Genomic DNA, 52,786 nt, shown 5'->3' with positions numbered 1-52,786 from the left:
AGTACATCCAGTACAAGGACTTCCGGCCGGCACACCGAGAGCACGCACCGGGCGCCGCTCCTTGACGGGCAAACGTTGCCTGCCGCGGCACTAGATCAGCGCGAACTGGCCCTCCGGACCCTCTTCGTGGTGGTCGAGCACCGAGGCGGGGCGGAGTGCCGCGGCCGGGACGGGGAGCACACCGGCCGTGCGCAGTTCCGTCCGGGTGATCGGTGAGCGCGGCTCCAACGCGGCCTGCTGGGGCCGCAGTTCCGCGAGGAGGGCGAGCACCGTGACGAGTTCGAGGAGTTCGGACGTCCACGCCTGCGGCCAGCCGGCCGGACCGATCGCCTCCAGCGTGCCCGGCTCGCTCGCCCCGGTCCGTGCCGCGAACCACTGTTCCAGCACGCGCACGCCGCCGACCTCGAAGTCCCAGGCCTCGGGCGGCACGGGCGAGATCCTGCCCTCGCCGAGGTGCAGGGACTCCTCGGCGCGGTCGTAGTACGGGTCGGTGAGGAGAGGGCCCGTGGCCGGCCGGGCTCCCCGGGGGAGGGTGGTGGACAGCGGCGCGCGCACGTAGGGGCGCCGGCCGCCGGGAAGTTTGGGGCGCTCACCGTCGCGCCGCATCAGCCGCAGCATGCGCCGCCCCAACTCGACGCCGTGGGACCACACGTCCGGGTCGGCGGTGAGCGGGACCAGGCAGCCGTCCCGGCCGTGCCGCGCGACCGCCAGCGTCCAGGCGAGGACGTCGACGGGCGCGGGCGTGCCTCCGAGACGCGCGCCCAGATACTCCAACAGGCCCGGCGCCAGGTTCGGTTCGCGGCCGCCTGGGCGCCGGTAGAGAGGACGTACCCGCCCGCCGCGGCCCGCGCTCAGCGGCAGCAGGGACGCGGCCAGCAGCGCCGGACCGGAGGACTCGGGCACCGGGGTCTGCTCGACGGCGAAGACCTGCTCCTCACCCGCCACCCGCCACAGCTCGGGGCGGGCCGAGTCGATCAGCCTGTGGTCGGGAATCAGCCACTGCTCGTCGAAGGGGGCGCTCAGCACGCGCACCGGCGCCGGGCAGGGGTCCGACACCCGTGCGAGGCGGGCCGTTCCGCTGGACTGGCCCGGGAGCTGGGCGACCGCGGAGTGCGTCGTGCGCGCCCGCGTCGGCCCGAACAGTGCCTCGCGGTCCTCCCCCTCGGCCCGTACGAGGGCGTCCCAGCGTGCTTTCAGGGATGCCGCGTCGGGGGCCGTCGGCCACCTCCGGCCCAGCCTCGGCGGTGCGACGGACCACGGCATGAGATCCGCGAGCAGCGGAGCGGCGTCGGACGTCACGCTCGGCATCGTACGACGCGGGCGCCGCTCGCCGTCCCCGTACGTCATCGTCAGTGCGCGTCGAGGGTGACCGTGAACGAGAAGCGGTCGCCCCGGTAGTGGATGACGGCCACGTCCAGCGCCTGCCCGTCCGTGCCGTGGATGACGCCCGTGTAGCGCAGGATCGGGCTGAGCAGCGGCACTTGGAGCAGCCGCGCCGTCTCCGGGTCCGCGAGCGTGGCCTCCACCGTGTCGGTGATCCGGCTGATGCCGACGCCGAGCACGTCCCGCAGCACCTTGGTCATCGGCCAGCGGATCAGATCCTCCCGGTCGATGCGGTCGGCCAGCTCCGGCCGGAGGTAGTTGCGCGCGTGGTTCGTCGGTTCGCCCGTCGTCTCGTCGCTGCGCAGCCGGTGGTACGTCGCGACCTCGTCCACATCCGGGAAGAATTCCGCCAGTTCGCCGGAAACGGGCGCCTTCCCCTGGTCCAGCAGCTCGGTCGTCATGCCCGACTGCTGGGCCACGATCGCGTCCACCGAGCCGAGCAGCCGCACCGGCGCGCCCCGCCGGGCGCTCGGCTCGATGAACGTGCCCCGCCGACGGTGCCGGGTGATGAGACCCTCGACCTCCAGTTCCTTGAGCGCCTGCCGCATGGTCAGCACGCTCACCCCGTAATGCCCCGCGAGCTGCTCCTCGGTGGGCAGGCGCAGGGGATCCTGAGGGGTGCGGCCGAGTATGGACGCACGCAGGGACTGCGACACCTGATACCACAGCGGCAGCTTGCGGTTCAGGACGATCGAATCGGGAGCGAAGGAGGTCACGAGGGTATCCGTACCGGTCGCGGGCGTGGAAGGCAACGGCCGGTGCCGCTCAGTCGGCCGGACGGAAGTGCCGTCCGAGCCCCTTCCACACGTCGTCGTAGCCACGCTGGAGATGTTCCGCCCCGGCCGCCTGGGCCGTCGCGGTCACCGGCCACCGGGTCTCGAACATGAACGCCAGACCGTCGTCGATCTTCTGCGGCCTCAGCTCGGCGGCGCTGGCGCGGAGGAAGGTCTCCTCGTCCGGTCCGTGCGCCGACATCATGTTGTGCAGCGAGCCGCCGCCCGGCACGAAGCCCTCCGCCTTCGCGTCGTACGCGCCCTCGATGAGCCCCATGTACTCGCTCATCACGTTCCGGTGGAAGTACGGGGGCCGGAACGTGTCCTCGCCCACCAGCCAGCGCGGCGCGAACACGACGAAGTCGACGCCGGCCAGCCCCGGGGTGTCGGACGGCGAGGTGAGCACCGTGAAGATCGAGGGGTCCGGGTGGTCGTAGCTGATGGAGCCGATCACATTGAAACGGTGCAGGTCGTAGACGTACGGCACGTGGTTGCCGTGCCAGGCGACGACGTCCAGCGGCGAGTGGTCGTACGTTGCCGTCCAGAGGTTGCCGCAGAACTTGTTCACCACCTCGACCGGGCCCTCGACGTCCTCGTACGCGGCGACCGGGGCGAGGAAGTCACGGGCGTTGGCGAGGCCGTTGGCGCCGATCGGGCCGAGGTCGGGGAGCTGGAAGGGCGCCCCGTAGTTCTCGCACACATACCCCCGGGAGCCGCGGCCGCGCCCGCCCTCCGGTGCCGTGTCCAGCAGCTCCACCCGGAAGCGCACCCCCCGGGGGATCAGCGCGATCTGGCCCGGTTCCACATGCAGCAGGCCGAACTCGGTGCGCAGGAGCAGTCCGCCGCGCTCCGGCACGATCAGCAGCTCGCCGTCGGCGTCGCTGAACACCCGCTCCATCGACGCGTTGGCGTGGTAGAGGTGCACCGCGATCCCGGTGCGCTGACTCGCGTCGCCGTTGCCGCCCAGGGTCCACAGGCCCGCGAGGAAGTCCGTCCCGGCGGGGGGCTCGGGCAGCGGGTTCCAGCGCAGCCGGTTCGGATCGGGCACCGTCTCCGTGAACGGCGCCGTCCGCACCGCGCCGTTGTCGGCGCGGGTGAAGGCGGGGTGCGCGGCCGACGGCCGGATCCGGTACAGCCACGAACGCCGGTTGGACGCCCTCGGCTCGGTGAACGCCGAGCCGCTGAGCTGCTCCGCGTACAGGCCGAGCGGGGCGCGCTGCGGCGCGTTGCGGCCGTGCGGCAGGGCCCCCGGGACCGCCTCCGAGCTGTGTTCGTTGCCGAATCCGGTGAGGTAGGCCAGCCCCTCGGCCGTCTTCCTCGCGTCCCCGCTCATGATCGCTCCCTCGCGCCTGATTCCTATGCATCACCGTAGGATTCACTTCCGCCCCGCGCAAGAGGCGGACCGGTTCGGTCGCGGGTTTGGCCGGATGTGCCAAGGGACTAGTCCTGAAGGGCGTCCGCGGGCTGGAAGAACCCGACTTCAGGGGGATCCGGCCAGGACGGGCCTTGTTCTACGCTCCCGCACATGCGGTGGACACGTGCTCTGCTCGCCGCGCTCGCGGTCTGCGCCCTGTCCGGCGGGACCGTGGGCTGCGGCACCGGTGACGCGCACGAGCGGGAGACCAGGATCTCGGCCTCGCCCGTGGGCACGTTGCTCGACGAGATGGACGAGGAGGGACGGCTCTACCGTGAGGTGGGCAGGAAGGGGGCACCCGAGGTCGCGATCGAGATCCAGCCGGACTCCGCCACCGGCTGGGACGTGCGGCTGACCGTCCGCAACTTCGCCTTCTCGCCCGCGGGTACGCGCGCCGTGCCGGCCGCCGGGCGCGGCATCGCCCACCTGTACGTCGACGGCCGTACCGTCGCGCGGCTGCGCACCGCCGAGTGCCACCTGGCCGAGGACCTGGTGCCGCGCGGCACCCACCACGTCACCGTGCGGCTGTACGCGGACGACGGCACCGTGTGGGCCGTCCGCGGCAAGCCCGTGGAGAGCACGGCCGACATCACGGCCTCGGGTTCCGCCGCGGAGGGCTGACGCCGACGGCCCCGCGGGCCGGCGTGGTGCGCCCGGACGTCCTCGCGGAAGCCCGGCGTCGTGCGCCCGTACGCCGTCGAGGGCGCCGGGGTCCGGGGCGCGCCGCGTGGTCACGGCACGGAGACGCCCGCCGGAAACGAGGGGTCACGGCCCGCGGGTGCGTACCGATGAGTGGGCACGGCACGCAGGTGCGTACTGATGGGCGAGGTTCACCTGACCCCGGCGGAAAGGCATCATGAAGAGCGTGCCCCATGCGACATCGCTCCGCAGAGCGCCCGTACAGCGGCGTAGCGCAGAACGACTGACCAGAATCCTCGACGCCTGTGCCGACCTCCTCGACGAGGTGGGCTACGACGGGCTGAGCACACGGGCCGTGGCCCAGCGGGCCGGTGTGCCCATCGGCTCCGTCTACCGCTTCTTCGGCAACAAGCGGGCGATGGCCGACGCGCTCGCCCAGCGCAACCTGGAGCTCTACACCGAGCGCGTCGGCCAGAGCCTGCGCGAGGCGGACGGGGGAGACTGGCGGGCCGCGATGGACGCGGTGCTCGACGAATACCTGGCCATGAAGCGCACCGCGCCGGGCTTCTCCCTCGTCGACTTCGGCAACCAGATCCCCGTCGGCGCCCGGTACGCCGAGCCCAACACCCGGGTCGCCGACCGTCTCACCGACCTGCTCTCCGGCTATCTCGACCGCACCCCGGACGACGATCTGCGCCGCTGCTTCCTTGTGGCCGTCGAGAGCGCCGACACCCTGGTCCACCTCGCCTTCCGGGTCGATCCGGAAGGGGACGAACGGATCATCGAGGAGACGCGCGAACTGCTCCGGGCTTATCTGGCCAGGGTCCTCGACTAGCCGGACCCCTGCCCCCGGGGCCGTTTCCGTCCGTGTGCCGAAATTCGACGTGACCACCGCCATGCCCTCCCCGTCATGCGTACCGGTCGGTATGCTCGCTCGCGTCCGTGTGCCATCACAGCCACCGCCTCCGGGAGGACCCGTGTCCCGTACCTCCGGCACCACCCCCGACTCCCGAACCGCGCTGCGCGTCTGCCCCCTGTGCGAAGCCACCTGTGGGCTCACCCTGACCATCGAGGGCACCCGGGTGACCGGCGCCCGGGGTGACCGCGACGACGTGTTCAGCAAGGGCTTCATCTGCCCGAAGGGCGCCGCCTTCGGCGCCGCCGACGGCGACCCCGACCGGCTGCGCACCCCCCTCGTCCGCGAGGACGGCGAACTGCGCGAGGCCACCTGGGAGGAGGCCTTCGGCGCCGTGGCCGCCGGACTGCGCCCGGTCGTCGAGCGGTACGGGCCGCACGCCCTCGGCGTCGTCCTCGGCAACCCGAACGTGCACACCATGGCGGGCGCCCTCTATCCGGCCGTCCTGCTCGGCGCCCTGCGCACGCACAGCGTCTTCTCCGCCTCCACGCTCGATCAGATGCCCAAGCACGTGTCGAGCGGCCTGCTGTACGGAGACGCCAACGCGATCCCCGTGCCGGACCTGGACCACACCGACCACCTGCTGCTCATCGGCGCCAACCCGCTGGAGTCCAACGGAAGTCTGTGCACCGCCCCCGACTTCCCCGGCCGGCTCCGCGCGCTGCGGGCCCGCGGCGGCACGCTGACCGTCATCGACCCGCGCCGCACCCGCACGGCCAAGCTCGCCGACCGCCATGTGTCCATCCGTCCCGGCACCGACGCGATGCTCCTCGCCGCGATGGCGTACGTCCTGTTCGAGGAGAAGCTCGTCGACCTCGGCGCGCTCGCCCCGCATGTCCAGGGTGTCGACGAACTCCCGGACGCGCTGCGGGACTTCACCCCCGAGGCGGCGAGCGCGGCCTGCGATGTGGACGCCGGCACGATCCGGGAGCTGGCGCGCGAGCTGGCCGCCGCGCCCACCGCCGCCGTCTACGGCCGCATCGGTAGCTGCACCGTCCCGCACGGCACCCTGGCGAGCTGGCTGGTGGACGTCCTCAACATCCTCACCGGCAACCTCGACCGGCCCGGCGGCGCCCTCTTCCCGACGGCCGCCACCGACCGGACCCCCCGTCCGGCGGGCCCCGGTCACGGCTTCGCGCTCGGCCGCTGGCACAGCCGCGTGAGCCGGCACCCGGAGGCCAAGGGCGAACTGCCGCTGGCCGCCCTCGCGGAGGAGATAGACACCCCGACCGAGGACGGCAGCCCGGTCCGCGCCGTCATCGCCGTCGCCGCCAACCCCGTCCTGTCCGCGCCCGACGGCCTCCGGCTCGACAAGGCCCTCGAATCGCTGGACTTCATGGTCAGTGTCGACCCGTACCTGAACGAGACCTCGCGCCACGCCCACGTCGTCCTGCCGCCGCCCCCGCCCTCCCGGAGCGCGCACCACGACTTCGCGTTCAACACCCTCGCCGTCCGCAACCAGGTCCGCTACAACCGCCCCGCCGTCCCCCTGGAGGAGGGCCGGATGGCGGAGACCGAGATCCTCGCCCGGCTCGTCCTCGCCGCGACCGGCATGCACGGCGCCGACCCGTCCGCCGTGGACACCATGGTCGTCGAGGGCACCCTCGCCAAGGCGGTCGGGGACACCGCCTCGCCGGTGCACGGACGCGACCCGCGGGAACTCGCCGCCGCCCTCACCGGCGAGAGCGGCCCCGAGCGCCGGCTCGACATGATGCTGCGCCTCGGCCCGTACGGCGACGGCTTCGGCGCGCGCCCCGACGGCCTGACCCTGGACCGGCTGCTGGCACACCCGCACGGCATCGACCTCGGACCGCTCGCCTCCTGCCTGCCGCGCCGGCTCAAGACCCGCAGCGGGAGGATCGAGCTGCTTCCCGAGCCGATCGCGGGCGATCTGCCGCGGCTGCGGGACGCGCTGCGCGAACGCCCGGCGGCGATCGTCCTCGTCGGCCGCCGTCATCTGCGCTCCAACAACAGCTGGATGCACAACGTCCCCGCGCTCACCGGCGGTTCCAACCGCTGCACCCTGCACATCCACCCCGAGGACGCCGCCCGGCTGGGGCTCGCGGACGGCTCCGCCGTGCGCGTCAAGGGCGCCGGGGGAGAGGTGACCGCGCCGGTGGAGGTCACCGACACCGTGCGGCGCGGGGTGGTGAGCCTTCCGCACGGCTGGGGGCACGACCGCCCCGGCACCCGGATGAGTCACGCCTCCCTGGACCCCGGCGTCAACGTCAACCAGCTTCTCGACGGCTCGTTGCTCGACCCGCTGTCCGGAACGGCGGTCCTCAACGGAGTGCCCGTGGAGCTGGTGGCCTGCCCCTGATCCGGCACCCGGGCGGTGGGGCGCCCTTGCGCCGGTAGAGCGATACCTGACGGGAGTCCGGGCGCAGTTGCGGCCCTTCGTGGACCTTCTATGAGAAGTAGTCAGATGACCAGAAATTTGTATGAAGATCATCTGAATCGGAGGAGCCCCGCATGGCCACCTCGTCCCTCCCCGCGCCACAACGCGGCGCCGGTGTCCGCTCCGTGCCCCGGCGCGGCGCCGGTGCCCTCGCCGCCCTCGCGGTCGCGGGCACCGCTCTCCTCGGTGCCCCGGCCGCCGTCGCCGCCCCCGGTGACAACGGCGACGTCAAAATCCACGACGCGAACACGCGCTTCGAAAACCAGCGGGACGATCCGAAGGTCTGCCGGTTCTACCTCGACGGCTTCGGCTTCGACGCGGGGCAGCAGGTCTCCTGGTCGATCGCGCACCAGCCCGGCGCCGCGGGCGACCCCGTCCTGGCGGGCACGCTGTCCGCGTCCCAGACCGGGCGCGCCGGGACCCGCATCTTCACCCTGCCCGACGGCCAGTACAAGCTGACCTGGAACTTCCAGGGCGAGAACGGCGCGGGCAAGAGCAAGGTCTTCAAGGTCGACTGCCCCGTGAGCGCTCCGAGCGCGACGCCGACCGGGAACGGCGGACCGAGCACGGCACCCGGCCCGCAGGGCGGACCGGGCGGCGGACCCAGCGTGACGCCCAGTCAGCGGGGCGGCCCCGGCGGCCCCGGTGGACAGCAGGGCGGCCCGGGCGGCCAGCAGGGCGGCCAGGGCCCCAACGGCGGACCGCCGGCGGGCGGCGGCGGACTCGCCCACGAGCGGAACTTCTCGCCGGTGGCCGGTGCGGCGGCCGCCGGTCTCGCCGTGGCCGGGGGAGTCGTGTTCCTGCGGCTGCGCCGACGCAACCATGGCGCCGCGTAGGCAGCGTAGGCCCTGGCACCGGACGCGCGCCTACCGCCTGACGAGGACCTTGGCGGTCGTTGTCGCGCTGGTGGTGGGCGGCGTCTGGTGGACGGGGGACGACGAGCCCGCCGGGACGATGGCGTCCGGAGCCGTACGCGACGACGGCGCCGCCTCCCGGGCGCCGTCCGGGAAGGCGGGCGCCGGGCACACGCCGGACGCCCGCCCCGGCGGCGACGCACACGGCCGGCGGCATCCGTCCCCGGCCGCCCACCGGGCGGCCCGGCCCGCGCCCCCGCCCGCACCGCTGCCGCGCTCCCGGGCCGCCTCCCTGCGCATTCCCTCCCTCGGCGTCGACGCACCGGTCATCGGTCTCCGGCTGGACCGCGAACGACGGCTCACCGCCCCGCCCGTGGACGACCCGAAGCCCGTCGGCTGGTACACGAACGGCCCCTCGCCGGGCGAGCGCGGCACCGCCCTCGTCGTCGGCCATCGCGACACCCGGACGGGACCCGCCGTCTTCGCCCCGCTCGAACGCGTCCGTCCCGGCGCGCGCGTCGAGGCACGGCGCGTGGACGGGCGGACCGCCGTCTATACGGTGGACGCCGTACGAACGTACGCGAAGGCACACTTCCCCGACCAGGAGGTGTACGGCGACCGCGGGCGCCCCGAACTGCGCCTGATCACCTGCGGCGGCGCCTACGACCGAAAGGCCGGATACGCGGCCAACGTCATCGCCTTCGCCCACCTCACGCAGATCCTGGGGCGGGCCGGCCCCCGCTGAGACGAACACCGGTACGGCGTACCGCCGTTGCGCCGACGGCTCCGGTGCCCGTCCCGGCCCGACCGGTAGCCGATCGTCCGTTTCCGCCCGTACCGAACCCGCCCGTCCGATACCGCCACGTGTCTTCCCCCGGACGTGCGCGGTCCGTTAGCTTCCGTGACTCAAGGTCCCGTACGACCCGTACGGGACGACCGGCCGCGGAGCACCAGCGCCTTGCACGCCCCCGGGGGCACCTGTCATGACACGCGCCATCTCCCTGCACCACGTCAGCAAGTCGTACGCCCGCGGGCCCCGTGCCGTGGAACGGTTCTCGCTGGACATCCGGCCCGGCGAATTCCTCGTGCTGCTCGGCCCCTCGGGCTGCGGCAAGTCGACCGTGCTGAGGATGATCGCGGGACTCGAGGAGGTCACCGAGGGCGAGGTGCGCCTGGACGGGGAGTACTCCAACGACCTGCCGCCCTCCGAGCGGAACATGGCCATGGTGTTCCAGAACTTCGCCCTCTATCCGAGCATGACCAGCCGCGACAACATCGGCTTCCCGCTGCGGATCGAGACGCCCGGCGAGGACCCCCGGGCCCGGGTGGACGCCACCGCCCGGATGCTCGGCATCCAGGACCTCCTCGACCGCTTCCCCAACCAGCTCTCCGGCGGCGAGCGGCAGCGCGTCGCGATGGGCCGGGCGATAGCGCGCCACCCCTCCGCGTTCCTGATGGACGAGCCGCTGTCCAACCTCGACGCCAAACTCCGCAACCATCTGCGGGCCGAGATCTCCAAGCTCACCAGGGACCTGGGCGCCACAACGGTCTACGTCACCCACGACCAGGCCGAGGCCATGTCGCTCGGCGACCGGGTCGCCGTGATGCGCGGCGGGGTCCTCCAGCAACTGGGCACGCCCCGCACGGTCTACGCCTTGCCCGCGAACGTCTTCGTCGCCGCCTTCATCGGCACCCCGCGGATCAATCTGCTGCGCGGACTCGTCCGGGCCCCGCTCGACGGCGCCATGACGATCAGCCTCGGCAAGCAGTATCTGCGCCTGCCCGAACCCCTCTGTCTGGACCACCAGTTGCTCCGGGTGCAGCAGGGCCGCGAGGTGATCGTCGGGCTGCGCTCCGAGGCCATCCGGCTCGCCAGACCGTCGCAGGCCCGGCCCGGCGAGGTGGCGATCACCGGCCTGGTCGAGCACGTGGAGTTCCAGGGGCACGAGGTCCTCGTCCACTTCAACACGGGCTCGCGGCCCGCCTTCGTACCGGATCTGGAGTCGCCGCGCCCGTCCCGCCCGACGCGCCGGCGGCGCCGTGACGGCACCGTCCTGGAGCGGCTGCGGGGGCGCGCCGGGGCGCTGCGGGCCGGACCCGTCGTCGTCCTCGACCATCCCGCGGACGACGAGGCCGATCACGCCGGGCACACACCGCCCGAGGGGCGGCTGCCCGGCGATCTCGTCGTGCGCACCACGCCCGACCTCGACCTCCGCCACGGCATGCAGGTCCCGCTCCTCGTGGACCTGGCCCATCTGTTCGTCTTCGACCGGAGCGGCGAGCGGATCTGCCCGGCGCCGGAGCGGCTGCCCGACCTGGAGGAGTGACTCCCCGGGGCGGGTGGCGAGGACTCCCTGGGGGTGAGGTGACCGGTGCCCGTGACCTGCCGTGCGGAAGGTCACCCTGGCGCCGCAAAACTATCATCGCTAGTTTAGGGTCCGGACGACGCTGCCCCCGCCCGGGAGGAACACGATGAAGGCACATGACGGCATGTACATCGACGGGGCGTGGCGCCCCGCCGCCGGACGGGACACGATCGAGGTCGTGAACCCGGTCGACGAGCAGGTGATCGGCCACGTCCCGGCGGGCACGGCCCTGGACGTCGACACCGCCGTACGCGCCGCGCGTGCCGCGTTCCCCGGCTGGGCCGCCACCCCGCCCGCCGAGCGGGCCGCCCGCCTCACCGCCCTCAGGGACGTCCTGGCCGCCCGCAAGGACGAGATCGCCGAGACCGTCACCGCCGAGCTGGGAGCGCCGCTCGCGTTCTCCCAGGCCGTGCACGCGGGCGTCCCGGTGCTGGTCGCCGGTTCCTACGCCGAGCTGGCGGCGGCGTACGCCTTCGAGGAGAAGGTCGGCAACTCGACCGTCTACCAGGAGCCCGTCGGCGTCGTCGGCGCGATCACGCCCTGGAACTACCCGCTGCACCAGATCGTCGCCAAGGTCGCCCCCGCGCTCGCCGCCGGCTGCACGGTGGTGCTGAAGCCCGCCGAGGACACCCCGCTCACCGCCCAGCTCTTCGCCGAGGCCGTGGCCGAGGCGGGCGTCCCGGCCGGTGTCTTCAACCTCGTCACCGGCCTCGGCCCGGTCGCGGGCCAGGCGCTCGCCGAGCACCCGGACGTCGACCTGGTCTCCTTCACCGGCTCCACGGCGGTCGGCCGGCGGATCGGCGCGACCGCGGGCGCCGCCGTCAAGCGCGTCGCCCTCGAACTCGGCGGCAAGTCCGCCAACGTCATCCTGCCGAGCGCCGACCTCGCCAAGGCCGTGAACGTCGGCGTCGCCAACGTGATGTCCAACTCCGGCCAGACGTGCAGCGCCTGGACCCGCATGCTGGTCCCCGCCGAGCGCTACGACGAGGCGGTCGAGCTCGCCGCGGCCGCCGCCGCGAAGTACGGCGGCCGCATCGGACCCGTCGTCAACGCCAAGCAGCGGGACCGGGTGCGCGGTTACATCGAGAAGGGCGTCGCCGAGGGCGCGCGGCTCGTCGCGGGCGGGGCCGAATCCCCGCGCGAGCAGGGCTACTTCGTCAGCCCCACCGTCTTCGCCGACGTCACCGAGCGGATGACGATCGCGCAGGAGGAGATCTTCGGACCGGTCCTGTCGATCCTGCGCTACGAGGACGAGGAGGACGCCCTGCGGATCGCCAACGGCACCGTTTACGGGCTCGCGGGCGCGGTGTGGGCGGGCGAGGAGTCCGAGGCGGTCGCCTTCGCACGGCGGCTCGACACCGGCCAGGTCGACATCAACGGCGGACGCTTCAACCCCCTCGCCCCCTTCGGGGGTTACAAGCAGTCGGGCGTGGGGCGCGAACTCGGCGCCCACGGCCTGTCCGAGTACCTCCAGACCAAGTCCCTCCAGTTCTAGGAGCGTTCACGTGGTTCGCGCCGCCGTCCTTCCCGCCGTGGGTGCCCCGCTGGAGATCGCCGAGATCGAACTCCCCGATCCCGGACCGGGCCAGGTCCGGGTGAGACTCGCCGCCGCCGGGGTCTGCCACTCCGACCTGTCCCTGACCAACGGCACCATGCGGGTCCCGGTGCCCGCCGTGCTCGGCCACGAGGGCGCCGGCACCGTCGTCGCCGTCGGCGAGGGCGTCGGTCAGGTCGCCCCCGGCTCCCCTGTCGTCCTCAACTGGGCTCCCTCCTGCGGCCGTTGTCACGCCTGCTCGCTGGGCGAGGTGTGGCTGTGCGCCGACGCGCTCACCGGCGCGGGATCCGTGTACGCCCGCCGCGCCTCCGACGGGAGCGATCTGCATCCCGGCCTGAACGTCGCCGCGTTCGCGGAGGAGACGGTGGTGCCCGTCTCCTGCGTCCTGCCCGCCCCGGACGGCATCCCGCTCACCGAGGCCGCCCTGCTCGGCTGCGCCGTCCTCACCGGCTACGGCGCCGTCCACCATTCCGCCCAGGTCCAGCCGGGCGAGAGCGTCGCCGTGTTCGGGGCCGGCGGGGTCGGGCTCGCCGCCCTGCAGGCCGCCCGGATCGCGGGCGCCTCGAAGATCGTCGCCGTGGACGTCTCGCCCCGGAAGGAGTCCCTCGCCCGTGAGGCCGGAGCCACCGACTACGTCGTCGCCTCCGACACCACCGCCCGCGACATCCGCGCCCTGACCGGCGGTCACGGCGTCGACGTCGCCGTCGAGTGCGTCGGCCGCGCCGTCACCATCCGTACCGCCTGGGAGTCGACCCGGCGCGGTGGCCGCACCACCGTCGTCGGCATCGGCGGCAAGGACCAGCAGGTCACCTTCAACGCCCTGGAGATCTTCCACTGGGGCAGGACCCTCGCCGGCTGCGTGTACGGCAACTCCGACCCGGCACGCGATCTCCCGATGCTCGCCGAGCACGTACGCGCGGGCCGGCTGGACCTCGGCGGCCTGGTCACCGACCGCATCGCCCTGGACGGCATCCCTGCGGCCTTCGACAACATGATCGCGGGCAAGGGGGGCCGGGCGCTGGTGGTCTTCTAGCCCCGTCTTCCGGAGGCGGTCGTCCCCGCCGCCTGCGGCCGAGGTTCGCGGGCCGCCTCGGAAGGACGCGAGAGTCCCCGGGGCGGCCCGCGATCAGGCCTGTTCGGTCCGGCTTCCCGCCTCCGTGCCCGTGGTGGGCGCCGGAGCGCCGGCCGGAGCCGGAGCCGCGCCCGCGGTCGGGTCCGGCGCGGGTGTCGCACCGGACCCGTCGGCCGTCCCGGCGGCGGCACCCGGCACGGCCGGCTGCGCCGGAGCCGGTTCCCGGCGCGGCCGGGAGCGCGACACCGCCACACCCGCCAGACACAGCACCCCGCCGGCCAGTGTCAGCAGCCCCGGGACCTCGTCGAGGAAGAGCCAGGACATCAGGACGACCAGGGCGGGCACCGCGTACGTCGTCGCGCCCATACGGCTCGCACTCGTCCGGGACAGGGCGTAGGCCCAGGTCGTGAAGGCCAGCGCGGTCGGGAAGACGCCCAGATAGACCATGTCGAGCGTCGCGGAGACCGGGGCGGCGGCCGCGTCGTGGACGAGCTGTCCCGCGAACGGCAGGCACACCACCGCCCCGACGAGACAGCCGTACGTCGTCACCTGGAGCACGCTCGCCCGCCCGAGCGCCGGCTTCTGCGCGACGACCCCCGCGGCGTACGCGACGGCGGCGAGCAGACACAGGACCACCCCGAGCACCGACGAACCGCCGCCGCCGGACATCGACAGCCCCACCGCGACCGCGCCCGCGAACGACACCGCCATGCCGGCCAGCAGCCGCGGCGGCATCGCGTCCCCCAGCAGCCGGGCCCCGAGCAGCGCGATCAGGATCGGGCCGATGTTCACGACCAGCGCCGCCGTACCGGCGTCCACCTGCTGCTCGCCCCAGTTCAGGGCGACCATGTAGAAGCCGAACCACAGCACCCCGGATATCGCGATGCCGCGCCAGGCACCGCGCGGCGGCAGCCCCTCACCCCGTACGACGCACACGGCACCGAGCACCAGGGCTCCGGCCAGCAGCCGTCCGAGCGCCAGCGCGCCGGGCGAGTACGCGGCGCCCGCGCTGCGGATCGCGACGAAGGCGGAGGCCCACAGCCCGACGGTGACGGTCGCCGCACCGGCGGCGAGCAAGTGGGCGCGCCGCCCGGGCGGCGCTACGGGGGAGGTGTTCATCATGCTCCTGAGGCTAGGCGGGTCACCGGCGTCCGGGCTCGCGAATTTCGGACGCGCAGGTCGGCGCGGGTCCGTGCCCGGGTCCGATGCCGGGTCCGTGCCTGGGTCCGTGCCTGGGTCCGATCCCGGTCCGATCCCGGAGCCGACCCCGGTGGCCGGCACGGGGCCGAGTCGGAGGCGTGCCGGGTGCCGCCGGAGACCGCCCCGCTCAGGCTTCCCGGGCCAGTGCCGCGTACTGCACCGCGAGGCCGTCCAGCAGGGCGACGAGTCCCGTCTCGAAGGCCCGCTCGTCGATCTTCTCCTGCTGGTCGGCGAGGAGGTGCGCCTGTCCCAGATGGGGGTAGTCCGCCGGGTCGTAGGCGCTCTCGTCGTCCACGAAGCCGCCGGCGAAGGAGCCCAGCGCGGACCCCATGATGAAGTACCGCATCAGTGCCCCGATCGAGGTGGCCTGAGCCGGCGGCCAGCCCGCCGCGACCATGGCGCCGAACACGGCGTCCGCGAGCCGGAGTCCGGCCGGTCTGCGGCCCGGCCCGCGCGCGAGGACCGGGACGATGTTCGGGTGGTCGCGCAGGGCCGCGCGGTAGGAGACGGCCCAGTCGTGCAGCGCGGTCCGCCAGTCGCGGCCGTCCTCGAACATCGACAGCTCGACCTGCGCGCTCACCGAGTCCGCGACCGCCTCCAGGATCTGGTCCTTGGTGCCGAAGTGGTTGTAGAGGGAGGGCCCGCTCACTCCCAGTTCCGCCGCGAGCCGGCGCGTCGAGACGGCCGCGAGGCCCTCGGCGTCCACCAGTGCCCGTGCCGTCTCGACGATGCGGTCGGTGCTGAGGAGGGGCTTGCGCGGTCGGGCCATGGCGCACATAGTAGGGCTGCACCATGAAACTAGCAGTGCTAATTTAAATGTTCGGCATTCAAAGTCCGCTATCTGTGGGGTGACCCGGCATGAACCTTGGGCTCAGCGATGAGCAGACCGCCGTCCGGCAGCTCGCCAAGGACTTCGTGCACCGCGAGATCGCCCCGCACGTCGTCGCGTGGGACCGCGCGGAGGACGTCGACCGGTCCATCGTGAAGAAGCTCGGTGAGGTCGGCTTCCTCGGCCTCACCATCGACGAGGAGTACGGCGGCAGCGGCGGCGACCACCTCGCGTACTGCCTGGTCACCGAGGAGCTCGGGCGCGGGGACTCCTCCGTGCGCGGGATCGTCTCCGTCTCGCTCGGGCTCGTCGCCAAGTCGATCGCCGCCTGGGGGAGCGAGGAGCAGAAGAGGCGCTGGCTGCCGGGGCTGACCTCCGGCGAGTACGTCGGCTGCTTCGGGCTCACCGAGCCGGGGACCGGCTCCGACGCGGGACAGCTCTCGACCCGCGCCGTGCGCGACGGCGACGACTACGTCATCAACGGCAGCAAGGTGTTCATCACGAACGGCACCTGGGCCGATGTCGTGCTGCTCTTCGCCCGCTCCACCGACGCCCCGGGCCACAAGGGTGTCTCCGCCTTCCTCGTGCCCACCGACACCCCCGGTCTGACCCGCCGCACGATTCACGGCAAGCTCGGGCTGCGCGGCCAGGCCACCGCCGAACTCGCCCTCGAGGACGTTCGCGTGCCGGCGAGCGCCATGATGGCGCCCGAGGGCAAGGGCTTCAGCGTGGCCATGTCGGCGCTCGCGAAGGGCCGGATGTCGGTGGCCGCGGGCTGCGTCGGCATCGCTCAGGCCGCCCTCGACGCGGCGGTGGCCTACGCGACCGAGCGGGAGCAGTTCGGGAAGACGATCGCCCACCATCAGCTCGTCCAGGAGCTGATCAGCGACATCGCCGTCGACGTGGACGCGGCGCGGCTGCTGACCTGGCGGGTCGCCGATCTCGTGGACCGCGGACTGCCGTTCGCGACCGAGTCCTCCAAGGCCAAGCTCTTCGCCTCCGAGGCGGCCGTGCGCGCGGCGAACAACGCCCTCCAGGTCTTCGGCGGCTACGGCTACATCGACGAGTACCCGGTCGGCAAACTGCTGCGCGACGCCCGGGTGATGACCCTCTACGAAGGCACCAGCCAGATACAGAAACTGGTCATCGGACGTGCCCTGACGGGTGTCTCGGCGTTCTGACCCTGAGTACGTGCCTGAGTACGACGGCGGATGTGGCGGCGGCCACGTCCGCCGATCCTTGTCCCATGACCGAGACACCCGTCAAACAGCAGAACACGGCCGCCTTCTACGGACAGGCCGTGGCCTCCTTCTCCGTCGCCATGGCCGCCACCGCGCTCGGCATCTTCAAGCTCCAGGCCGACGCCTGGGTGCGGGGCTTCCTGGCCATCGCCGTCCTCTATCTGGTGACGTCCTCCTTCACCCTGGCCAAGGTGATCCGCGACCGCCAGGACGGCGGCCGTCCCGGCGGCCGGGTCTACGACCCCTTTGAGAAGCTCTGATCCGGGCGCGACCCGGACCCGGCCGGCGCTAAGCGCCCGCTCAGGTTCGGAGGTATGGTGTTCACCCTGTCAGTGGAGAAGGGGCGAACAGCGATGAGTACGGCGCAGGAGACGTCCGGCGGCGAGATGCAGCCGTGGGCCGAGGTGACCCCGGACGCGGCGCGGCGGCTGCTGATCGCCGCGGTGGAGGCCTTCGCGGAGCGCGGGTACCACGCGACGACCACCCGGGACATCGCGGGCCGCGCGGGCATGAGCCCGGCCGCGCTGTACATCCACTACAAGACCAAGGAAGAGCTGCTCCACCGGATCAGCCGCATCGGCCACGACAAGGCGCTCGACATCGTGCGCACCGCCGCGGAGGCCGAGGGCACGCCGGCCGAACGGCTCTCCGACGCCGTGCGGTCCTTCGTCCGGTGGCACGCGGGCCAGCACACCACCGCCCGGGTGGTCCAGTACGAGCTGGAGGCCCTCGGGCCCGACGCCCGCGCGGAGATCATCGCGCTGCGCCGGGAGGTCGACGCGGAGGTCCGCGGCATCATCCAGGACGGTGTCGCGACCGGCGAGTTCGACGTCCCGGACGTCCCCGGCACCACCGTCGCCGTGCTGTCCCTGTGCATCGACGTGGCCCGCTGGTTCAACGTCGAGGGCCCCCGCACGCCGGACGAGGTCGGTGCGCTGTACGCCGACCTGGTCCGGCGGATGGTGGGCTTCAAGGCATAGCCCGGGCCTGTTCCGGCCCGGGCCGCGGTGTCAGAGGTAGTAGCGGGAGACCGACTCCGCGACGCACACGGGCTTGTCGCCGCCCTCGCGTTCCACGGTGAAGGCGAGGGAGACCTGTACACCGCCGGGCACGTCGTCCACCGCGGTGATCGTCCCGGTGGCGCGCAGCCGCGAGCCGACCGGGACCGGCGCGGGGAAACGGACCTTGTTCGTCCCGTAGTTGACGCCCATCCGCACGCCCTCGACGCCGATGAGCTGCGGGCCGAAGAGCGGCAGCAGCGACAGGGTGAGATAGCCGTGCGCGATCGTCGTGCCGAACGGACCCGCCGCGGCCTTCTCCGGATCGACGTGGATCCACTGGTGGTCGCCGGTGGCCTCCGCGAAGAGGTCGATGCGCTTCTGCTCGATCTCGACCCAGTCCGTGTATCCAAGCTGCTCGCCCACGGCGCCCCGCAGTTCCTCGACGGTCGCGAACGTCCTCGGCTCTGCCATGTCCCTGGCCTCCCGCATCTCATTGTCTAAGCGACTGCTTAGCATGGTCGGCCGGGCGGCGCATGTCAACGGACCGGACGGGTGGCGCGGTAGGTAGGTTGGGGGAGTGCCCCAGATCCCCGAGACGGTCCACGAGCTGACCGTCGGACAGTTGTCGGCCCGCAGCGGCGCGGCCGTCTCCGCCCTGCACTTCTACGAGTCCAAGGGCCTGATCTCCAGCCGCCGCACCTCGGGCAACCAGCGCCGCTACCACCGTGACGCGCTGCGCCGTGTCGCCTTCGTCCGGGCCGCCCAGCGCGTCGGCATCCCGCTCGCCACGATCCGGGAGGCGCTGGCCGAACTCCCGGAGGAGCGCACCCCGACGCGCGAGGACTGGGCCCGGTTGTCCCGGGCCTGGCGCTCCGAACTCGACGAGCGCATCAGGCAACTCGGCCGGCTGCGCGACCATCTCACGGACTGCATCGGCTGCGGCTGCCTCTCCCTGGAGACCTGTGTGCTCTCCAACCCCGACGACGTCCTCGGCGAGCGCCGGGCCGGCTCCCGGCTCATGGCGGAGCCGGCCGGCGCGGGGCCGGCGCCGGCCCCGCGGGAGCGGAGAGCGGCGCCGGCGTGCGAACCCGGGCCGCGCGGGGAACCGGCGGCGGGGGACTGCCGCTGACGTCCGGTGGCCGCGCTTACTCGTACTCCGTGCCGCCCTTGCGGGTCAGGTAGGCCGGGCTGACCGCCTTCGCTATGGCCCGTCCGCCCGTCACCGGGCTGTACCGCTCGGCGGCGGTGAAGGTCCCCTCCGGCCCGTCGGGGGCGGGAGCGCCGGGGCGGATCACGACGCCCTCGCGCAGGTGCAGGGCGCGGCCGGACACGGTCTCCCGGCCGGAGGCGATCTCCAGGACGCGTTCGACGTCGTACGGCCCCTCGTACAGCCTTGGTACGAGCGGGAGTTCATCCGCCAGCAGCTCCTGCGCGTCCAGCCAGCGGACCTCGCCGTCGATCTCCGCGGACACGTCGAAGACGGCGTAGCCGATGGTCTCGCGGCGGCCGTCGGCGCCGTACGACAGGTCCTGCACACCGGCCCCGTACACCTCGCCGAAGATGCCGACGCGGCGCGCGCCGAGGCGTCCGGCGATCCGGGCGGCGGCCTCCGCGACACCGTGTCCGTGCACCGCGCGCCAGTACAGATTGCGCGGATCCTCCTTCAGCGCCAGGGACTTGGCGCCGAAGCCCTTCGAGGACACATGGACGCGGTCCTCGTCGGCGAGGTAGGTCAGCAGGCAGGCCGAACCGTGCAGCTTCTCCGTCACGACGACGGGCTCGCCCGGGGTGAAGATGTCCGGGTAGCGCTGGATGTTCTCGATGTCGACCCAGGGCAGCAGATCGGGCGCCGCCTCCACGTCGCCGTTCATCGTGGGCGGGATCGGCGGGACCCATTTCACGATGCCGAGGAACTCCGCGAAGTCCGTGCCCTCGGCGGCGGCCCGCGCGAGGTCCACGTCCGCCAGTGCCTTGGGGCGGCACACGATCCCCTGCGACAGCTCGCCGCGCAGCCGCACCGCCCTGACCCGGTCCGCCGAACTGCCCGCCAGACGCCCCGTCAGCCCCAGCTCCTCGATGAGCGGGGCCGGCAGCACGGACTGCTCCGGGATGTAGAGCGCCCACTCGCCGGTGCGGTACGCGCCCTTGGCGACCACGGCCCGGTACAGCCCCACCTGGGCCAGTTCGAGCGCGTCGGCGTTCGGATGCTCGTGGACGGTCAGCACTTCGGCGGTGACGCGCAGCGTCGACATGGGGGACTCCTCGGGTTGCTCAGCCGTGTTTCATCGCCCCCAACTGTCCGGCGGAGAAACGGCTGGAACCAGTGGATTTCCTGCTGCTACCGTCGCCGCCCCGCGCTCGCGAAGTGCACCCGGCCGCGCGGGCGCGCCGCTCGGCCGGGCGGGGTGCTCACGCGGAGACGAGCAGCCGGCCGCGCCTGGCGCCGGCCAGCGCCTCCGGGGTCAGGACGGGCCGCGGCACCACGATTCCGCAGCTCGTGCAGACGGGGCCCGACGACGGTTCGTGGGCCAGGTCGTACATCCAGACGAGGCGCTCACCGGCGCACACGGGGCAGACGGTGCCCGGTGCGCGCTCCAGTGCCGCGATCAGCCGGCGCAGCATCTCGGCCAGTGGTTCATGGGGGTGGACACGGGGGTTGTCGCACCAGGCGACGCCGAAGCCGCCCCAGGTGAGCCGGTGCCAGTCGTCGACGGTGCCCGGCCTGCGCAGCCCGTCGTGCTTCTCCTTCTTGCGGCGCTTGGCGAACTCGACCTCGTAGGCGAGCCAGACGGAGCGGGCCTCCTCCAGTTCGTCCAGTGCGGCCACGAGCCGCGCCGGATCGGGGGAGCGGTCCTCGGGGTCGAACCCCGCCCGGGAGCACAGATGGTCCCAGGTCGCCCGATGCCCGTAAGGGGCGAATCTCTCCAGGCACTTGCGCAGTGAGTACCGCCGCAGTGCCAGATCACACCTCGGATCTCGCGCCTGTCTCGCCAGACTCCGGAAACCGGCCATCGTCCTGCACCTCCGTCACACCTGCACCTGTACTCCGGTCACTTCGGCGCCGTCCCGTACGGACGTCGTCGAGTAGACGTATCGACAAGCGATTCGGCTCCATCCAATTTTTCGACGACCCCCGTGAGCCACTCGCCGAGTGTCCTGAGCCCGCCTCCGTCACCGTCGGCCGGCCGCCCGCCGAATCTCCGGCGGGCCCTCGTTCACCGTGAATCCCAAAAACTGACGCATGTTCATCTTCACTACCGGGGATACCGGCGGTAACGTCCGGGCACCCCACGTCCGTAGGAGCTGACATGGCACCCAGCACCCCACGCACCACCTTGGACAGACTGAGAACTCCCCGCAGATTCCCCAAGTTCCTCAAGGCGGCATCCCTATGCGTGCTCATTGCCGGTCTTTTGTCGCCGCTTTCCCCGGCGGCAGCCGCGGACACCTCGGCCGCCGCGGCCGCGAACGACTACTGCGGCGGCCAGTGTTCGGACATCCTGCCGCCCGGTGAGAACGGCAACGCAACCCTCGCCCAGATCCTGCTCAACCAGGTCTTCGGCACCCAGCCCGGTCACGCCGAGGACCAGCTCGGCCTCTACGGCAACCTGCCCTCCGGCTACTCCACGCTCACCGACGCCAAGATCAACGACTTCTTCAACGACGCCTCCTTCGGCGTCGCCTCGGGCCAGGTCGAGTCGACCACCAAACCCGGCGGCCGCACGGACGTGACGATCGTCCGCGACAAGAAGACGGGCGTCCCGCACATCACCGGCACCACCCGCTACGGCACCGAGTACGGCGCCGGGTACGCCGCGGGCCAGGACCGGCTGTGGCTCATGGACGTCTTCCGGCACGTCGGACGCGGCCAGCTCACCAGCTTCGCCGGCGGCGCGCCCTCCAACCAGGGCCTGGAGCAGGAGTTCTGGCGCAGCGCGCCCTACACCGAGGCCGATCTGCAGGCCCAGATCGACAGCGCGACCAGCAAGGCCGGAGCCCGCGGCACCCAGGCCCTCGCCGACGCGAACGCCTACCTCGACGGCATCAACGCCTACATCGACGCCTCCGACAGCGGCCGCTACTTCCCCGGCGAATACGTCCTGACCGGCCACAAGGACTCCATCACCAACGCGGGCACCATCGACCACTTCAAGCTGACCGACCTGGTCGCGCTGGCATCCGTCATCGGCTCGCTCTTCGGCTCCGGAGGCGGCGGCGAGGTCAACAACGCCATCTCCCTGCTCGCCGCCCAGTCCAAGTACGGCGTCACCGAGGGCACCAAGGTCTGGGAGTCCTTCCGCGAGCGCAACGACCCGGAAGCCGCGCTCACCGTGCACAGCGGCGAGAGCTTCCCGTACGCCTCCAAGCCCGACAGCGCGCAGGGCCAGGCCCTGCCCGACGCCGGCTCGGTGACCCAGGAGCCGCTGGTCTACGACCGCACCGGCAGCGCGGCCACCGCGAGCGCCACCGGCGCCTCGGCGACCGCGGCCACGACCTCGCTCACCTCCGCCAAGCGCGGTATGTCCAACGCCCTCGTGGTGAGCGGCAAACACACCGCCAGTGGCCACCCGATCGCCGTCTTCGGCCCGCAGACCGGCTATTTCGCGCCACAGCTCCTCATGCTCCAGGAGATCCAGGGGCCCGGGATCAGCGCCCGCGGCGCCTCCTTCGCGGGCCTGAGCATGTACGTCGAACTCGGCCGCGGCCAGGACTACTCCTGGAGCGCGACGACCTCCGGCCAGGACATCATCGACACGTACGCCGTCGAACTGTGCCAGGACGACTACCACTACCTCTACCACGGCACCTGCACGGCGATGGACAAGGTCGAGCGGACCAACTCCTGGAAGCCGACCACCGCCGACGGCACCGCGGCCGGTTCGTACCGGATGCAGGTCTACCGGACCAAGTACGGGCCCGTCGAGTACCGCGCGACGGTGGGCGGCAAGAAGGTCGCGTACACCACCCTGCGCACCTCCTTCCTGCACGAGGCCGACTCGATCATCGGCTTCCAGATGCTCAACGACCCCGACTTCGTGAAGAGTCCGGCGACCTTCCAGAGCGCGGTGCAGAACATCAACTACACCTTCAACTGGTTCTACGCGGACTCGTCGCACACCGCCTACTACAACAGCGGGGACAACCCGGTGCGGGCGGGCGGGGTCGACGCTGAGTTCCCGGTGTGGGCGCAGTCCGCGTACGAGTGGCAGAACTGGGACCCGGCCACGAACACCGCCTCCTACACCCCGGCGTCCGCGCACCCCAACTCGGTGGACCAGGACTACTACATCTCCTGGAACAACAAGCAGGCCAAGGACTACACCACGGCGTCCTGGGGCGACGGCTCCGTGCACCGCGGGGACCTGCTGGAGGACCGGGTGTCCAAGCTCGTCGCGGCGGGCGGGGTGACCAGGTCCGCGCTGGTGAAGGCGATGGCCGACGCGGCACTCGCCGATCTGCGCGCCGAGGACGTGCTCCCCGGCCTGCTCAAGGTCGTCAACAGCTCACCGGTCACGGACACCACGGCCGCCGCGGCCGTGAGCAAGCTGTCCGCGTGGGTGACGGCGGGCGCCAGACGCAAGGAGACCTCGTCCGGTTCGCACACCTACGCCGACGCCGACGCGATCCGCATCCTGGACGCCTGGTGGCCGCTGCTGGTGAAGGCGGAGTTCCAGCCGGGGCTCGGCAGCGACCTCTACACCGCGTTCGGCAACAACCTCCCCGTCGACGAGGCGCCGTCCGCCGGACACGGACCGACCGGCTCGCACGCCGGAAGCTCCTTCCAGTACGGCTGGTGGAGCTATGTCGACAAGGACATCCGGAAGGTGCTCGGGGAGCCCGTACAGGGCGGCCTGTCGCAGACGTACTGCGGCGGGGGCAGCCTCACCGCCTGCCGGGACCTCCTGATCAGCTCGCTGAAGGAGGCGGCGGGCAAGACCGCGGCGACCGTCTACCCCGGGGACGACCAGTGCTCGGCGGGCGACCAGTGGTGCGCCGACTCGATCGTCCAGCGGACGCTCGGCGGCATCAAGCACGGCAAGATCACCTGGCAGAACCGGCCGACCTTCCAGCAGGTCGTCGAGTACACCTCGCACCGATGAGCACGAGCACACACCGGCGCCGGCGGAACCGCTCCTAGGGCACGCCCCAGGGCGGTTCGGCACCGAAGCGGCGGCGGGTCAGCGGACGCGGCCCGCCGCCAGCACCACCTGAGCCAGCTCACGATGGCAGATGTCGCTGTGCGCGCCCGCCGGGGCGCCGCCCCGGCGCACCACCGAGGCGGCGTCGACGTTCACGCACCCCGAGACCGGAAGCCGGGTGCGCAACGCCTCGGCGAGCGTGAACGACGTCGTCCCCGGCACCGCCTGCACCCCGTCGTGGCCCATCGCACCCCACTGCGCGCCGAGGGCACGGCCGATGCCGAAGTCCGCCACGACGGACCTGTCGTCCCCCGCCATCCGAGAAGCCAGCGGGTAGACCGTGCCGAGCGCCGAGTCGAAGTGGGAGTAGCAGCACACCAGCGGGCCGTCGATCCGGTGGTACTGGCCGTCCAGCACACCGCTCGCGCGCGGATCGTGGGGCAGCCGCGCGGCGAACGCGTAGTGCGAGAAGGCGCCTTGGAGCAGTGTCACCGACTTCACGGTGTGTACTCCGGGGGGCAGCCCGCGCAGCGCGAAGGAGACCAGCCGGCCGCCGAAGCTGTGCCCGACCAGGTGCACGCGCACATCGGGCGCCACCGCCGCGAGCCGGCCGACCGCCGGCCCGAGCCCGCGCTCGCCGACCGTGCCCGCGCGTCTCTTCATCGCGTAGTACGTCGCCTGGCGCAGCAGTTCGAGCGCCCCGTCCCACAGCCGGGGCAGCGCGAACGTCCCGGCGCCGGGGGCGTCCGTGCCGGCGAGAGCCCGCGCGAACTCGCCGCACACCGTCGCGGCGTCCCCGAAGAGCATCTCGGGATCGCTCTCCGGGACACCCTCCGCGAGGGTGTCCGCCGCGAAGGAGGTCTGCGGTCCCTGCGGCCGGACCTCGACGAGCAGCCGTACGAGACGGCCGAACTCCTCCAGCGAGGCTTCGTCGTCCGGCTGCTGGTCGAGCAGCCGGGCGATCTGCTCGACCACGGTGGCCCGGCCGGGGAACACCTCCAGGAGGGCGTGCCGGGTGTCCTTCCCGAGCGGCGAGGCGCTGTCCGGGACGAGCGAGGCGGCCACCGGCCGGGGGAAGTCCGGAATCGGTTCGTCCGAGAACCGCATCGAGGGCCAGACCACCCCCACGAATCCCAGGCGGGCGGCCGGCGCGAGGTCGGGAACCGGTGCGAAGAACTGGCTGAAGAGGCGGGTGGCCGTCGAACGGTCGCTGTTCCAGCCGTGCGTGAAGACGATCAGGTCGCGGACCTTTCGCCGCGGCACCTCCTCGAGCCACCGGTCCCGTTCTCGGCCGTCCACGTCACCGTCCGCGTCGAACGTCAGCTCCCAGTAGGGAGAAACACTCACTGCCGGTTCCGTCATGTCAGGCCCCCTGACCCCCGCGGGCGGTGCGATATGGGCGCATCGTCCACCCGGCGGGGAAAGTTGGCCATACATGACGACCTATCCGTCACGCATTCACTCGTTCGTGGAAGCGGCCCCGGCCTACTTGTAGCTGAGGTAGTGCTTCCGGACCGTGCGGAAGGCCTCCAGCTCGTCCTGCCAGGCCGCCACGACCTCGTCGGTCCCGGCGCCCGCGTCGATCATCGTGCGCACCAGCGTCGAGCCCGTCAGCTTGTCGATCCAGTTGTCGGAGCGCCAGGCGAAGCCGCTCCAGACCTTCTTCGCGGTCACCAGAAGGGCGATCCCGGTGCGGACGGGCTCGTACGCCGCCCGGTCGTGCACATGGATCTGGACGCCCCCGATGGTCTTTCCCTGGAACTTGGAGAAGGTGGGAGCGAAGTAGGCCTCTCTGAAGTGCACGCCGGGCAGGGCCAGTTCACCGGCCGTCGCCGCCCAGCGCCCGTCGACGCCCTCCGCGCCGAGCAGTTCGAATGGGCGCGTCGTGCCCCGGCCCTCCGACAGGTTCGTCCCCTCGAAGAGACAGGTCCCGGAGTACACCAGCGCGGTGTCCGCCGTCGGCATGTTCGGGCTCGGCGGCACCCAGGGCAGCCCCCAGGCGTCGTAGAACCGGTCGCGGCTCCAGCCCGACATGAGCACGGTGTCCAGTTCCACCGGCGCCGCCAGGAACTCCCCGTTGAAGAGCCGCGCCAGCTCCGCCACCGTCATCCCGTGCGCCTGCGCGATCGGCTGCCGCCCGACGAACGTCGCGAACTCCTTGTGCAGGACGGGCCCTTGGGCCGAACGCCCGGTGACCGGGTTCGGCCGGTCGAGGACCACGAACCGCTTCCCGGCGAGCTGCGCCGCCTCCATGCAGTCGTACAGCGTCCAGATGTACGTGTAGAAGCGTGCCCCCGCGTCCTGGATGTCGAAGACGACGGTGTCCACACCGGACGCCGTGAAGATGTCCGCGAGCGCTCGGCCGCTCTTCAGGTACGTGTCGTAGACGGGCAGCCCGGTCGCCGGATCGTCGTAGCGCCCCTCGGACCCGCCCGCCTGCGCGGTGCCCCGGAAACCGTGCTCGGGGCCGAAGACCGCCGTCAGGTCCACACGGGAGTCGGCGTGCATGACGTCGACGATGTGCCGGACGTCGCGGGTGACGCCCGTGGGGTTGGTGACGATGCCCACACGGCCGCCGTCGAGCAGGGCGTACCCGTCCCCGGCCAGACGCTCGAAACCGGTGCGCAGCCGGGCGCCGGCGTGCGCGGGCCGCTCCGCCGCCCCGGCGGGCAGGGGGGTCAGGGCGGCCGCGGCGGTGCCGGCCGCGAGCAGGGACCGTCGGGACATGCGCATGATGGGACCTCCGTGATCGCGGAAGGGGCACAGGCACGCTAAGGGCTCCGGGGGGAAGTTCGCAGGGGCCGGACACGGCCGGCCTGTGTGGACTCGTGGCGGACCTTGTGGCCGGACCGTCCGCGTGGCTGCCTGGAGCCCTTCCCTTGTTACATACCGACTGGTTAGTCTGGCGTCGCAGCAGAGCCGTGTCACGTCGCGTCGAAGGAGACCCGTGGTGGAAGCCATGCAGGGTGCGGGAGTCGTCGTCACCGGAGCGGGGGGCGGGATCGGGGCCGCGCTGGCCCGCCGCTTCGCCGCCGAGGGAGCGCGGGTCGTGGTCAACGACCTCGACGCCGCCAAGGTCAAGGCCGTGGCCGACGAGATCGGCGGCATCGCGGTCGTGGGCGACGCCTCCCGGATCGTGGCCGAGGCCCGCGACGCACTCGACGGCACCGTCGACGTCTACTGCGCGAACGCGGGAGTCGGCTCGGGCGGCTCCGAGGCGGCCGACGAGAGCGTGTGGGCCCTGGCCTGGGACGTCAACGTGATGGCCCATGTGCGCGCCGCCCAGGCGCTGCTCCCGGACTGGCTGGAGCGCGGCGGCGGCCGGTTCGTCTCGACGGTCTCGGCCGCCGGACTGCTCACGATGATCGGCGCCGCGCCCTACAGCGTCACCAAGCACGGCGCCTACGCGTTCGCCGAGTGGCTGTCCCTGACGTACCGCCACCGCGGTGTGAAGGTGCACGCGATCTGCCCGCAGGGCGTGCGCACCGACATGCTGGAGGCCACCGGCAGCGCCGGCGACCTGGTGCTCCAGCCCACCGCCATCGAGCCCGGGGCCGTCGCCGACGCGCTCATGAAGGGCATCGAGGAGGACCGCTTCCTGATCCTGCCGCACCCCGAGGTCGCCGGGTACTACCAGGCGCGCGCCGCCGACCCCGACCGCTGGATGACGAACATGAACCACCTCCAGCAGAAGTGGGAGACCACCGAGTGACCAGCTACGCCGACAAACCCTGGGTGGCCCTGCTCAGCGAGGCCCAGCGCGGCCCGGTGAACCCCGCCGACACCCTCGTGCACGCCCTCGCGGACGTGGTCGCGCACACCCCGGACCGCACCGCGCTCGCCTACTTCGACGGGCGGCTGAGCTACCGCGAGCTCGACGAGCTGAGCGACTCCGTGGCCGGACACCTCGCCGCCCAAGGCGTCGAACGGGGCGACCGCGTGGCGATCATGCTCCAGAACTCCCCGCACTTCGTGCTCGCCCTCCTCGGCGCGTGGAAGGCCGGCGCGACGGTCGTGCCCGTCAACCCCATGTACAAGTCCGGCGAGGTCCGGCACGTCCTGCACGACGCCGAGGTGGCCGCCCTCGTCTGCTCCGACCGCGCCTTCGACGCGTACCTGCGCGAGACCGCCGCCGACTCGCCCGTGCGCGTCGTCCTGACGGCCTGCGAGAAGGACCTCCAGACCCGGGACGACCCGCGCGTGCTGGCCTTCGAGCGGCTGCCGCTCGACGAGGCGGCCGACGACCTCCTCGCCGTCGCCCGGCAGGGCCACAAGGCTCCCGGAGACCGCTCCCTCGGCCCGTCCGACATCGCGCTGATCAGCTACACCTCGGGCACCAGCGGCACCCCCAAGGGAGCCACCAACACCCACGGCAACATCATGTACAACGCCGAGCGGCAGCGGACCGGCCTCGCGCTGCCCGAGGCGCCCGTGTACTTCGCGATGGCGCCGCTCTTCCACATCACCGGGATGGTCTGCCAGCTCGCCGCCTGCCTCGACAGCGCGGGCATGCTGGTCCTCGCGTACCGCTTCGAGTCCGGGGTCGTCCTCGACGCCTTCGCCGAACACCGGCCGCTCTACACCGTCGGCCCCTCGACCGCGTTCATGGCGCTGGCCGCCCACCCGGACGTCACGCCGGACCACTTCTCCTCGTTCGTGAACATCTCCTCCGGAGGGGCCCCGCTGCCGCCCGCCCTCGTCGAACGGTTCCGGGCCGGCTTCGGACCGTACATCCGCAACGGCTACGGGCTCACCGAGTGCACCGCGCCCTGCGCCTCCGTGCCGCCCGGCCTGGAGGCACCGGTGGACCCGGCCTCCGGCACCCTGGCCGTGGGCGTTCCCGGCCCGGACTCGGTCGTACGCATCGTCGACGACCTGGGCCGGGAGGTCCCCTTCGGAGAACAGGGCGAGATCCTCGTCCGCGGGCCGCAGGTCGTGCCCGGCTACTGGCGCCGCCCCGAAGCCACCGCCGAGACCTTCCCGGACGGCGAGCTGCACACCGGGGACATCGGCTTCATGGACGAGAACGGCTGGCTCTACGTCGTCGACCGGAAGAAGGACATGATCAACGCGTCCGGCTTCAAGGTCTGGCCGCGCGAGGTCGAGGACGTCCTGCACACCCACCCGGCGGTCCGCGAGGCGGCCGTCGTCGGGATCCCCGACGGCTACCGCGGGGAGACCGTCATGGCGTACATCAGCCTGCGCCCGGGAGCCACCGAGGACCCCGAAGCGCTGGCCGCGTACTGCAAGGAGAGACTGGCCGCCTACAAGTATCCCCGGCGGGTGGAGATCCTGCCCGAACTGCCGAAGACGGCGAGTGGGAAGATCCTTCGTCGGGAACTGCGTTCCCGGTCCCAGGACTCCCAAGACTCCCAGTAGTCTCCAGGACTCCCGCGGACGACGGACGCGGACGACGGACATCGATGTGAACGCACGGAAGGCAGGTGGCGGCAGTGCCCAGGACGACAGACGGTGACGGCACGCCCGTCCCGCAGCGGCTGCTCGCCGCCGCCACCCGGCTCTTCGCCGAGCAGGGCTACGACCGCACCTCGGTGCAGGAGATCGTCGAGGCGGCCGGCGTCACCAAGGGGGCGCTGTACCACTACTTCGGCTCCAAGGACGACCTCCTGCACGAGGTCTACGCACGCGTGCTGCGTCTCCAGCAGGAGCGGCTGGACGCCTTCGCGGACGCCGACGCGCCGGTCGAGGAGCGGCTGCGGCGAGCGGCGGCCGACGTGGTCGTCACGACCATCGACAACCTCGACGACGCGTCGATCTTCTTCCGGTCCATGCATCACCTCGGGCCCGAGAAGCTCAAGCAGGTGCGGTCCGAGCGGCGGCGCTATCACGAGCGGTTCCGCGCGCTGGTCGAGGAGGGCCAGAAGAAGGGGGTCTTCTCCACGGCCACCCCGGCGGACCTGGTCGTCGACTACCACTTCGGCTCGGTCCACCACCTGTCCACGTGGTACCGCCCCGACGGCCCCCTGGCCCCCCAGGAGGTCGCCGACCACCTGGCCGACCTCCTGCTGCGCGCCCTGCGCCCGTAGCGGACCGAAGCACGGACAGCACACCGCGGCCCCACCGGACGGTGGGGCCGCGCTGCGTGGTGATCACACGTGCTTCTTGATCTCCCGGTGGGCCAGCGAGCGCTGGTGGACCTCGTCGGGACCGTCGGCGAGCTTCAGCGTCCGGGCCGCCGCCCACAGCTCGGCCAGCGGGAAGTCCTGGCTGACACCACCAGCACCGTGAAGCTGGACCGCCTTGTCGAGGATGTCCACGACAGCCCGCGGAGTGGCGATCTTGATGGCCTGGATCTCGGTGTGGGCACCCTTGTTGCCGACCGTGTCCATCATCCACGCGGTCTTCAGGACCAGCAGACGAAGCTGCTCGACGGCCACCCGGGCGTCGGCGATCCAGTTCTGCACGACCCCCTGCTGCGCCAGCGGCTTGCCGAACGCCGTACGGGACACCGCCCGGCGGCACATCAGCTCGATGGCCCGCTCGGCCATGCCGATCAGCCGCATGCAGTGGTGGATCCGGCCCGGACCGAGCCGCGCCTGCGCGATGGCGAAACCGCCGCCCTCCGCGCCGATCAGGTTGCTCGCCGGGACCCGGACGTGGTCGAAGACGACCTCCGCGTGCCCGCCGTGGGAGTGGTCCTCGTAGCCGTACACCTGCATGGCGCGCCGGACCTCCAGGCCCGGGGTGTCGCGCGGGACCAGGATCATCGACTGCTGGCGGCGGATGTCGGGGCCGTCCGGGTCCGTCTTGCCCATCACGATGAAGATCTTGCAGTCGGGGTTCATCGCCCCGGAGATGTACCACTTGCGGCCCGTGACGACGTAGTCGTCGCCGTCCCGCTCGATCAGCGTGGTGATGTTCGTGGCGTCGGAGGAGGCGACCTCCGGCTCGGTCATCGCGAACGCGGAACGGATCTCCCCGGCGAGCAGCGGCTCCAGCCACTGCTTGCGCTGCGCCTCGTCACCGAACTGGGCGAGCACCTCCATGTTGCCGGTGTCGGGAGCGGCACAGTTCAGCGCGGTGGGCGCCAGGTGCGGGCTGCGGCCGGTGATCTCGGCGAGCGGCGCGTACTGGAGGTTGGTCAGCCCGGCGCCGTACTCGGAGTCCGGCAGGAAGAGGTTCCACAGACCTTGCCTGCGGGCCTCGGCCTTCAGCTCGCCGACCACGGCGGGCGTGTCCCACGGAGAGGCCAGCAGGGCGCGCTGCTCCTCGGCGACCGCCTCCGCCGGATAGACGTACTCGTCCATGAAGGCGAGCAGCTTCCCGCGCAGCTCTTCGGTGCGCGCGTCGAATGCGAAGTCCATGACGGATCAGCCTTCCTGAAGGGTGGTCAGGCCGTGCTCGATGAAGACGGGGACCAGCTCGCCGATGCGGTCGAAGCCCGCGCCGACCGTCTGGCCCTTGGTGTAGCGGTAGTGGATGCCCTCCAGGATCACGGCGAGCTTGAACCAGGCGAAGGCCGTGTACCAGGAGACCGCGGAGACGTCGCGCCCCGAGCGCGCGGCGTACCGCTCGACGATCTCGGCCGCTTCGGGATGTCCGTCGGCCGAAGCGGTCGTGCTGATGGGGGAGTTGGGCAGCTCCAGGCGCGTGCTGTACATGACGAGCAGCCCGAGGTCGGTGAGCGGATCGCCGAGTGTGGACATCTCCCAGTCCAGGATCGCCCTGATCCGGTCGTCGGGCCCGATCAGCACGTTGTCGAGGCGATAGTCGCCGTGCACGACGGTGGGCGCGGGGGAGGTGGGCAGCTCGCGGCCCAGGGCGGCGTGCAGCTCGTCGATGCCGGCGAGCTCGCGGTTGCGGGAGGCGTCCAACTGCTTGCCCCAGCGCCGTAGTTGCCGGTCGAGGAAGCCCTCGGGGCGGCCGAAGTCGGCGAGGCCGACCGCGGCGGGGTCCACCGCGTGCAGCTCGACCAGGGTGTCCACGAGACCGAGTACGGCATCGCGCGTGCGCCGCGGGCCGAGCGGGGCGAGCTGGTCCGCGGTGCGGTACGGGGTGCCCTCCACGAACTCCATGACGTAGAACGGGGCGCCGAGCACCGACTCGTCCTCGCACAGCAGCACGGGGTCCGGGACCGGCACGGCCGTCGGGTGCAGCGCGCTGATCACCCGGTGCTCGCGCTTCATGTCGTGCGCCGTGGCCAGCACGTGGCCCAGCGGGGGCCGCCGTACGACCCAGCGGGAGGTGCCGTCGGAGACCGCGTAGGTGAGGTTCGACCGTCCGCCTTCGATCAGCCGGCCGGTCAGCGGGCCGTTCACCAGTCCGGGCCGCTCACGGTCGAGCAGGGCTCGCAGCCGGTCGAGATCGAGACCTGGCGGGTGGTCCGGGCTCATCTGTTGCTCCTCAGCGCGCGGGTGGCGGGACATGACCATGATGCCGACCAGTCGGTATGTCGTCCAGCGGCTGTACCAAACGTGATCGGCATCTCGCCCCGGGAACACCCCTGCGGGGGCACCCCGGTGCAAGGGGAACACGGGGAGCACTCCCGCCCACGGGGGCCGGTGCCTCAGAACACCAGCGCCACAGCGAACACGGCCAGCGCCACCGTGCACAGGACCGCCGCCGTGGCGTGCCGGGGCCCGAGCGCGGCCGGACCCGTGGGGTCCGCGTCGGCCAGGGTGCGGATGCGGCGGTGGGCGAGGGCCAGGAACGCCAGCCACGCGACGCAGCAGAACGCGAACGCCACGATCCCGGCGGCCGAGTCCGGCTCGTGCAGGGCCGCCTTCGCGGCGAGCACGGCGGCGACGGTGCAGGAGAGGGTCGTACGGCGCCACGCCAGCCGCGTGCGCTCCGGCTGGAGGCCGGGATCGCGCTCCTGGCCGAGCGGGGTGGTCATCCCGCCCAGCCGACGAGGACGACGACGACCATCGCGATCGCGACGATCGCGACGACGATGCTCAGCACCGCGGGGAAGCGCGAGACGGGCAGGTCCTCGCCGCGCCGCATCGCCCGCTCGCAGCGCACCCAGTGATTGACCGCCCGTAGCGCGCACAGCACGCCCGCCGCCAGCAGCGCCAGGGCGAGACCCGCCCGCCAGGCCCAGCGCAGGTCCGGCAGGAACTGGTCCACCGCGAAGCCGCCGCCGATGAGTGCGAGCGCCGTGCGCAGCCAGGCCAGGAAGGTCCGCTCGTTGGCCAGCGAGAACCGGTAGTCCGGGGTGCTGCCCTCGGACCGGATCGCCTGCGGCGCGAACCACAACCGGACATTGCGCACGAGTTCGATCACGTTCAGGACCCTACCGGGCAGCCCTGAGCGGGGCTCCTCCGGTGCGACCCCGCCCGCGCTCGGCCGGACGGATCAGTCCATCGCCCGGTAGTCCGTGAGCCGTTCGTAGGCGGCCAGCCCGTCGGGCACCCACGTCCACTCGTCCAGGCGGCGCTCCACCTCGCCGTCGGTGAGGAAGTCGTGCCAGGCCACCTCCTCCGCCTGCGGGTCCACCGGAAGCTCGCAGCGGACCTCGTACACGGCCGACCACCAGGTCGCGCCCGCCCCGTCGTCGTACAGGAACTTGAACAGGGGAGTCGGCCGGGGGAGCCCGGAGACGCCGAGTTCCTCCTCGGCCTCGCGGAGCGCCGCGTCGTCGTAGGACTCGCCCGCGCCGACGACCCCGCCCACGAACATGTCGTAGAACGAGGGGAACACCAGCTTGGTGGGGGTGCGCCGGTGGACGAAGACCCGGCCCCGGGCGTCCCGCGCCTCGATGAACACGCACCGGTGGCGCAGCCCGCGCGCGTATGCCTCCCCGCGCGGGGACTGCCCGATGATCTCGTCGTTCTCGTCCACGATGTCGAGGATCTCGTCAGCGGGGTTCATGGGTTCCATCCAAGCAGTTCCCGCCCCCGGACCGCCTCCGGACAGGGGGCGCGGAGGGTCCGCGGAGGAGGTGCGCACGGCCGTCGGAGTGGTGTGCGGGCCGGTGGTGCGCGGCGCTCGGTGCGGCTGGAGGCCCTAGTGCGGCTGGAGGTCCCGCGAGCGTTCCGGTTCCGCCGTGCCCGAGGGCATCGCCGGGTGCATGCCCAGCAGGACGATCCCCGTCACGATGCCGGCGAGCCCCGCGGCCTGCCAGGCGAGGGCGCCCGCGTCGGTGCGGAGCTGGTCCCCGAGGAAGCCCACCCCGCAGGCGATTCCCGCCAGCGGCTGGGCAGCGGTCAGCGCGGGCAGCGACATGCGCAGCGGCGCGGTCTCGAAGGCGCTCTGGACGAGGATCAGCCCGGTCACACCGAGGACGATCACCGCGTACGGCTGCCAGCCGGTGAACAGTTCGGCCATTCCGCCCGCGCTGAACCGCTGGCCGCTCACCCGGGTGAGCGCGTCCTGCAGTCCGTACAGCAGGCCGGCGGCGGTGGCGAGCAGCACGGGTCCGGCGCTTAGCCGGGACCGTTTCGCGCAGGTGGTGAGCAGCAGCGCGAGACCGACCACGATCCCGATGATCAGCCAGTGCCGCAGCGGGTCGTCGATGGCCTCGCCGCCCTGGGGCTGCCCGGCCACGATGAAGGCGGTGACACCGCCCGCGAGCAGCAGCAGCCCGGCCCAGCCCTGCCGGCCCAGCGGCTGTTTCGTCTGGTGGCGGGAGAGCGCGAGCGCGAAGAGCAGGTTGGTGGCGAGGAGCGGTTCCACCAGGGAGACCTCGCCGTTGCCGAGCGCGATCGCCCCGAGCGCCATGCCGCACACCATCAGTCCGATGCCGCCCAGCCAGCGGGGGACCCGGATGAGGTCGAGCAGGATGCGGGGGGAGAGGAAGTCGCTCAGCGGGGCGTGCGAGGCGGCGTTCTGCTGGAGCACGAAGCCGAAGCCGAGGCAGCAGGCCGCGCTCACGGCGAGGACCAGAACCAGTACCGACACGCTGGGTACCTCGATGCGTCAGAAGTCGGGGCGGGCCAGTGTTGCGTATCCCGCCGACTGTAGTGCCATGGTCCGTGCGCCCGCCCTCGGGAACAACCGGAACCAGGCGGTTGACTCGGTCACCTTTCTTGCCGAGGATGCGGACCCATCAGTAACAAGTGCTGGTCGGCCGCATGGTCGACCAGCACCAATGTCTCACCAACCAGCGACGCCACCGATCGGTTCGTGACAAACGTCATCAAGTCGTCCCAGTGACGCCGACCCGATCAGACCCGTCGGAATGCCGAGAGGAAGGGCCCATGGCCTACGACGCAGATGTGATCGTCATCGGAGCGGGCCTCGCGGGGCTCGCGGCGACCGCGGAGCTCGTCGACGCCGGCCGCAAGGTGATCCTTCTGGACCAGGAGCCCGAGCAGTCGATCGGCGGCCAGGCTCATTGGTCCTTCGGCGGGCTCTTCTTCGTCGACTCGCCCGAGCAGCGCCGCATGCGGATCAAGGACACGCACGAGCTGGCCCTCCAGGACTGGATGGGCACGGCCGGCTTCGACCGGCCGGAGGACCACTGGCCGCGCCGCTGGGCCGAGGCGTACGTCGACTTCGCGGCCGGCGAGAAGCGGCCCTGGCTGCACGCGCAGGGCGTGCGCTTCTTCCCGGTGGTGGGCTGGGCCGAGCGCGGCGGCTACGACGCCAACGGGCACGGCAACTCGGTGCCGCGCTTCCACATCACCTGGGGGACCGGGCCCGGCCTCGTCGCGCCCTTCGAGCGCCGGGTACGGGAAGGGGTGGCCCGCGGACTGGTCGAGCTGCGCTTCCGGCACCGGGTCACCGGCCTGTCCCGCAGCGCCGGCTCCGTCGACACCGTCACCGGGGAGGTCCTGGAGCCGTCCGGCATCGAGCGCGGCCAGGCCAGCAGCCGTACGGTCACCGGCGCCTTCGAGCTCAAGGCCCAGGCCGTGATCGTCACCTCCGGCGGCATCGGCGGCAACCACGACCTCGTGCGCGCCAACTGGCCCGAACGCCTCGGCACCCCGCCCGAGCGGATGATCTCCGGCGTCCCCGCGCACGTCGACGGCGCCATGCTCGGGATCGCCGAGGAGACCGGCGCCCGCCTCATCAACCGCGACCGCATGTGGCACTACACCGAGGGCATCCAGAACTGGAACCCCATCTGGGACAAGCACGGCATCCGCATCCTGCCGGGCCCGTCCTCCCTCTGGCTGGACGCGCGGGGCAACCGCCTGCCGGTCCCGCTCTTCCCGGGCTTCGACACGCTCGGCACCCTCGAACACATCATGAGGACCGGATACGACTACACCTGGTTCGTGCTCGACCAGAAGATCATCGGCAAGGAGTTCGCGCTCTCCGGCTCCGAGCAGAACCCCGACCTGACCGGCAAGTCGATCCGGGGCGTCCTCGGCCGGGCCCGCGCGGACGTGCCCGGACCGGTCAAGGCGTTCATGGACAACGGCGTCGACTTCGTCGTCGAGAAGGATCTCGGCGCGCTGGTGCGCGGGATGAACGCGCTCACCGAGAAGCCCCTCATCGACGAGGCGGCGCTGCGCCACGAGATCGTCGCCCGCGACCGGGAGATCGCCAACCCCTTCACCAAGGACCTCCAGGTCATGTCGATCCGCGGGGCCCGCAACTACCTCGGCGACAAGCTGATCCGCACGGCGCCCCCGCACCGCATCCTCGACCCCGCGGCCGGCCCGCTGATCGCGGTGCGGCTCAACATCCTGACCCGCAAGACCCTCGGCGGACTGGAGACGGACCTCTCCTCGCGGGTGCTGACCGACGGCGGCGACCCCCTGGAGGGTGTGTACGCGGCCGGCGAGGCCGCCGGGTTCGGCGGCGGCGGAGTCCACGGATACCGGTCGCTGGAAGGCACCTTCCTCGGCGGCTGCCTCTTCTCCGGCCGCACGGCGGGCCGGGCGGCGGCCGAGGCGGTGAGCTGATCGCGCCCGGCGGCCCTGCCCGGCTCCGATCGTGCCCGGTTCCGATCGTGCCGGGCTCCGATCGAGCCGGGCTCCCATCGTGCTCGGCTCTGATCCCGCCCGGCTCCGAGCGATCACGGCTCTGATCGCTCCCGCTGCACAAGCCGCCTGCCCCGGGCGGCCGTTGTCATCAGGACAGTGACGGCCGCCCGCGGCTCGGCGACGGGAAGGGCCGCCAAGTCGGGTGGACAAGGCTCCTGTTCAGGACTTTGCGGGACGCTGTGCAGGTAACTGGTGTGTACAAGTGGCCAGTTGACACGTGTAGTGACCCGGTCCGAGCTTGACTTGAACCCGTGGCTCCGGGTTTGCTGTGCGTGATCACCCTTTGACGAACCGCGCCTGTGAGGTTGAGCAGCGGTGTCACCACCCCCACCTCCGCTGGGCCGCGGCCGCAAGCGGGCGTCCCAGGCCTTCGACGCCGCTCTCGACGACGCCGAACTCGTCACCGTACGTGCCGCGTTGAACCAGGGGCGGTGGACCGAGGTCCGGGCGCTGCTCGCCGCGACCGGCGACGACTGGGACCGCCGGGGGCACCGCGTCACCGTCCTCGCCCAGGAGTCCGCGACGCTCGCCTGGGCCCGCGACTGGCAGCTCGCCGAACCGGAATCCGCCGACGCCGCCGTCCTCCTCGGCTGTGCCTCCGTGGAACGCGCCCTGCGCGGCAAGGAACGCCCGGACGGCGCCCGCGAGGCCTGCCGCCGGGCGGCGGACCTCGCCCCCGACGACCCCACTCCCTGGCTCGGCCTCCTCCTCCTGGAACGCTCGCTCGGGGCCGAGGGCGACGTGGTCCGCCTCTTCGACGAGGTGCGCCACCGGCACGCCGTCCATCACCACGCGCACCATCTGATGGTCGCGAGGCTCGCCGAGCGCCGCGCCGAGGCGGGCCAGGACCCGCTGCACGAGGTGTACGACTTCGCCAACTGGTCGGCCGAGCAGGCGCCCGCCGACTCGCCGCTCGCGATCCTTCCGGTCGTCGCGCACGCCGAGCGCTTCCGTGTGCTCGCCGGCGCCGGGAGCGAGCCCGCCGACCCGGTCGCCTCCGGGCACTGGGCCGGGCGCCGGGCCCGTCAGGTGATGAAGGCCGCCTTCGACTGGTGGCTGGAGTGGGAGCACACCGACCACCCGCGCCGCCTGGTCGACCTCAACTTCCTCGCCCACGCCAAGATCTGCGAGGGCCGGGACGGCGAGGCCGCCGCCCTGTTCCTCCGGATCGCGGACCACCCGACCGCGGCGCCGTGGTCGTACCCGGACCGCGACGGACACCAAGCCTTCCGTGCCGCGCGCGACCGCGTGCTCGGCACGGTGTGAACGCCCCCGAAGACCCGACATCCGAAAGGACGACCCCGCGATGACGACGGGCAGTTCGAGCACACCGAGTACGTCGAGCACGGGAAGACCCGACGCCGAGAGCGCCGGCATCAGCACGTTCAAGGGGCAGGACCGGGCCCTGCGGGCCGGCCGGCTGGGCACGGCGGGCCTCCTGCTGTCCGTTCTCGCGGCCACCGCCCCGCTCATGGTGGTAGCGGGTGTCATGCCCACCACATTCGCGGTGATGGGCATCGTCGGGCAGCCGCTGCTCTTCGTCATCCTCGGCGTCGTCCTGGTGCTCTTCAGCGTCGGGTACGCCGAGATGAGCCGGCACGTCCACAACGCGGGCGCCTTCTACGCGTACATCTCGCGAGGACTCGGCGGCACGCCGGGCGCGGGCGCCGCAGCGGTCGCCCTCGTCGCCTACAGCGCACTCCAGGTCGGCATCTACGGCCTCTTCGGCTACGAGGTCTCCGGGCTGTTCGCCACCTACCTCGACACCGAAGTCGCCTGGTGGATACCGGCGTTGGCCGCCGTGCTCGTCGTGGGCGCGCTCGCCTGGCTGAAGATCGACGTCAACGCCTGGGTCCTCGGCGTCCTGCTCGTCATCGAGGTGACCCTCGTCGTCGTCTTCGACGTCGCCGCCGTCGGCGATCCCGCCAAGGCGGGCCTGTCGCTGCACGCCTTCAACCCCGACACCCTCACCGGGGCGGGCGTCGGCACCGCGCTGTGCTTCTGCATCGCCGCCTTCACCGGCTTCGAACAGGCCCCGGTCTACGCCGAGGAGACCAGCCGCCCGCACATCCTCGTGCCGCGCGTCATGTTCCTCGCGATCGGTTTCGTCGCCGTCTTCTTCGCGATCAGCTCCTGGGCGCTCACCGTCGCCACCGGACCCTCCGCGATCGTGGGCACCTCCCAGAAGCAGAGCGCCGGACTCCTCTTCTTCCTCACCGAGTCACGCCTCGGCTCGACGTTCACCGACGTCCTGCACGTCCTCTTCGTGACCGGCATGTTCGCGGCGCTGCTCAGCTTCCACAACGTCGTCGCGCGGTACGCCTTCGCCATGGGCCGCGAGGGTCTGCTGCCCGCCGCCTTCGGCCGCACCTCCGAGGCCAGTGGGGCCCCCGGCACCGGCTCGCTCCTGCACACCGTCGTCTCCCTGATCGTGGTCGGCGGCTTCGCCCTGTCCGACGACAAGCCGACCGGAGACCCGACCGCGCCCGTGCTCCAGCTCTTCACCTGGGGCGGCAACGTCGGAGCGCTCGGCGTCACCCTGCTGATGGCGGCCGCCTCGCTCTCGGTCATCGTGTTCTTCGTCCGCCGCGGCGCGGCCCGCGCCCAGTCCTGGCGTCTGGTCACCTCCGCGATCGCGGGCGTCGCCCTGCTGGTCATCGCGGTCTACACCGTCAAGGACTTCGACGTCCTCGTCGGCTCGGGTCCGGACTCCGTCCTGAACGTGCTGCTGCCCGCCGTCATCGGGGTCGCGCTGATCGCCGGACTCGTCCAGGGGCTGCTCCTGCGCTCCCGCAAGCCCGAGGCGCACGCCCGGATCGGCCTCGGCAACGAGGCGTTCCAGTTGGACAAGGCGGCCGAGTCCGCCTCCTGATGAGGCCCTGCCGTCCTCTCCGGGGCCGATTTTCCCGGCTCACAGGCGAGAAGAGATGACGGAACGCTGACGAGCACCCGCGACCGCTGGCCTTTTGGGGGTCGCGGGTGCTCGAATCAAGGGGTGAACACTGAACGGCCCGGGGAACCCGACGAACACGGGGAACGTGACGAACACCGGGAACCCGACGAGCACCGGGAACGCGACGAACACGAGGTGTCCGGCGAGCGTGGCAGGCCCATCGGCCGCCGGGTGCTGCTCGGCACGCTCGGACTCGGCGCCCTCGGCGTCCTGACCGCCCCCGCGCTCCAGCGCGCGACGGACGCCTTCCTCGCCGGCGCCTCCCAGAAGGACCCCACCGGCCTGACGGGACTGCTGCCCAACGGCGGCGGCTTCCGCTACTACTCGGTCGCCGCCTCCGTCCCCCACAAGAACGAGACGAACTACCGCCTCACCGTCGACGGCCTGGTCGACCACCCCACCAGCTACACCCTCGCCGACCTGCGCGCCCTGCCCCAGACCCGGATCGTCCACGACGTCCAGTGCGTCACCGGCTGGCGGGTGCCGAGCACCCCCTTCGAGGGCGTACGCCTGTCGCACCTCCTCGACGCCGCCGGAGTGCGTTCCTCGGCCGGCGCCATCCGGTTCACCTGCTTCGACGGGACGTACACGGAGAGCCTCACCCTGCGTCAGGCCCGGCGCCCGGACGTCCTGGTGGCCCTGCGCATGCAGGACAAGCCCGTCGGCCACAGCCACGGCGGCCCCGTCCGTCTCTATGTGGCCCCGATGTACTTCTACAAGTCCGCCAAGTGGCTCTCCGGCATCACCGTCACCGAGGACGTCCGTCCCGGATACTGGGAGGACCGGGGATACGACGTCGACGCCTGGGTCGGCCGTTCGAACGGACGTGACGATGAACCCACGAGCTGACGCGTCCCCGGCCGTGGCCGCGCACTCCTCCCCCGTACGCCGCTTCACCCGCGCCGAGCACTGGGTGCATCGCGTCACCGCCCTGCTGATGGGCCTGTGCGTGGCCACCGCGGCCTGCCTCTACATCCCCCAGTTCGCCGAACTCGTCGGCCGCCGTGAACTCGTCGTCCGGGTCCACGAGATCGCCGGTGTGATGCTTCCGCTGCCGGTCCTCCTGGGCCTCGCCTCCCGCGCCTTCCGCCGGGACCTCGGCTTCCTCAACCGCTTCGGCCCGCACGACCGGGTGTGGCTGCGGGCGGCCCTGCACCGCGACAAGGACCCCGAATCCCGCCCGGCGGGCAAGTTCAACGCCGGACAGAAGGTCTACGCCGCCTGGATCGCGGGGGCGACGCTCGTGATGCTGGGCACCGGGCTGCTGATGTGGTTCACCCATCTCACCCCGCTGATGTGGCGCACGTCGGCCACCTTCGTCCACGACTGGCTGGCCCTCACCGTCGGCATCGTCCTCGCGGGACACATCGGTATGGCGCTCGGCGACCCGGAGGCCCGGCGGGGCCTGCGCACGGGATCGGTGAGCCGCCAGTGGGCCGACCGCGAACATCCGCTGTGGCGGCCGTGAGCGGCCGCTGACGACGAACCCGCCGTGAGTACGCACCGCCGACGAAGACCAACGGGCCGCGGGGAGAACCATGTCCGGTCTTCCCCGCGGCCCGTTCGCCCTTCCGCCCGGCCGTGTCAGGACGGCCCGGCGGAACAGCCGTCTAGATGACGAGCGACAGCAGCAGCACCAGTGCTCCGGCCACCACCGAGATGATCGTCTCCATGACGGACCAGGTCTTGACGGTCTGGCCGACGTTCAGGCCGAAGTACTCCTTGACCAGCCAGAAGCCGGCGTCGTTGACATGGCTGAAGAAGAGCGAGCCCGCGCCGATCGCGAGGACGAGCAGCGACGTGTGGGCGGTCGACATGTCGGCCGCGAGCGGCGCGACCAGACCGGCCGCCGAGATGGTGGCGACGGTCGCCGAACCGGTCGCGAGCCGGATCGCCACCGCGATCAGCCAGGCCAGCAACAGGGCCGGGATCGACCAGTCCTTGGAGATCTCCAGGATCATCTGGCCCACGCCGGAGTCGATCAGCGTCTGCTTGAATCCGCCGCCCGCCCCGACGATGAGCAGGATGCCGGCGATGGGCGCGAGGGACTTCTCGGTGGTCGCCGCGATCCGGTCCTTGGTGAAGCCCGCCGCCCTGCCCAGCGTGAACATGCCCACGATCACGGCCGCGAGCAGCGCGATCAGCGGCGCTCCGACGATGTCGAAGACGCGCTGGGTCATGTCCGTCGGGTCGTCGACGACGATGTCCACCAGCGCCTTGGCCAGCATCAGCACGACCGGAAGCAGCATGGTGGCGAGGGTCGCGCCGAAGCCGGGACGCTTCTCCAGGTCCTCCGAGGCACGCGCCGGGACCATGCGGTCGGGAGCCTGGACGTCCACCCAGCGGGCCGCGTACCGGGAGAACACCGGACCGGCGATGATCACCGTCGGGACGGCGACCAGGACACCGAGCGCGAGGGTGAGGCCCAGGTTCGCCTTCACCGCGTCGATCGCGACCAGCGGACCGGGGTGCGGGGGAATCAGACCGTGCATCACCGACAGGCCCGCGAGCGCCGGGATACCGATGCGCATCAGCGAGTAGTTGCCGCGCTTGGCGACCATCAGGACCACCGGGATCAGCAGCACGATGCCGACCTCGAAGAACAGCGGAAGGCCGATCACCGAGGCGATCAGCACCATCGCCCAGGGCATCCCGCGGCCGCCCGCCCTGGCGAGGATCGTGTCGACGATCTGGTCGGCGCCGCCCGAGTCGGCGAGCAGTTTGCCGAGGATCGCGCCGAGGGCGATCAGGACACCCGCACCGGCCACCGTCGAGCCGAGTCCGGTGGTGAAGCTGAGGATGGTCTTGTCGAGCGGGGCGCCGGCGAACGCGCCGAGGGCCAGCGAGCCGATGGTCAGGGCGAGAAAGGCGTGCAGCTTGAACCGGGTGATGAGCAGGACGATGACGGCGATGCCCGCCAGCACGGCTATGCCCAGGTGAGCGTGGCCCGCCGACGTGATCGGTTCGACGGCGTCCGCTGCCAGCATCTCGACACTGAGTCTGGTCACGGTTGTTCCCTTGCTTGAGAAAAGGACACGGGGAGGATGGAGCGCGCTGTCACCTGGGCGACAGCGTTGTCACGGGTACGGGTACGGGTACGGGTACGGGCACCGGTACGGGTACGGGTATGGGGTACGGCGTCGGAGTCCCGGGGTGCTGCGGCCGGGCCGAGGCCGGACCGGGGGTGCTACGGCCGGGGCGGTTCGAGAGCGCCGAGCGCCGCCACGGCCCGCTCGGTGATCTCCGCGGGCTCACCGGAGACGTCGACCTCGACCCCCGCCTCGTCCGCCGCCAGCGGCTGGAGCGTGGCGAACTGCGAGTCCAGGAGCGCCGTGGGCATGAAGTGCCCCGTGCGGTGCGACATCCGGTCCTCGATGAGCTCGCGGTCGCCCGTCAGATGCACGAAGACGACCCCGGGCGCGGCCGCGCGCAGCCGGTCCCGGTAGACGCGCTTGAGCGCCGAGCTGCTGACCACACCGCCGAGCCCCGCCCGGTCGTGCGCCCAGTGCCCGATGGCGTCCAGCCACGGCCACCGGTCGTCGTCGGTCAGCGGCGTCCCGGCCGTCATCTTGGCGATGTTGGCCTGCGGGTGGAAGTCGTCGCCCTCGGCGTACGGCACGCCGAGCCGGGCCGCGAGCAACGGGCCGATGGTGGTCTTCCCGGTGCCTGCGACGCCCATGACCACGACGACATGGGGGGTGGGACTGTGCTGCATCACGCTCTCGCTGTCTTCGTCGACATCTGATGTCGACGCCACTGAAACGCATTAGGTACGACAAATTCAAGAGTGTGTGACATATAAGTCTGACTTTTTGTTCGGGGCGTCGGCCTCGTACCCTGACCCCATGAGCACACGGGGCCGGGGGCTGCACGGACACGTACTGGAAAGCCTCGGGCCGGCGATCACGGCGGGTGACTACCCGCCGGGCAGTGTGCTGCGCACCGACGAACTCGCCCAGCGCTTCGAGGTGTCCCGCTCCGTCATGCGCGAGGCGGTCCGGGTCCTCGAGTCCATGTACCTGGTCGAGTCCCGCCGCCGCGTGGGCGTGACGGTCCGCCCCAAGTCCGAGTGGAACGTCTACGACCCCCAGGTCATCCGCTGGCGGCTGGCCGGCGCCGACCGCCCCCACCAGCTCCGTTCCCTCACCGTCCTGCGCTCGGCGATCGAACCCGTCGCCGCGGGACTGGCCGCACGGCACGCCACCCCCGAGCAGTGCGCGGAGCTCACCGAGTGCGCGCTCGGCATGGTCGCCACCTCACGCGGGCACCAGCTCGAGGGCTATCTCGTCCACGACGTCGCGTTCCACCGGGTGATCCTCAAGGCGTCCGGCAACGAGATGTTCGCCCGCCTCGGAGACGTCGTCGCGGAGGTCCTGTCCGGCCGCACTCATCACGACGTCATGTTCGAGGACCCCGACCCCGCCGCCGTCACCCTGCACGTCCAGCTCGCCGAAGCCGTCCGGGAGGGCGACGCCGCGCGCGCCGAGGCGCTCACCCGCGAGATCACCGTCGGCGCACTCCAGGAACTGGACGTCCTGGCGCCCTGACGGCCCACCCGAGGTCAGTTCAGGAACTCCCCGTCCAGATACACCCAGGCCCCGTCCACCCGCTCGAACCGGCTCCGCTCGTGCAGCGAACCACCCCGGTAGGAGGCCCGGAAGGTCACGGTCCCCGTGGTGTGGAACGCCGAGCCCTGACCGGTGTCCAGGATCTCCAGGCCGGTCCACCGCGTCCCCGGGTCGAACTCCACCCGGGCCGGCCGCGTCCGGGGATGCCAGGTCCGCAGCAGGTACCCCTCGTCCTCCTTCACGAAGGCGCAGTAACGCGACCGCATGAGCGCCTCGGCACTCGGCGCCGCGGCCTCGCCGCGATGGAAGCGCCCGCAGCAGCGCACGTACGGATCGGGGAGCCCACAGGGGCAGGAACGGCTGGTCATCGCGTCATTCTCCCCGGACCCGCGCCGGGTCCGCGCCCGGCGGCGGGTAGGTGGGCGGATAGGCGGGCCGGGCCGGCACCTGCGGCACGTGCGGTGCTGCGGCCTCCGGCAGGCGCGGGACGGCTTCCGGCAGCGGCGGCAGCGCCGTCTCGTACAGCCACGCCGTGAAGAGATCGTCCAGCGGCTCGGCCGCGTAGCGCGAGACGTGCGCGGCGAAGACGGACGTGGTGACCGTGCCGCCCCGGTGCAGCGTCGCCCAGCCGCGCAGCATGCGGAAGAAGGCCTCGTCGCCCATCGCGCACCGGATCGCGTGCACGGTGAGCCCGCCGCGCTGGTAGAGCCGGTCGTCGAACATCAACTTGCGGCCCGGGTTCGCCAGCAGCAGATCCTGCGGCAGCGCGGCCAGCTTCCGGTGCGCGGCGGCGGCGAGCTGACGGGCCGGGCGCCCGCCGGAGCGCTCCGACCACAGCCACTCGGCGTACTTCGCGAGCCCCTCGTTCAGCCATATGTGCCGCCAGTCCGCGATGGTCACACTGTTGCCGAACCACTGGTGCGCCAGCTCGTGCGCGATCAGCCGCTCCGAACCCCGCGCCCCGTCCACGTGATTGGCGCCGAACAGCGAAAGACCCTGGGCCTCGACCGGGACGTCGAGCTCCTCCTCGGTCACCACCACCGCGTACTCGCCGAACGGATACGGCCCGAAGAGATCCTGGAACAGCTCCATCATCGCGGGCTGCCGCGCGAAGTCGCGGGAGAATTCGGGCAGAAGCTGCGCGGGCAGATGCCCGGACTGCGGTACGCCGGACAGACCCGGATCGCCGAGCAGCACCGTCTGGTACTTCCCGATCGACAGGCCCACCAGATAGCTGGAGGTCGGCGCGGGCTGCTCGTACACCCAGGTCGTCGTCGAGGCCTTCGTCGTCCGCGTCAGCAGACGCCCGCCCGCCACCACCGCGTACGCGGACGGCGTGGTGACCGAGATCTGGTACGCGGCCTTGTCGGCCGGCCGGTCGTTGCACGGATACCAGGACGGCGAACCGACCGGCTGGCTCGCCACCAGCGCCCCGTCCTCCAGCTCCTCCCAGCCGATCCCGCCCCAGGGACTGCCGACCGGCTTCGGATTGCCCGACCAGTGCACCTCGACGGTGAACGCCGCGCCCGCCCGCACCGGCTTCGGCGGACGGATCCGCAGCCTGCCGCCCCGGTGCGTGTAGTGCGGGGCCTTGCCGTCGACACGGACCCGGCCGATCCGGAAGTCGGCCAGGTTGAGCTGGAACTCGGTCAGTGCGGACCTGCCCGCTATGGCGTTGATCCGCGCGGTGCCGGAGAGCCGGTTCGGGCCGGGGCGGTAGTCCAGCGCGAGCTCGTACCGGTGCACCCGGTAACGGGAATCACCGTTGGCCGGGAAATAGGGGTCCGGTCCCGCTGTCTGCTGAACGCTCACTGCTGCGACTGCTCCCTGCCCTGTGCTCGACTCTCCGCTGTACCGCCCTTCGTGTCCGATCAAGTCACGTCTGCTACGAACGCCAGGCCTCGATCGGGTTGCCCAGCCAGCGGGTGTCGTCGGGAACGGACTCCGCCGCCATCACCAGCGACGCGGGACCCAGAGTGGAGCGGGCCCCGACCGTGCTGCCGGGCAGGACGATTCCGCCCGGACCCAGAGTGGCGCCCTCACGGAGGACCACAGTATCCGTCCGCAAGATCCGGTCGTGGAAGAGGTGGGTCTGCAGGACACAGCCCCGGTTGACCGTCGCCGCGTCCCCCAGCGTCACGAGATCCGACTCCGGCAGCCAGTAACTCTCGACCCAGGCGCCCCGCCCGATCCGGGCGCCGAGTCCCCGCAGCCACGCGGTCATCAGCGGCGTACCGGGCACGGATCCCGCCAGCCACGGCACGGCGACGACCTCCACGAAGGTGTCCGCCAGCTCGTTGCGCCACACGAAACCGCTCCACAGCGGGTGCTCACCGGCACGGTGCCGCCCCACCAGCAGCCACTTCGCCACGATGGAGATCAGACACCCGAGCACACCCACGGCGAGCAGCACCCCACCCGCGAACGCCCACGCCCACGGCCCCAGCGCGCACAGCGCGGCGACCGTCAGCACGGCCAGCGCCGCCGAACAGAACACCGGCACCAGCCGGCACAGCTCCACCAGACCACGCGCCCACAGCAGCCGGACCGGCGGCTCGTACGTACGGCTCTGATCGCCGCCCTGCGCCGCACGCGGCAGCTTCATCGGCGGCAGCCCCAGATACGAGCTGCCCTTCTTCGCCTTCTTCGGCGTCGCCGACAGCACACCGACCAGACCGCCGTCCGGCACACTGCGGCCCGGAGCGGTCATCCCGGAATTGCCGAGGAACGCCCGCCGCCCGATCTCGGCCCGCCCGATACGCATCCAGCCGCCACCGAGCTCGTACGGAGCCGTCAGCGTGTCGTCCGCCAGGAACGCGCCGTCCCCGACCGTCGTCAGACTCGGCAGCGCGAGCACCGTCGACACCTCCGCGCCCCGGCCGATCCGCATCCCGAGCAGCCGCAGCCACACCGGCGTGATCAGCCCGGCGTACAACGGGAACAGCGTCTCCCGGGACCGGTCCATGAGCTGCGTGACCGTCCAGGCCTGCCAGCCGATCCGGCTGTGCGTCGGATGCGTGCCCTCGTGCAGCCCGAGGCTCAGCAGCCGCACCGCGACCAGCAGCAGCAGCGCGTACGCGAGACCGAACGCCAGCGTCGCCGGAACCAGGGCGAACGCCGCACCGCGCAGCGCCGCGCCGAGCCCGGCGTCCGCGCTCACGAACACCCGGGCCACGAGCAGCGCCGCGACGGCGGCCAGCACTGGCAGCGCGCTCAGCGCGAACCCGGTCGCGCCGTACATCATCCGCCAGGACGTGCCGCGCTGCGGCCGGTCCTTGGGCCAGGCCCGCTTCGCCTTGCCGAGCTTGACCGCGGGTGCCCCCGCCCAGCGCTGCCCGGTCGGGATCTGGCCCGTCACGGCGGAACCCGGGGCCACCTCGGAGCGCTTGCCCACCCGGGACCCGGGGAACAGGATGCTGCGCGTCCCGACCACGGCACCGGCGCCCACCTTCACCTGGCCGATCTCCAGCCGGTCGCCGTCCAGCCAGTACCCGGACAGGTCCACCTCCGACTCGACGGCGGCACCCCGGCCCATCTTGAGCATGCCGGTGACCGGCGGCATCGAGTGCAGATCCACGTCCTGCCCGACCTTGGCGCCCAGCGCACGGGCGTACCGCTCCAGCCAGGACCCCGTCAGCGAGGTCGCACCGCTGAACGCGGCCAGCCGCTCAGCCGTCCACAACCGCAGATGGACACTCCCGCCGCGCGGATACCGGCCGGCCTTCACACCGCGCAGGAGCAGCCGCGCACCGCCCGCGGCGACGGCGAGCCGTCCCGGCGGGCTGTACAGAACGAGCGCACCGGCACCCACCAGCCACCACGAGGCGCCGGGCGCCCACGGGTAGGGGCCGAACCAGTGCAGGACGTTGCCGAGCGCGGCCAGCGCCACCGTCCAGCGCAGCCCGAGCAGGCAGAACAGCGGCAGCAGCACGACCAACTGGACCAGCTTGGCGCGCACCGGGACCGGCGCGATCACCCGCTCCGTGCCGTCGTCCTGGCCCGATCTCTCCAGATGCCGGGCCAGCTTGCGCAGCACCGGCTGCTGATAGATGTCGAGCACGGCGACGTTCGGATAGCGGCTGCGCAGCCGCGTCGTGAGCTGGGCGGCCGCGAGACTGCTGCCGCCGATCGCGAAGAAGTCGTCGCCGGCCCCGCCGACGGGGATGCCGAGCACCTCGCTCCACTGCTCGGCGAGCCAGGCCTCGGTGCCGTACAGCTCCTCCTGGGCGCCCGCGGTCTCCAGACCCTCCAGCGGCCAGGGCAGCGCGTTCCGGTCGACCTTGCCGGACGTCCGGGTCGGCAGGTCCCCGACGGGCGCGATCAGCGGAACCAGCGCGGCGGGCAGCTCGGCCCGCAGCTTCTCGACGGCGGCCGCCTGGTCCCAGCCCTCCTGGGTGACGACATAGCCGACGAGGAGCTGATTGCCGCCGCGCGCGGTCCGCACGGCCGCGGCGGCACCCGCGACACCGGGCAGCGCCTGGAGCGCCGCGTCCACCTCGCCGAGCTCGATCCGGCGCCCGCCGAGCTTGATCTGCTCGTCGGCCCGCCCGAGGAAGATCAGCCCCTCGGGTTCCGCCTTGACCAGGTCACCGCTGCGGTACGCCCGCTCCCAGCCCAGCGACACGAGCGGCGCGTACTTCTCCGCGTCCTTCTCCGCGTCGAGATAGCGGGCGAGTCCGACCCCGCCGATCACGAGCTGGCCGCTGCCGCCCATCGGCACCGGCTCGCCCGCCTCGTCGACGACCGCGAGCTCCCAGCCGTTCAGCGGCAGCCCGATACGGATGGGCTCGTCGCCGGTCAGCAGCGAGGCACAGGCCACGACGGTCGCCTCGGTCGGCCCGTACGTGTTCCACACCTCCCGGCCGTCGGTCACCAGGCGCTGGGTCAGCTCGGGCGGGCAGGCCTCGCCACCGAAGATCAGCAGCCGGACCTCGTTGAGGGTCTCGGGCTCCCACAGGGCGGCGAGGGTCGGCACGGTGGAGACGACGGTGATCTCCTGCTCGACCAGCCAGGGGCCGAGGTCGGCGCCGCTGCGCACCTGGGAGCGCGGCACGGGCACCAGACAGGCCCCGTACCGCCAGGCCAGCCACATCTCCTCGCAGGAGGCGTCGAAGGCCACGGACAGGCCCGCCATGACCCGGTCGCCGGGGCCGATGGGCTCCTCGGTCAGGAAGAGGTCCGCCTCCGCGTCGACGAAGGCGGCGGCGCTGCGGTGGCTCACGGCGACGCCCTTGGGCTTGCCGGTGGAACCCGAGGTGAAGATGATCCACGCGTCGTGCTCGACGCCGGGCCGCCCCGCGGGGACCTCGGAGCGGCCGTTGACGGTCAGCTCGTGCCCGGCGCCGACGACCGCGCGTACACCGGCCTCGCCGAAGACCAGCTCGGCCCGCTCGTCGGGGTCCTCGGCGTCGACCGGGACGTAGGCGGCCCCGGCGGCGAGGACGGCGAGGATCGCCACGTACAGCTCGTTCGTGCCGGACGGGACCCGCACGCCGACCCGGTCGCCGAGACCGACCCCGGCCTCCGCGAGCCGCGACCGCACGACGGCCACCTCGGCGGCCAGCGCGCGATAGGTGAGGGCGCGCCGGCCGTCGTCGAGAGCGGGCTCGTCCGGGTACGCCCGTACGGAGGCGTCGAGGATGTCGACGAGCGTGCGCGGTGAGGCGGCCGCTGCGGCGGAGAAACGCGCCTGGTCACCGAACTCCGCACGCACCTCGTCGTCGGACAATGCGAGCGCGGGGCCTTGCTGGAGGGCTGCCATCGGGTCCTCACGTGTTGTTCCCGGATACTCCGGGGAGCCGGTGGGCCCGCAGGTACGCCTGGGGATATTCCGGTCCAGCTCCGAACAAGCCTGCAATTTTAGTACGACGCTAGCTTCGGACCTGCGGATCAGCGATGCGAGGAGTCCCCGAGGGGCTCCTCCGGACCCTTCCTCCAGCGCTGTGACGTGGGGAGATGTCAGCGTGACGAGATCTGCCCCACATCTTTCCGTGACGTCGCGGACACAGTGAGCGAGGGCCCCGATCCTTTGATCGGGGCCCTCGCCCGTCGTGCCGGGTGACGCGGGGCGGCGCTGCTCCTCGGTGCGGTCCCGCCGGGTCAGCCCGCGGCGCAGGAGACCGTCGGCCACGTCCACGTGCCGTTGGTCTGAATGGTGACGCCGAAGGTGTTGCCGCTGCCGTTGGGTTTGGCCGTCAGGACCTGGGCGCTGGGGTAGCTCGCGCTGATGTTCCAGGTCGAGAGGATCTTTTCGGGCGCGGGCACGTTCATCGTCACGGTCCAGTTGCTCGATCCGGTGACGGCGACGTCGAGGTTGTACCGGTCGCTCCACTGCTGGCCGGCGGACAGCGTCGCGGTGCACCCGCCGCCACCACCGCCGCCCGTGCCGCCACCGTCGGGCGCCACGGCGCGGCCGGTCTGCGGGGAGATCGTCCCGGCGCACAGGCCGCGGGAGGCGAGACCCTGCGCGATGCGCGGGATCGCGGCGATCGTGTTCGCCGGCCAGTCGTGCATGAGGATGACCTGGCCGTTGGTGAGCCGGCCCGCCGCCTGCACGATCGCGTCGGTGCTCGCGCCGTTCCAGTCCTGTGAGTCCACGTCCCAGATGATCTCGGTCAGGCCGTACTTGGCCTCGACCGCCTTCACCGTCGCGTTGGTCTCCCCGTACGGCGGACGGAACAGTTTCGGCGTCCCGCCGCCGGCGGCGGCGATGGCCTGCTGGGTCCGGGAGATCTCCGAGTCGATCTGTGCCTGGCTCTGCTGGACGAGATGCGGGTGGGTGTAGCTGTGGTTGCCCACCCACATGCCGGCGTCGACCTGGGCCCGTACCTGGCCGGGGCTGGACGCCGCGTACTGGCCCTCGTTGAACATGGTGGCCCGCAGCCCGTTCTGCTTGAGGGCGTTGAGCAGGGTCGACGTGGTGCTGGACGGCCCGTCGTCGAAGGTGAGTCCGACGTACCCGTTGCAGGTGGCGGCCCGCGCGGGTCCGGCGTCGAGGGCGAGGGTGCCCGCGGCGGCCGTCGCCACGACGGCCAGGCCCGTGAGCAGTGTGCGTAACGAGCCGAGTCGTCCGGATCGCGTGCGGAATCCCATGCGAAGTGCTCCTTCGGCCTTGTGGGGGCGGGCGGTCAGCTCGTGCTGCAGGAGACCGTGGGCCAGGTCCAGTTGCCGTTGGCCTGGATGGTGACGCCGAAGGTGTTGCCGCTGCCGTTGGGTTTGGCCGTCAGGACCTGGGCGCTGGGGTAGCTCGCGCTGATGTTCCAGGTCGAGAGGATCTTCGCCGGGGACGGCACGTTCATCGTCACGGTCCAGTTGCTCGATCCGGTGACGGCGACGTTGAGGTTGTACCGGTCGTTCCACTGCTGGCCGGCGGAGAGGGCCGCCGCGCACCCGCCGGAGCCCCCGCCGCCGGTTCCACCGCCCCCGGATCCGCCGCCCGATCCCGCGTCGCCCACCGTGATGTTGGAGTTTCCGCTGCTCTGATAACCCTCGGTGGCGAGGATCATGTAGTAGTTGAAGCTGCCCAGGTTCATCCCGGCTCGGGCCCAGGCGTCGAAGTGGTTGCCGGTGGTGATGGTCCCGCCCGTGCGCTTCGACTGCCGGACGCTCCAGTACTGGTCGAAGGTGCGTGTGCCTTCGACGGAGGGCGCGTTGGTCCGCGTCGTCTTGTAGATGTCGTACGTGCCGCCGTCGGTGGTGACGGTGCCCTTGAACGTTCCCGTGGGCCGGTAGGTGCCCCAGTTGTCGACGATGTAGTACTCGACGAGCGGGTTGGACGTCCACCCGTAGAGCGACAGGTAGGCGTTGCCGGACGGGTTGAAGGTGCCCGAGTAGGTCACGCTCCTGCGTCCGCCGTTGCTCCAGCCCTTGCCGGCGACGAAGTTCCCGGTGTTGCTCCACGAGGTGCTGTAGTTGCCGCTGGAGCCCAGGTTCATGGACACCGTGCCGCTGCTGTCGGTCCAGAACGAGTAGTAGTACCCGTTGTCGGTGCCGGTCTGGTTCGACGTGACGACCGTGTCGGCCCGGGCGGTCCCGGGCAGGGTCATCGCGGCCACGGCGACCAGCAGCATGGTGCAGACACCGCTGATGAGCAGCCTGAGGTGACGGAACGTCCCCGGGCGACCGCTGCGGCGGCCCGGCGGATGTGCGGATGCGTCGGTCATGTGCGTGTTTCCTCCTCGTTCTCGTGAGGTGACGCGCTACGAATCGCCCACAGTGTTGAACTGGCCCTGTCAAGTGTCAATGGTTTCGGCACGATGGTCGAAACATTCGTCGGTCCCGAAGAGGCAACGTGGAGGTGTTATTCCTGTTCAGGCGCGTCGCGTGGTCGACCCAGAAAGGGCTGGTCGTCGATGGTCCGCCCATCAAGATCAACACGGCCTCGCGAGTTTTCGAAAGTTTCGAAGACTTCTCGAATCGTTCGATGGGCGTGGGGGGTGGCCATGGAGGCTGGGGCGTAGGGGGTGGGGGCGCGACCCGGGTACGCAAAAGACCCCACCGAAGTGGGGTCTCGCTGGTGTCCGAGGGGGGACTTGAACCCCCACGCCCGATAAAGGGCACTAGCACCTCAAGCTAGCGCGTCTGCC

Annotated in this window: 45 protein-coding genes; 22 read left to right on the top strand and 23 right to left on the bottom strand. The window is 71.8% G+C overall.

Annotated elements, in window-relative coordinates; translation table 11 throughout:
- Nucleotides 1-90 precede the first annotated feature (90 nt).
- The 3 genes from ACWEBX_RS20710 to hmgA are packed head-to-tail and all read right to left on the bottom strand — an operon-like array spanning nt 91 to nt 3,489.
- Nucleotides 91-1,308, bottom strand: coding sequence for a type ISP restriction/modification enzyme (locus ACWEBX_RS20710; protein WP_451886293.1), 1,218 nt, complete (start codon nt 1,306-1,308; stop codon nt 91-93).
- Between the two features lie 41 nt (nt 1,309-1,349).
- Nucleotides 1,350-2,099, bottom strand: a complete 750-nt coding sequence (locus ACWEBX_RS20705) for a GntR family transcriptional regulator (RefSeq protein WP_355769767.1) — start codon at nt 2,097-2,099, stop codon at nt 1,350-1,352.
- A gap of 49 nt (nt 2,100-2,148) precedes the next feature.
- Nucleotides 2,149-3,489, bottom strand: coding sequence for a homogentisate 1,2-dioxygenase (gene hmgA / locus ACWEBX_RS20700; protein ID WP_451886292.1), 1,341 nt, complete (start codon nt 3,487-3,489; stop codon nt 2,149-2,151).
- Nucleotides 3,490-3,681: 192 nt separating this feature from the next.
- Here hmgA and ACWEBX_RS20695 point away from each other — a divergent pair, with 192 nt between their 5' ends.
- The 8 genes from ACWEBX_RS20695 (at nt 3,682) to ACWEBX_RS20660 (ending at nt 13,331) form a co-directional block, all read left to right on the top strand.
- Nucleotides 3,682-4,191, top strand: coding sequence for a hypothetical protein (locus tag ACWEBX_RS20695; RefSeq protein ID WP_451886291.1), 510 nt, complete (start codon nt 3,682-3,684; stop codon nt 4,189-4,191).
- A gap of 235 nt (nt 4,192-4,426) precedes the next feature.
- Complete coding sequence (locus tag ACWEBX_RS20690; protein ID WP_451886290.1) at nt 4,427-5,044, top strand: TetR family transcriptional regulator; 618 nt, start codon at nt 4,427-4,429, stop codon at nt 5,042-5,044.
- Between the two features lie 142 nt (nt 5,045-5,186).
- A complete protein-coding gene (locus tag ACWEBX_RS20685; RefSeq protein WP_451886289.1) occupies nt 5,187-7,445 on the top strand; it encodes a molybdopterin oxidoreductase family protein in 2,259 nt (752 codons plus the stop codon).
- A 152-nt stretch (nt 7,446-7,597) separates the two neighbouring features.
- Nucleotides 7,598-8,359, top strand: coding sequence for a hypothetical protein (locus ACWEBX_RS20680; protein WP_451886288.1), 762 nt, complete (start codon nt 7,598-7,600; stop codon nt 8,357-8,359).
- Nucleotides 8,360-8,408: 49 nt separating this feature from the next.
- Nucleotides 8,409-9,122 carry a class F sortase gene (locus tag ACWEBX_RS20675; protein WP_451886287.1) on the top strand — a complete coding sequence of 238 codons (714 nt, stop codon included), beginning with the start codon at nt 8,409-8,411 and terminating at the stop codon, nt 9,120-9,122.
- A gap of 238 nt (nt 9,123-9,360) precedes the next feature.
- Nucleotides 9,361-10,704 carry an ABC transporter ATP-binding protein gene (locus ACWEBX_RS20670; RefSeq protein ID WP_451886286.1) on the top strand — a complete coding sequence of 448 codons (1,344 nt, stop codon included), beginning with the start codon at nt 9,361-9,363 and terminating at the stop codon, nt 10,702-10,704.
- Between the two features lie 145 nt (nt 10,705-10,849).
- Complete coding sequence (locus ACWEBX_RS20665; protein ID WP_451886285.1) at nt 10,850-12,238, top strand: aldehyde dehydrogenase family protein; 1,389 nt, start codon at nt 10,850-10,852, stop codon at nt 12,236-12,238.
- A 10-nt stretch (nt 12,239-12,248) separates the two neighbouring features.
- The gene (locus ACWEBX_RS20660) at nt 12,249-13,331 is read left to right on the top strand and encodes a Zn-dependent alcohol dehydrogenase (RefSeq protein WP_451886284.1); all 1,083 of its coding nucleotides are present in this window, start codon (nt 12,249-12,251) and stop codon (nt 13,329-13,331) included.
- Nucleotides 13,332-13,424: 93 nt separating this feature from the next.
- Here ACWEBX_RS20660 and ACWEBX_RS20655 read toward each other — a convergent pair whose 3' ends face one another.
- Both ACWEBX_RS20655 and ACWEBX_RS20650 read right to left on the bottom strand, forming a co-directional pair.
- Nucleotides 13,425-14,492: a DMT family transporter gene (locus tag ACWEBX_RS20655; protein WP_451886283.1), complete on the bottom strand. Its 1,068-nt coding sequence runs from the start codon at nt 14,490-14,492 to the stop codon at nt 13,425-13,427.
- Between the two features lie 205 nt (nt 14,493-14,697).
- Entirely contained in the window at nt 14,698-15,339 is a 642-nt protein-coding gene (locus tag ACWEBX_RS20650) for a TetR/AcrR family transcriptional regulator (protein ID WP_451886282.1), read from the bottom strand.
- A gap of 89 nt (nt 15,340-15,428) precedes the next feature.
- Here ACWEBX_RS20650 and ACWEBX_RS20645 point away from each other — a divergent pair, with 89 nt between their 5' ends.
- From ACWEBX_RS20645 to ACWEBX_RS20635, 3 genes are all read left to right on the top strand, one after another.
- A complete protein-coding gene (locus tag ACWEBX_RS20645; RefSeq protein WP_451886281.1) occupies nt 15,429-16,580 on the top strand; it encodes an acyl-CoA dehydrogenase family protein in 1,152 nt (383 codons plus the stop codon).
- A 65-nt stretch (nt 16,581-16,645) separates the two neighbouring features.
- Entirely contained in the window at nt 16,646-16,900 is a 255-nt protein-coding gene (locus tag ACWEBX_RS20640) for a YiaA/YiaB family inner membrane protein (protein WP_382789340.1), read from the top strand.
- Nucleotides 16,901-16,993: 93 nt separating this feature from the next.
- Nucleotides 16,994-17,620 carry a TetR/AcrR family transcriptional regulator gene (locus ACWEBX_RS20635; protein ID WP_451886280.1) on the top strand — a complete coding sequence of 209 codons (627 nt, stop codon included), beginning with the start codon at nt 16,994-16,996 and terminating at the stop codon, nt 17,618-17,620.
- A 30-nt stretch (nt 17,621-17,650) separates the two neighbouring features.
- Here ACWEBX_RS20635 and ACWEBX_RS20630 read toward each other — a convergent pair whose 3' ends face one another.
- Complete coding sequence (locus ACWEBX_RS20630; protein ID WP_355773332.1) at nt 17,651-18,112, bottom strand: MaoC family dehydratase; 462 nt, start codon at nt 18,110-18,112, stop codon at nt 17,651-17,653.
- A 106-nt stretch (nt 18,113-18,218) separates the two neighbouring features.
- Between ACWEBX_RS20630 and soxR the strand changes: the two genes are divergently transcribed.
- Nucleotides 18,219-18,770, top strand: coding sequence for a redox-sensitive transcriptional activator SoxR (gene soxR, locus ACWEBX_RS20625; protein ID WP_451886279.1), 552 nt, complete (start codon nt 18,219-18,221; stop codon nt 18,768-18,770).
- A 16-nt stretch (nt 18,771-18,786) separates the two neighbouring features.
- Here the strand turns inward: soxR and ACWEBX_RS20620 are convergent, their stop codons facing one another.
- Together ACWEBX_RS20620 and ACWEBX_RS20615 are read right to left on the bottom strand one after the other, a co-directional pair.
- A complete protein-coding gene (locus ACWEBX_RS20620) occupies nt 18,787-19,893 on the bottom strand; it encodes an RNA ligase (ATP) (RefSeq protein ID WP_451886278.1) in 1,107 nt (368 codons plus the stop codon).
- Between the two features lie 157 nt (nt 19,894-20,050).
- Nucleotides 20,051-20,653: a hypothetical protein gene (locus ACWEBX_RS20615; protein WP_451886277.1), complete on the bottom strand. Its 603-nt coding sequence runs from the start codon at nt 20,651-20,653 to the stop codon at nt 20,051-20,053.
- Nucleotides 20,654-20,949: 296 nt separating this feature from the next.
- Here ACWEBX_RS20615 and ACWEBX_RS20610 point away from each other — a divergent pair, with 296 nt between their 5' ends.
- Entirely contained in the window at nt 20,950-23,742 is a 2,793-nt protein-coding gene (locus ACWEBX_RS20610; protein ID WP_451886276.1) for a penicillin acylase family protein, read from the top strand.
- A 78-nt stretch (nt 23,743-23,820) separates the two neighbouring features.
- Here the strand turns inward: ACWEBX_RS20610 and ACWEBX_RS20605 are convergent, their stop codons facing one another.
- Entirely contained in the window at nt 23,821-25,143 is a 1,323-nt protein-coding gene (locus ACWEBX_RS20605) for a serine-threonine protein kinase (RefSeq protein WP_451886275.1), read from the bottom strand.
- A 123-nt stretch (nt 25,144-25,266) separates the two neighbouring features.
- Nucleotides 25,267-26,514, bottom strand: a complete 1,248-nt coding sequence (locus tag ACWEBX_RS20600; protein WP_451886274.1) for an exo-beta-N-acetylmuramidase NamZ family protein — start codon at nt 26,512-26,514, stop codon at nt 25,267-25,269.
- A gap of 214 nt (nt 26,515-26,728) precedes the next feature.
- On the opposite strand from ACWEBX_RS20600, the gene ACWEBX_RS20595 reads away from it, so the two are divergent.
- From ACWEBX_RS20595 to ACWEBX_RS20585, 3 genes are all read left to right on the top strand, one after another.
- The gene (locus tag ACWEBX_RS20595) at nt 26,729-27,493 is read left to right on the top strand and encodes an SDR family oxidoreductase (RefSeq protein ID WP_451886273.1); all 765 of its coding nucleotides are present in this window, start codon (nt 26,729-26,731) and stop codon (nt 27,491-27,493) included.
- Complete coding sequence (locus tag ACWEBX_RS20590; RefSeq protein WP_451886272.1) at nt 27,490-29,160, top strand: class I adenylate-forming enzyme family protein; 1,671 nt, start codon at nt 27,490-27,492, stop codon at nt 29,158-29,160. Before ACWEBX_RS20595 ends, ACWEBX_RS20590 begins: the two co-directional genes overlap by 4 nt.
- A 74-nt stretch (nt 29,161-29,234) precedes the next feature.
- On the top strand, nt 29,235-29,828 hold the full coding sequence (locus tag ACWEBX_RS20585) for a TetR/AcrR family transcriptional regulator (RefSeq protein WP_328454182.1): 594 nt from the start codon (nt 29,235-29,237) through the stop codon (nt 29,826-29,828).
- A gap of 63 nt (nt 29,829-29,891) precedes the next feature.
- Here ACWEBX_RS20585 and ACWEBX_RS20580 read toward each other — a convergent pair whose 3' ends face one another.
- The 6 genes from ACWEBX_RS20580 to ACWEBX_RS20555 form a co-directional block, all read right to left on the bottom strand.
- A complete protein-coding gene (locus tag ACWEBX_RS20580; protein WP_451886271.1) occupies nt 29,892-31,106 on the bottom strand; it encodes an acyl-CoA dehydrogenase family protein in 1,215 nt (404 codons plus the stop codon).
- A gap of 6 nt (nt 31,107-31,112) precedes the next feature.
- Nucleotides 31,113-32,135, bottom strand: a complete 1,023-nt coding sequence (locus ACWEBX_RS20575; RefSeq protein WP_451886270.1) for a phosphotransferase family protein — start codon at nt 32,133-32,135, stop codon at nt 31,113-31,115.
- 173 nt (nt 32,136-32,308) lie between these two features.
- Entirely contained in the window at nt 32,309-32,638 is a 330-nt protein-coding gene (locus ACWEBX_RS20570; protein ID WP_451886269.1) for a DUF202 domain-containing protein, read from the bottom strand.
- The gene (locus tag ACWEBX_RS20565; RefSeq protein WP_451886268.1) at nt 32,635-33,027 is read right to left on the bottom strand and encodes a YidH family protein; all 393 of its coding nucleotides are present in this window, start codon (nt 33,025-33,027) and stop codon (nt 32,635-32,637) included. Before ACWEBX_RS20565 ends, ACWEBX_RS20570 begins: the two co-directional genes overlap by 4 nt.
- A gap of 72 nt (nt 33,028-33,099) precedes the next feature.
- Nucleotides 33,100-33,615 carry an NUDIX hydrolase gene (locus ACWEBX_RS20560; protein ID WP_451886267.1) on the bottom strand — a complete coding sequence of 172 codons (516 nt, stop codon included), beginning with the start codon at nt 33,613-33,615 and terminating at the stop codon, nt 33,100-33,102.
- 135 nt (nt 33,616-33,750) lie between these two features.
- On the bottom strand, nt 33,751-34,644 hold the full coding sequence (locus ACWEBX_RS20555; protein ID WP_451886266.1) for a DMT family transporter: 894 nt from the start codon (nt 34,642-34,644) through the stop codon (nt 33,751-33,753).
- 299 nt (nt 34,645-34,943) lie between these two features.
- Here ACWEBX_RS20555 and ACWEBX_RS20550 point away from each other — a divergent pair, with 299 nt between their 5' ends.
- The 5 genes from ACWEBX_RS20550 to ACWEBX_RS20530 all read left to right on the top strand — a co-directional run bounded on the left by ACWEBX_RS20550 (nt 34,944) and on the right by ACWEBX_RS20530 (nt 41,101).
- Nucleotides 34,944-36,599, top strand: coding sequence for an FAD-binding dehydrogenase (locus ACWEBX_RS20550; RefSeq protein ID WP_451886265.1), 1,656 nt, complete (start codon nt 34,944-34,946; stop codon nt 36,597-36,599).
- Nucleotides 36,600-36,995: 396 nt separating this feature from the next.
- Nucleotides 36,996-37,946 (top strand): hypothetical protein, encoded by a 951-nt coding sequence (locus tag ACWEBX_RS20545; protein ID WP_451886264.1) that lies wholly within the window; start codon nt 36,996-36,998, stop codon nt 37,944-37,946.
- Between the two features lie 40 nt (nt 37,947-37,986).
- Nucleotides 37,987-39,552: an APC family permease gene (locus ACWEBX_RS20540; protein ID WP_451886263.1), complete on the top strand. Its 1,566-nt coding sequence runs from the start codon at nt 37,987-37,989 to the stop codon at nt 39,550-39,552.
- Between the two features lie 216 nt (nt 39,553-39,768).
- Nucleotides 39,769-40,482 (top strand): molybdopterin-dependent oxidoreductase, encoded by a 714-nt coding sequence (locus ACWEBX_RS20535; protein WP_451886294.1) that lies wholly within the window; start codon nt 39,769-39,771, stop codon nt 40,480-40,482.
- Nucleotides 40,466-41,101 carry a cytochrome b/b6 domain-containing protein gene (locus tag ACWEBX_RS20530; RefSeq protein WP_451886262.1) on the top strand — a complete coding sequence of 212 codons (636 nt, stop codon included), beginning with the start codon at nt 40,466-40,468 and terminating at the stop codon, nt 41,099-41,101. Before ACWEBX_RS20535 ends, ACWEBX_RS20530 begins: the two co-directional genes overlap by 17 nt.
- Before the next feature lie 142 nt (nt 41,102-41,243).
- Here ACWEBX_RS20530 and ACWEBX_RS20525 read toward each other — a convergent pair whose 3' ends face one another.
- Both ACWEBX_RS20525 and ACWEBX_RS20520 read right to left on the bottom strand, forming a co-directional pair.
- Nucleotides 41,244-42,641, bottom strand: coding sequence for a GntT/GntP/DsdX family permease (locus tag ACWEBX_RS20525; RefSeq protein ID WP_451886261.1), 1,398 nt, complete (start codon nt 42,639-42,641; stop codon nt 41,244-41,246).
- Nucleotides 42,642-42,820: 179 nt separating this feature from the next.
- Nucleotides 42,821-43,348, bottom strand: coding sequence for a gluconokinase (locus ACWEBX_RS20520; protein WP_451886260.1), 528 nt, complete (start codon nt 43,346-43,348; stop codon nt 42,821-42,823).
- A 130-nt stretch (nt 43,349-43,478) separates the two neighbouring features.
- On the opposite strand from ACWEBX_RS20520, the gene ACWEBX_RS20515 reads away from it, so the two are divergent.
- A complete protein-coding gene (locus ACWEBX_RS20515) occupies nt 43,479-44,180 on the top strand; it encodes a FadR/GntR family transcriptional regulator (protein WP_451886259.1) in 702 nt (233 codons plus the stop codon).
- Between the two features lie 14 nt (nt 44,181-44,194).
- Here ACWEBX_RS20515 and ACWEBX_RS20510 read toward each other — a convergent pair whose 3' ends face one another.
- The 5 genes from ACWEBX_RS20510 to ACWEBX_RS20490 all read right to left on the bottom strand — a co-directional run bounded on the left by ACWEBX_RS20510 (nt 44,195) and on the right by ACWEBX_RS20490 (nt 52,363).
- Nucleotides 44,195-44,569, bottom strand: coding sequence for a YchJ family protein (locus ACWEBX_RS20510; RefSeq protein ID WP_451886258.1), 375 nt, complete (start codon nt 44,567-44,569; stop codon nt 44,195-44,197).
- A gap of 4 nt (nt 44,570-44,573) precedes the next feature.
- Nucleotides 44,574-46,013, bottom strand: coding sequence for a M1 family metallopeptidase (locus ACWEBX_RS20505; protein WP_451886257.1), 1,440 nt, complete (start codon nt 46,011-46,013; stop codon nt 44,574-44,576).
- Between the two features lie 73 nt (nt 46,014-46,086).
- Nucleotides 46,087-49,962, bottom strand: a complete 3,876-nt coding sequence (locus ACWEBX_RS20500; RefSeq protein WP_451886256.1) for a Pls/PosA family non-ribosomal peptide synthetase — start codon at nt 49,960-49,962, stop codon at nt 46,087-46,089.
- A 338-nt stretch (nt 49,963-50,300) separates the two neighbouring features.
- Nucleotides 50,301-51,293, bottom strand: coding sequence for a polysaccharide deacetylase family protein (locus ACWEBX_RS20495; RefSeq protein ID WP_451886255.1), 993 nt, complete (start codon nt 51,291-51,293; stop codon nt 50,301-50,303).
- Nucleotides 51,294-51,328: 35 nt separating this feature from the next.
- On the bottom strand, nt 51,329-52,363 hold the full coding sequence (locus ACWEBX_RS20490) for a glycoside hydrolase family 11 protein (protein WP_451886254.1): 1,035 nt from the start codon (nt 52,361-52,363) through the stop codon (nt 51,329-51,331).
- Between the last annotated feature and the right edge of the window lie 423 nt (nt 52,364-52,786).

This window comes from Streptomyces sp. NPDC005070 (genome assembly GCF_053600395.1).
This window is presented reverse-complemented; position numbering and strand designations above follow the sequence as displayed.

Coding starts and splice junctions, on each gene's coding strand:
- ACWEBX_RS20710 (WP_451886293.1), bottom strand. CDS start 1,308: ATGCCGAGCGTGACGTCCGACGCCGCTCCGCTGCTCGCGGATCTCATG.
- ACWEBX_RS20605 (WP_451886275.1), bottom strand. CDS start 25,143: ATGACGGAACCGGCAGTGAGTGTTTCTCCCTACTGGGAGCTGACGTTC.
- ACWEBX_RS20650 (WP_451886282.1), bottom strand. CDS start 15,339: ATGGCCCGACCGCGCAAGCCCCTCCTCAGCACCGACCGCATCGTCGAG.
- ACWEBX_RS20580 (WP_451886271.1), bottom strand. CDS start 31,106: ATGGACTTCGCATTCGACGCGCGCACCGAAGAGCTGCGCGGGAAGCTG.
- hmgA (WP_451886292.1), bottom strand. CDS start 3,489: ATGAGCGGGGACGCGAGGAAGACGGCCGAGGGGCTGGCCTACCTCACC.
- ACWEBX_RS20600 (WP_451886274.1), bottom strand. CDS start 26,514: ATGCGCATGTCCCGACGGTCCCTGCTCGCGGCCGGCACCGCCGCGGCC.
- ACWEBX_RS20560 (WP_451886267.1), bottom strand. CDS start 33,615: ATGAACCCCGCTGACGAGATCCTCGACATCGTGGACGAGAACGACGAG.
- ACWEBX_RS20530 (WP_451886262.1), top strand. CDS start 40,466: ATGAACCCACGAGCTGACGCGTCCCCGGCCGTGGCCGCGCACTCCTCC.
- ACWEBX_RS20670 (WP_451886286.1), top strand. CDS start 9,361: ATGACACGCGCCATCTCCCTGCACCACGTCAGCAAGTCGTACGCCCGC.
- ACWEBX_RS20645 (WP_451886281.1), top strand. CDS start 15,429: ATGAACCTTGGGCTCAGCGATGAGCAGACCGCCGTCCGGCAGCTCGCC.
- ACWEBX_RS20520 (WP_451886260.1), bottom strand. CDS start 43,348: ATGCAGCACAGTCCCACCCCCCATGTCGTCGTGGTCATGGGCGTCGCA.
- ACWEBX_RS20550 (WP_451886265.1), top strand. CDS start 34,944: ATGGCCTACGACGCAGATGTGATCGTCATCGGAGCGGGCCTCGCGGGG.
- ACWEBX_RS20690 (WP_451886290.1), top strand. CDS start 4,427: ATGAAGAGCGTGCCCCATGCGACATCGCTCCGCAGAGCGCCCGTACAG.
- ACWEBX_RS20575 (WP_451886270.1), bottom strand. CDS start 32,135: ATGAGCCCGGACCACCCGCCAGGTCTCGATCTCGACCGGCTGCGAGCC.
- ACWEBX_RS20540 (WP_451886263.1), top strand. CDS start 37,987: ATGACGACGGGCAGTTCGAGCACACCGAGTACGTCGAGCACGGGAAGA.
- ACWEBX_RS20510 (WP_451886258.1), bottom strand. CDS start 44,569: ATGACCAGCCGTTCCTGCCCCTGTGGGCTCCCCGATCCGTACGTGCGC.
- ACWEBX_RS20500 (WP_451886256.1), bottom strand. CDS start 49,962: ATGGCAGCCCTCCAGCAAGGCCCCGCGCTCGCATTGTCCGACGACGAG.
- ACWEBX_RS20680 (WP_451886288.1), top strand. CDS start 7,598: ATGGCCACCTCGTCCCTCCCCGCGCCACAACGCGGCGCCGGTGTCCGC.
- ACWEBX_RS20635 (WP_451886280.1), top strand. CDS start 16,994: ATGAGTACGGCGCAGGAGACGTCCGGCGGCGAGATGCAGCCGTGGGCC.
- ACWEBX_RS20515 (WP_451886259.1), top strand. CDS start 43,479: ATGAGCACACGGGGCCGGGGGCTGCACGGACACGTACTGGAAAGCCTC.
- ACWEBX_RS20570 (WP_451886269.1), bottom strand. CDS start 32,638: ATGACCACCCCGCTCGGCCAGGAGCGCGATCCCGGCCTCCAGCCGGAG.
- ACWEBX_RS20615 (WP_451886277.1), bottom strand. CDS start 20,653: ATGGCCGGTTTCCGGAGTCTGGCGAGACAGGCGCGAGATCCGAGGTGT.
- ACWEBX_RS20655 (WP_451886283.1), bottom strand. CDS start 14,492: ATGATGAACACCTCCCCCGTAGCGCCGCCCGGGCGGCGCGCCCACTTG.
- ACWEBX_RS20630 (WP_355773332.1), bottom strand. CDS start 18,112: ATGGCAGAGCCGAGGACGTTCGCGACCGTCGAGGAACTGCGGGGCGCC.
- ACWEBX_RS20640 (WP_382789340.1), top strand. CDS start 16,646: ATGACCGAGACACCCGTCAAACAGCAGAACACGGCCGCCTTCTACGGA.
- ACWEBX_RS20495 (WP_451886255.1), bottom strand. CDS start 51,293: ATGGGATTCCGCACGCGATCCGGACGACTCGGCTCGTTACGCACACTG.
- ACWEBX_RS20610 (WP_451886276.1), top strand. CDS start 20,950: ATGGCACCCAGCACCCCACGCACCACCTTGGACAGACTGAGAACTCCC.
- ACWEBX_RS20665 (WP_451886285.1), top strand. CDS start 10,850: ATGAAGGCACATGACGGCATGTACATCGACGGGGCGTGGCGCCCCGCC.
- ACWEBX_RS20620 (WP_451886278.1), bottom strand. CDS start 19,893: ATGTCGACGCTGCGCGTCACCGCCGAAGTGCTGACCGTCCACGAGCAT.
- ACWEBX_RS20490 (WP_451886254.1), bottom strand. CDS start 52,363: ATGACCGACGCATCCGCACATCCGCCGGGCCGCCGCAGCGGTCGCCCG.
- ACWEBX_RS20695 (WP_451886291.1), top strand. CDS start 3,682: ATGCGGTGGACACGTGCTCTGCTCGCCGCGCTCGCGGTCTGCGCCCTG.